Source organism: Enterobacter sp. WCHEn045836, assembly GCF_003965585.1.
Taxonomy (GTDB): domain Bacteria; phylum Pseudomonadota; class Gammaproteobacteria; order Enterobacterales; family Enterobacteriaceae; genus Enterobacter; species Enterobacter dissolvens.
The window spans coordinates 402,781-460,451 of the sequence record NZ_RXPT01000001.1 but is presented as its reverse complement, the minus strand read 5'-3'; the positions used below and the strand labels follow the sequence as shown (position 1 = coordinate 460,451).

43 protein-coding genes and 1 pseudogene (2 of these 44 only partly in view) are annotated in these 57,671 nt (G+C 57.5%); 30 read left to right on the top strand and 14 right to left on the bottom strand.

Going from position 1 to position 57,671, the window contains the following annotated elements:
- Both EKN38_RS02085 and EKN38_RS02080 read right to left on the bottom strand, forming a co-directional pair.
- A protein-coding gene (locus tag EKN38_RS02085; protein WP_014832900.1) for a 6-phospho-alpha-glucosidase crosses the window boundary here: on the bottom strand, positions 1 to 489 show its 5' portion. The gene continues 879 nt to the left of window position 1, outside the view; the window shows 489 of its 1,368 coding nt (coding positions 1–489); it begins with the start codon at positions 487 to 489; its stop codon lies off the left edge, out of view.
- A 12-nt stretch (positions 490 to 501) separates the two neighbouring features.
- Entirely contained in the window at positions 502 to 2,046 is a 1,545-nt protein-coding gene (locus EKN38_RS02080) for a PTS transporter subunit EIIC (protein WP_014832899.1), read from the bottom strand.
- A gap of 274 nt (positions 2,047 to 2,320) precedes the next feature.
- Here EKN38_RS02080 and EKN38_RS02075 point away from each other — a divergent pair, with 274 nt between their 5' ends.
- From EKN38_RS02075 to EKN38_RS02020, 12 genes and pseudogenes are all read left to right on the top strand, one after another.
- On the top strand, positions 2,321 to 7,273 hold the full coding sequence (locus EKN38_RS02075) for an alpha-2-macroglobulin family protein (protein WP_014832898.1): 4,953 nt from the start codon (positions 2,321 to 2,323) through the stop codon (positions 7,271 to 7,273).
- 1 nt (position 7,274) lies between these two features.
- Entirely contained in the window at positions 7,275 to 9,599 is a 2,325-nt protein-coding gene (pbpC, locus tag EKN38_RS02070; RefSeq protein WP_014832897.1) for a peptidoglycan glycosyltransferase PbpC, read from the top strand.
- 157 nt (positions 9,600 to 9,756) lie between these two features.
- Positions 9,757 to 10,188 carry a nucleoside-diphosphate kinase gene (gene ndk / locus EKN38_RS02065; protein WP_003860625.1) on the top strand — a complete coding sequence of 144 codons (432 nt, stop codon included), beginning with the start codon at positions 9,757 to 9,759 and terminating at the stop codon, positions 10,186 to 10,188.
- A gap of 169 nt (positions 10,189 to 10,357) precedes the next feature.
- Positions 10,358 to 11,524, top strand: a pseudogene (locus EKN38_RS02060) (bifunctional tRNA (adenosine(37)-C2)-methyltransferase TrmG/ribosomal RNA large subunit methyltransferase RlmN).
- Positions 11,525 to 11,816: 292 nt separating this feature from the next.
- The gene (gene rodZ / locus EKN38_RS02055) at positions 11,817 to 12,830 is read left to right on the top strand and encodes a cytoskeleton protein RodZ (RefSeq protein WP_014832895.1); all 1,014 of its coding nucleotides are present in this window, start codon (positions 11,817 to 11,819) and stop codon (positions 12,828 to 12,830) included.
- Between the two features lie 26 nt (positions 12,831 to 12,856).
- Positions 12,857 to 13,975, top strand: a complete 1,119-nt coding sequence (ispG, locus tag EKN38_RS02050) for a flavodoxin-dependent (E)-4-hydroxy-3-methylbut-2-enyl-diphosphate synthase (protein ID WP_013098277.1) — start codon at positions 12,857 to 12,859, stop codon at positions 13,973 to 13,975.
- An 81-nt stretch (positions 13,976 to 14,056) separates the two neighbouring features.
- On the top strand, positions 14,057 to 15,331 hold the full coding sequence (gene hisS / locus EKN38_RS02045; RefSeq protein ID WP_014832894.1) for a histidine--tRNA ligase: 1,275 nt from the start codon (positions 14,057 to 14,059) through the stop codon (positions 15,329 to 15,331).
- 13 nt (positions 15,332 to 15,344) lie between these two features.
- Positions 15,345 to 15,965, top strand: a complete 621-nt coding sequence (locus tag EKN38_RS02040) for a YfgM family protein (protein WP_014832893.1) — start codon at positions 15,345 to 15,347, stop codon at positions 15,963 to 15,965.
- 10 nt (positions 15,966 to 15,975) lie between these two features.
- Positions 15,976 to 17,154, top strand: a complete 1,179-nt coding sequence (gene bamB, locus EKN38_RS02035) for an outer membrane protein assembly factor BamB (RefSeq protein WP_046888208.1) — start codon at positions 15,976 to 15,978, stop codon at positions 17,152 to 17,154.
- 112 nt (positions 17,155 to 17,266) lie between these two features.
- Positions 17,267 to 18,742, top strand: coding sequence for a ribosome biogenesis GTPase Der (gene der, locus EKN38_RS02030; RefSeq protein WP_014832892.1), 1,476 nt, complete (start codon positions 17,267 to 17,269; stop codon positions 18,740 to 18,742).
- Between the two features lie 297 nt (positions 18,743 to 19,039).
- The gene (locus tag EKN38_RS02025; protein WP_014832891.1) at positions 19,040 to 20,584 is read left to right on the top strand and encodes a peptide MFS transporter; all 1,545 of its coding nucleotides are present in this window, start codon (positions 19,040 to 19,042) and stop codon (positions 20,582 to 20,584) included.
- A gap of 52 nt (positions 20,585 to 20,636) precedes the next feature.
- Positions 20,637 to 20,858: a zinc ribbon domain-containing protein gene (locus tag EKN38_RS02020; RefSeq protein WP_014832890.1), complete on the top strand. Its 222-nt coding sequence runs from the start codon at positions 20,637 to 20,639 to the stop codon at positions 20,856 to 20,858.
- Here EKN38_RS02020 and EKN38_RS02015 read toward each other — a convergent pair.
- The 3 genes from EKN38_RS02015 to xseA are packed head-to-tail and all read right to left on the bottom strand — an operon-like array spanning position 20,855 to position 23,657.
- On the bottom strand, positions 20,855 to 21,205 hold the full coding sequence (locus EKN38_RS02015; protein WP_014832889.1) for a protealysin inhibitor emfourin: 351 nt from the start codon (positions 21,203 to 21,205) through the stop codon (positions 20,855 to 20,857). The genes EKN38_RS02020 and EKN38_RS02015 overlap by 4 nt on opposite strands.
- Entirely contained in the window at positions 21,206 to 22,225 is a 1,020-nt protein-coding gene (locus tag EKN38_RS02010; RefSeq protein ID WP_014832888.1) for a M4 family metallopeptidase, read from the bottom strand.
- 58 nt (positions 22,226 to 22,283) lie between these two features.
- A complete protein-coding gene (gene xseA, locus EKN38_RS02005) occupies positions 22,284 to 23,657 on the bottom strand; it encodes an exodeoxyribonuclease VII large subunit (RefSeq protein WP_014832887.1) in 1,374 nt (457 codons plus the stop codon).
- Between the two features lie 159 nt (positions 23,658 to 23,816).
- Between xseA and guaB the strand changes: the two genes are divergently transcribed.
- Together guaB and guaA are read left to right on the top strand one after the other, a co-directional pair.
- Entirely contained in the window at positions 23,817 to 25,283 is a 1,467-nt protein-coding gene (gene guaB, locus EKN38_RS02000) for an IMP dehydrogenase (RefSeq protein ID WP_014832886.1), read from the top strand.
- 67 nt (positions 25,284 to 25,350) lie between these two features.
- Positions 25,351 to 26,928, top strand: a complete 1,578-nt coding sequence (guaA, locus tag EKN38_RS01995) for a glutamine-hydrolyzing GMP synthase (RefSeq protein WP_014832885.1) — start codon at positions 25,351 to 25,353, stop codon at positions 26,926 to 26,928.
- 56 nt (positions 26,929 to 26,984) lie between these two features.
- On the opposite strand, the gene EKN38_RS01990 is transcribed toward guaA, so the two are convergent.
- A complete protein-coding gene (locus tag EKN38_RS01990; RefSeq protein WP_008502123.1) occupies positions 26,985 to 27,815 on the bottom strand; it encodes a MurR/RpiR family transcriptional regulator in 831 nt (276 codons plus the stop codon).
- A 292-nt stretch (positions 27,816 to 28,107) separates the two neighbouring features.
- Here EKN38_RS01990 and EKN38_RS01985 point away from each other — a divergent pair, with 292 nt between their 5' ends.
- The 10 genes from EKN38_RS01985 to iolB all read left to right on the top strand — a co-directional run bounded on the left by EKN38_RS01985 (position 28,108) and on the right by iolB (position 41,230).
- On the top strand, positions 28,108 to 29,613 hold the full coding sequence (locus EKN38_RS01985; RefSeq protein ID WP_014832884.1) for a CoA-acylating methylmalonate-semialdehyde dehydrogenase: 1,506 nt from the start codon (positions 28,108 to 28,110) through the stop codon (positions 29,611 to 29,613).
- 11 nt (positions 29,614 to 29,624) lie between these two features.
- Positions 29,625 to 31,550 carry a 3D-(3,5/4)-trihydroxycyclohexane-1,2-dione acylhydrolase (decyclizing) gene (gene iolD, locus EKN38_RS01980; protein ID WP_014832883.1) on the top strand — a complete coding sequence of 642 codons (1,926 nt, stop codon included), beginning with the start codon at positions 29,625 to 29,627 and terminating at the stop codon, positions 31,548 to 31,550.
- Positions 31,551 to 31,851: 301 nt separating this feature from the next.
- Positions 31,852 to 32,838 (top strand): inositol 2-dehydrogenase, encoded by a 987-nt coding sequence (gene iolG / locus EKN38_RS01975; protein WP_014832882.1) that lies wholly within the window; start codon positions 31,852 to 31,854, stop codon positions 32,836 to 32,838.
- Between the two features lie 31 nt (positions 32,839 to 32,869).
- Positions 32,870 to 33,799 (top strand): sugar ABC transporter substrate-binding protein, encoded by a 930-nt coding sequence (locus EKN38_RS01970; RefSeq protein WP_014832881.1) that lies wholly within the window; start codon positions 32,870 to 32,872, stop codon positions 33,797 to 33,799.
- 48 nt (positions 33,800 to 33,847) lie between these two features.
- Complete coding sequence (locus EKN38_RS01965; RefSeq protein ID WP_014832880.1) at positions 33,848 to 35,395, top strand: sugar ABC transporter ATP-binding protein; 1,548 nt, start codon at positions 33,848 to 33,850, stop codon at positions 35,393 to 35,395.
- 11 nt (positions 35,396 to 35,406) lie between these two features.
- The gene (locus tag EKN38_RS01960) at positions 35,407 to 36,435 is read left to right on the top strand and encodes an ABC transporter permease (protein WP_013098254.1); all 1,029 of its coding nucleotides are present in this window, start codon (positions 35,407 to 35,409) and stop codon (positions 36,433 to 36,435) included.
- A gap of 8 nt (positions 36,436 to 36,443) precedes the next feature.
- Positions 36,444 to 37,577, top strand: coding sequence for a Gfo/Idh/MocA family protein (locus EKN38_RS01955; RefSeq protein ID WP_014832879.1), 1,134 nt, complete (start codon positions 36,444 to 36,446; stop codon positions 37,575 to 37,577).
- A gap of 12 nt (positions 37,578 to 37,589) precedes the next feature.
- Positions 37,590 to 39,494, top strand: a complete 1,905-nt coding sequence (iolC, locus tag EKN38_RS01950) for a bifunctional 5-dehydro-2-deoxygluconokinase/5-dehydro-2-deoxyphosphogluconate aldolase (RefSeq protein WP_014832878.1) — start codon at positions 37,590 to 37,592, stop codon at positions 39,492 to 39,494.
- Positions 39,495 to 39,505: 11 nt separating this feature from the next.
- Positions 39,506 to 40,396: a myo-inosose-2 dehydratase gene (gene iolE, locus EKN38_RS01945; RefSeq protein WP_014832877.1), complete on the top strand. Its 891-nt coding sequence runs from the start codon at positions 39,506 to 39,508 to the stop codon at positions 40,394 to 40,396.
- A 9-nt stretch (positions 40,397 to 40,405) separates the two neighbouring features.
- A complete protein-coding gene (iolB, locus tag EKN38_RS01940; protein ID WP_014832876.1) occupies positions 40,406 to 41,230 on the top strand; it encodes a 5-deoxy-glucuronate isomerase in 825 nt (274 codons plus the stop codon).
- Positions 41,231 to 41,319: 89 nt separating this feature from the next.
- Here iolB and EKN38_RS01935 read toward each other — a convergent pair whose 3' ends face one another.
- From EKN38_RS01935 to EKN38_RS01925, 3 genes are read right to left on the bottom strand one after another with little or no spacing between them, the layout of a single operon-like run.
- Entirely contained in the window at positions 41,320 to 42,063 is a 744-nt protein-coding gene (locus tag EKN38_RS01935) for an alpha/beta fold hydrolase (RefSeq protein WP_014832875.1), read from the bottom strand.
- 11 nt (positions 42,064 to 42,074) lie between these two features.
- The gene (locus tag EKN38_RS01930) at positions 42,075 to 42,539 is read right to left on the bottom strand and encodes a DUF6130 family protein (RefSeq protein ID WP_014832874.1); all 465 of its coding nucleotides are present in this window, start codon (positions 42,537 to 42,539) and stop codon (positions 42,075 to 42,077) included.
- 49 nt (positions 42,540 to 42,588) lie between these two features.
- Positions 42,589 to 43,818: an MFS transporter gene (locus tag EKN38_RS01925; protein ID WP_014832873.1), complete on the bottom strand. Its 1,230-nt coding sequence runs from the start codon at positions 43,816 to 43,818 to the stop codon at positions 42,589 to 42,591.
- A 97-nt stretch (positions 43,819 to 43,915) separates the two neighbouring features.
- Here EKN38_RS01925 and EKN38_RS01920 point away from each other — a divergent pair, with 97 nt between their 5' ends.
- Positions 43,916 to 44,806, top strand: a complete 891-nt coding sequence (locus tag EKN38_RS01920) for a LysR family transcriptional regulator (protein WP_014832872.1) — start codon at positions 43,916 to 43,918, stop codon at positions 44,804 to 44,806.
- Here the strand turns inward: EKN38_RS01920 and EKN38_RS01915 are convergent.
- Complete coding sequence (locus EKN38_RS01915) at positions 44,803 to 44,973, bottom strand: YfgG family protein (RefSeq protein ID WP_028027964.1); 171 nt, start codon at positions 44,971 to 44,973, stop codon at positions 44,803 to 44,805. The two genes, EKN38_RS01920 and EKN38_RS01915, sit on opposite strands and share 4 nt — an antisense overlap.
- A 370-nt stretch (positions 44,974 to 45,343) precedes the next feature.
- Here EKN38_RS01915 and EKN38_RS01910 point away from each other — a divergent pair, with 370 nt between their 5' ends.
- On the top strand, positions 45,344 to 47,584 hold the full coding sequence (locus tag EKN38_RS01910; RefSeq protein ID WP_014832870.1) for an EAL domain-containing protein: 2,241 nt from the start codon (positions 45,344 to 45,346) through the stop codon (positions 47,582 to 47,584).
- A gap of 4 nt (positions 47,585 to 47,588) precedes the next feature.
- On the opposite strand, the gene ppx is transcribed toward EKN38_RS01910, so the two are convergent.
- The 4 genes from ppx to purM all read right to left on the bottom strand — a co-directional run bounded on the left by ppx (position 47,589) and on the right by purM (position 53,072).
- Entirely contained in the window at positions 47,589 to 49,127 is a 1,539-nt protein-coding gene (gene ppx, locus EKN38_RS01905) for an exopolyphosphatase (protein WP_014832869.1), read from the bottom strand.
- 3 nt (positions 49,128 to 49,130) lie between these two features.
- Positions 49,131 to 51,191 (bottom strand): polyphosphate kinase 1, encoded by a 2,061-nt coding sequence (gene ppk1 / locus EKN38_RS01900; protein ID WP_014832868.1) that lies wholly within the window; start codon positions 51,189 to 51,191, stop codon positions 49,131 to 49,133.
- A gap of 205 nt (positions 51,192 to 51,396) precedes the next feature.
- Complete coding sequence (gene purN / locus EKN38_RS01895; protein WP_014832867.1) at positions 51,397 to 52,038, bottom strand: phosphoribosylglycinamide formyltransferase; 642 nt, start codon at positions 52,036 to 52,038, stop codon at positions 51,397 to 51,399.
- Entirely contained in the window at positions 52,035 to 53,072 is a 1,038-nt protein-coding gene (gene purM / locus EKN38_RS01890; protein WP_014832866.1) for a phosphoribosylformylglycinamidine cyclo-ligase, read from the bottom strand. Before purM ends, purN begins: the two co-directional genes overlap by 4 nt.
- Positions 53,073 to 53,320: 248 nt before the next feature.
- On the opposite strand from purM, the gene bglK reads away from it, so the two are divergent.
- From bglK to uraA, 4 genes are all read left to right on the top strand, one after another.
- Entirely contained in the window at positions 53,321 to 54,214 is an 894-nt protein-coding gene (bglK, locus tag EKN38_RS01885; protein WP_043951793.1) for a beta-glucoside kinase BglK, read from the top strand.
- A gap of 10 nt (positions 54,215 to 54,224) precedes the next feature.
- Positions 54,225 to 55,655 (top strand): 6-phospho-beta-glucosidase, encoded by a 1,431-nt coding sequence (locus EKN38_RS01880; protein WP_014832864.1) that lies wholly within the window; start codon positions 54,225 to 54,227, stop codon positions 55,653 to 55,655.
- A 226-nt stretch (positions 55,656 to 55,881) separates the two neighbouring features.
- Positions 55,882 to 56,508: a uracil phosphoribosyltransferase gene (gene upp / locus EKN38_RS01875; protein WP_003860560.1), complete on the top strand. Its 627-nt coding sequence runs from the start codon at positions 55,882 to 55,884 to the stop codon at positions 56,506 to 56,508.
- An 86-nt stretch (positions 56,509 to 56,594) separates the two neighbouring features.
- Positions 56,595 to 57,671, top strand: partial view of a uracil permease gene (uraA, locus tag EKN38_RS01870; RefSeq protein WP_013098238.1) — the 5' portion only. Its footprint extends 213 nt past the window's final position; only the first 1,077 of its 1,290 coding nucleotides appear in the window; it begins with the start codon at positions 56,595 to 56,597; the stop codon falls past the right edge of the window.

Sequence of the window (57,671 nt, the reverse complement as noted above, 5' to 3'; positions counted from 1 at the left end):
GCGCAGGCGGCGTACCCCTTCCGCGACGATCGCCGCCGGGTTGGAGTAGTTTACGATCCACGCTTTCTCATGCGCATAGCGATCCACCAGATCGATAAGCTCGACCATTGGCAGGATCGTACGCAGCCCGTACGCCAGCCCGCCGGGGCCGCAGGTCTCCTGACCAACCACGCCGTGGCGCAGCGGGATCTTCTCATCCTGCTCGCGCATCTTGTACTGGCCGACGCGCATCTGGGCGAAGACGAAGTGTGCGCCGCTGAAGGCCACTTCCGGGTCATTGGTGACGGTAAATTTGATGCTCTGGCTGTGGTCGCGGATCACTTTTTCCACCACCGGGGCAATCGTGTTCTGACGCGCCTCGTCGATGTCGTAGAGGCGGATTTCGGCCAGCGGGAAGTCCTGCAGACGCACCATCAGGCTTTTCACAATACCTGGCGTGTAGGTGCTACCGCCGCCAGCAATCGACAGAATGAATGGGGGTGTAAACATCTTTAGCTCCTTTCAGAGAAACGTCTCAACGGCTTCTCGCATTTTTTTGACATGCAGCCCGTAGACCACCTGAACGTTGTTACCTTGTTTGATAATCCCTTTCGCGCCGGTCGCTTTCAGCCGCGGCTCATCAATGATGGCGACATCCTTCACCGTCACACGTAAGCGGGTGTAGCAGTTATCCACCACTTCAATATTTTCCCGGCCGCCCAGACCGACGACGATGGATTCACCCAGCCCGTCGTTATTGCCCTTCGCCTGGTACTCCTGTTTGCTGTAAAGGCGCGTCTCCTGGTCCTCATCTTCACGCCCTGGCGTTTTCATGTTGAAACGCAGGATCAGGAAGCGGAACACCACGAAGTAGAGGGCGAACATGATCAGCCCGACCACGATGTACATCGGCCAGTTGGACTTCTCCGTGCCGAGCGGCAGGTTGTAGAGAATAAAATCGATAATCCCGTTAGCGCCGATGGCGTGAACACCCAGCAGGGAGAACAGCATCATCCCGATACCTGTCAGCACCGCGTGCACCACGAACAGCAGCGGGGCGACAAACAGGAAGGAGAACTCAATGGGCTCGGTGACGCCGACCAGCAGCGAAGTGAGCGCCGCCGGGATCAGAATCGCTTTTGCTGCCGCTTTACGCTCCGGCTTTGCGGTCATGTACATCGCCAGCGCCGCCGCCGGCAGGCCAAACATCTTGCTGATGCCGCGCGCATCCCATACCACCGTGCTGCTGAGCTGTTTCACCTCCGGGCAGGCCATCTCCGCGAAGTAAATGTTGCGCGCGCCCTGATAAAGCGTACCGCACACCTCTTGCGTGCCGCCCAGTTCGGTATACAGGAATGGGGTATAGACCAGATGATGCAGACCGGTGGGCACCAGAATGCGCTCAAGGAAGCCGTAGATCGCCACGCCGAACGGACCGGAACCTTTGATAGCAAGCGCCATTGCGCTAATGCCGTGTTGAGCAAACGGCCACAGCTCGCTCATCACTACGCCGAGCAGCATGGAAACGGGCAGCATCACAATGGCGACAAAACAGTGGCCAGAGTAAATCGCCATCGCACCGTTAAACTGTACGCCGGAGTATTTGTTGTACAGGTATCCGGAAAGCGCGCCGGTCAGGATCCCGGCGAACACGCCCATCTCCAGCACCTGAACGCCCAGCACCATGGTCTGCCCGGCGGCTTTCATCTGTGCTGCGGGTGCCAGTTCGCCCTGAAGCTGTAGCGTAACGTTCATGGCGTTGATAAACACCACAAACGTTACCAGCCCAATCAGCGCCGCATAGCCTTTGTCCCGTGTTGCCAGACCAATCGGGATGCCGACGGCAAACACCAGGGCCAGGTTAACCAGCACCGACACGGCAGATTTGGCGATCAGCTGGCCGATATTCTGGATCAGCGGATGGCCGAGAAACGGCAGATACTCGGCCAGGTTGCCATTGCCCAGCACATTGCCAAAGGCGATAAACAGACCGACGATCGGTAAAATAAGTACCGGTCCGTACAATGATTTTCCGAAATTTTGTAGGGCGTTCACGGCTCGTTTCATGGCTTTCTCTCTTATTGAACCGCGCACTCGGGGTGCGTCTTGAGCTTAAAACTAGCAGGCTCCCGGCGAGCTTATCCAGCTATCTTCTTGTTTTAAAAACAAATGACGTGAAAGGTAACATGTGACGTTTGACGTTGTGATCGGCGTAACATCACCACGTTGACGATGCGAGCCGCCTTCCAGATCCTAAAAATGGACTTTTTGTATTAACGAAACTTGCGGATAATACTTATCCGGAAGACGACCAACAGGCTCCATGGGCCAGGGACAAAGGATGAAACCGTTTCGCTTAGCCGCGCTCTCTCTCGCGCTGCTCACCACGTTTACGCTTGTCGGCTGTGATAACAGCGACGATAAACCTCAGGCTGCGGCTCCCGCGGCATCTACAGCAACCACACCAAAAGCGGCGGAAAAGCCAGACGCTGACAAGCTGGCAAAACTGGCGGCACAAAGTCAGGGCAAAGCGCTCACACTACTTGATGCCTCTGAAGTGCAGCTGGACGGCGCCGCCACGCTGGTGCTGACATTCTCTGTTCCACTGAATCCGGCTCAGGATTTCTCGAAAACCGTGCATGTCGTGGATAAGAAAAGCGGCAAGGTTGACGGGGCGTGGGAACTGGCGTCAAACCTGAAAGAGCTTCGTCTGCGCCATCTGGAGCCTAACCGCAATCTGGTCGTCACCGTGGAACGCGATCTGCAGGCGTTAAACAAAGCGACTTTTGGCATCGACTACGAAAAAGCCCTGACCACCCGGGATGTCGAGCCGACGGTCGGCTTCGCCAGCCGCGGGTCACTGCTGCCGGGTAAGGTGGTGGAAGGTCTGCCGGTCATGGCGCTTAACGTTAACAACGTGGACGTGAATTTCTACCGCGTGAAGCCTGAATCGCTGGCTTCGTTCGTTAGCCAGTGGGAATACCGTAACTCGCTAACCAACTGGGAGTCTGACAATTTATTGAAGATGGCCGAGTTGGTTTATACCGGCCGTTTCGATCTTAACCCGGCGCGCAACACGCGTGAAAAACTGCTGCTGCCGCTGAAAGATATCAAGCCGCTCCAGCAGTCTGGCGTTTATATCGCGGTGATGAATCAGGCAGGGCACTATAACTACAGCAATGCCGCCGCGCTCTTCACCTTAAGCGATATTGGGCTGTCCGCTCACCGTTATCATAACCGTCTCGATATCTTCACCCAGAGCCTGGAAAACGGTGCGGCGCAATCCGGCGTAACCGTCACCCTGTTAAACGATAAAGGACAGGCCCTGGCTGAGGCGAACAGCGATGCCGACGGCCATGCAAAGCTCGAAACTGACAAAGAAGCCGCGCTGCTCCTGGCCAGTAAAGACGGCCAGACCACGCTGCTTGACCTCAAGCTGCCGGCGCTCGATCTGGCGGAGTTCGACATTGCCGGTAGCCCTGGCTACAGCAAACAATTCTTTATGTTTGGCCCGCGTGACCTCTATCGCCCAGGCGAAACGGTGATCCTGAACGGCTTACTGCGTGACAGCGACGGTAAACCGCTGCCCGCTCAGCCGGTGAAGCTGGATGTCCTGCGTCCGGACGGGCAGGTGGCGCGTACCGTCGTCGTCCAGCCGGAGAACGGTCTCTATCGCTTTAACTATCCGCTGGACAGCGGGGCGCAAACCGGCATGTGGCATATCCGCGCCAATACGGGCGATAACCAGCAGCGTCTGTGGGACTTCCACGTCGAAGATTTCATGCCAGAGCGTATGGCGCTGAATCTCAGCGGACAAAAAACGCCGGTTTCACCGCAGGATAACGTCGACTTTAACGTGGTGGGATATTACCTGTACGGCGCACCGGCCAACGGTAATGCCCTGCAGGGGCAGCTCTTTTTGCGTCCACTGCGTGAAGCGGTTCCGGCATTGCCTGGCTTCCAGTTTGGTGATATCGCCGAAGACAACCTGAGTCGCAGCCTGGATGAAGTGCAGCTTACGCTTGATGAACAGGGGCGTGGGCAGGTCTCTACGGAAAGCCAGTGGAAAGAGGTGCACTCTCCGCTTCAGCTGATCCTGCAGGCCAGCCTGCTGGAATCAGGCGGTCGTCCGGTGACGCGTCGTGCTGAACAGGCTATCTGGCCAGCAGCCGAATTACCGGGTATTCGTCCTCAGTTCGCCAGCAAGGCGGTGTATGATTACCGCACCGATACCACCGTTAACCAGCCTATCGTCGATGAAAACGGCAACGCCAGTTTCGACATTGTCTATGCCGATGCCAGCGGGGCGAAAAAGGCTGTGTCCGGGTTACAGGTGCGCCTGATCCGCGAACGCCGAGACTACTACTGGAACTGGTCAGAAAGCGATGGCTGGCAGTCTCAGTTTGATCAAAAAGATCTCATTGAAGGCGAGCAGGAGCTGACCCTCAAGGCCGATGAAACGGGTAAAGTGACTTTCCCGGTAGAGTGGGGCTCCTATCGTCTGGAAGTGAAAGCGCCTGATGACATGGTCAGCAGCGTGCGTTTCTGGGCCGGGTACAGCTGGCAGGATAACAGTGACGGCACGGGAGCCGCGCGGCCCGATCGCGTGACCCTGAAACTGGATAAGCCGTCTTACCAGCCGGGTGACACTATCCAGCTGCATATCGCCGCACCGGCGGCGGGTAAAGGCTATGCGATGATCGAATCCAGCGAAGGACCGCTGTGGTGGAAAGAGATCGACGTGCCGGCCAACGGGCTGGATCTCTCTATTCCGGTAGACAAAGCATGGAAACGCCACGACCTCTATCTCAGCACGCTGGTGGTTCGTCCTGGCGATAAATCCAAATCCGCCACGCCGAAGCGGGCGGTTGGCCTGCTGCATCTGCCGATGGGGGATGAAAATCGCCGTCTGAATATCGCGCTGGATAACCCGCAAAAAATGCGCCCGAACCAGACGCTTTCTGTGAAGGTAAAAGCCAGCGTGAAAGAGGGCCCGGTACCACAAAAAGTGAACGTGCTGGTCTCCGCGGTGGATAGCGGCGTGCTGAACATTACCGATTACGTCACGCCGGATCCCTGGCAGGCCTTCTTTGGTCAGAAGCGCTATGGCGCGGATATCTACGATATCTACGGCCAGGTGATTGAAGGCCAGGGACGTATGGCCGCGCTGCGTTTTGGTGGTGACGGCGATGAGCTTAAACGCGGCGGTAAGCCACCGGTGAACCATGTCACCATTATCGCCCAGCAGGCACAGCCAGTGACGCTTGATGCGAATGGTGAAGGGTCCATCACCCTGCCAATTGGAGACTTTAACGGCGAGTTGCGTCTGATGGCGCAGGCCTGGACGGAAGAGGATTTCGGCAGCAGCGAAAGCAAAGTGATTGTGGCCGCGCCGGTCATTACCGAACTGAATACGCCACGCTTCCTGGCAAGCGGCGATACCTCACGGTTGACGCTGGATCTCACCAACCTGACCGATCGGCCGCAAACGCTCAATGTGGCCTTAACCGCGACCGGCAAGCTGTCGCTCGAAGGGGCGCAGCCGCAGCCTGTCAAACTGCCACCGGGTGCGCGTAGCACGCTGTTTATTCCGGTGCGTGCACTGGACGGTTACGGTGACGGCGAAGTGACGGCGCAGGTAACAGGGCTTCAGCTGCCTGGCGAGACCTTCGCTTTGCAGCAGAAGAGCTGGAAAATCGGCGTCCGTCCTGCGTTCCCGGCGCAGACGGTGAATACCGGGGCCATGCTGAACCCGGGTGAGTCCTGGACTGCGCCAGGGCAGCATATCAACGGCTTCTCTCCCGCTACATTGCAGGGACAACTGCTGCTTAGCGGCAAACCGCCGCTTAATCTGGCGCGCTATATCCGTGAGCTGCAGGCATATCCTTATGGCTGTCTTGAACAAACCACCAGTGGCCTGTTCCCGTCGCTCTATACCAACGCGTCACAGCTGAAGGCGCTTGGCATTAAAGGCGACACGGACGACAAGCGTCGTGCTGCCATTGATATTGGCATCTCCCGCCTGCTGCAGATGCAGCGTGACGACGGTGGTTTTGCGCTCTGGGATAAAAACGGTCCCGAAGAGTACTGGCTGACTGCCTATGTCACTGACTTCCTAGTGCGTGCCGGTGAACAGGGCTACAGCGTGCCGACGGATGCGGTCAATAATGCCAATAGCCGACTGCTCCGCTACCTGCAGGATCCGGGCATGATGTCCATCCGCTACAGCGACGACACCCAGGCCAGCAAATTTGCCGTGCAGGCCTATGCTGCACTGGTACTGGCGCGCCAGCAAAAAGCCCCGCTGGGGGCGTTGCGTGAAATCTGGGAGCGTCACGGACAGGCGGCTTCGGGTCTGCCGCTGATGCAGCTCGGTATGGCACTGAAACTGATGGGGGATGCCCCGCGCAGCCAGCAGGCGCTGGATCTGGCCCTTAAAACGCCGCGCAATGACAGCAGAAACTGGATGGCGGATTATGGCAGCCAGCTTCGCGATAACGCGCTGATGCTCTCCCTTCTGGAGGAGTACAAGCTGCTGCCGGATGCGCAAAATACGCTGCTGAATGCTCTGTCTGAACAGGCCTTCAGCCAGCGCTGGCTGTCAACACAGGAGAGTAACGCGCTGTTCCTGGCCGGACGTTCGCTGCAGACTCTGTCCGGAGCATGGCAGGCGGAAACCTCACTTTCGGGTACCGCATTGAGCGGTGACAAGGCGCTGGTGCAGAATATGAATGGCGATCAGCTTGGTGCGCTGCAGGTCACCAACACCGGCACGGCACCGCTGTGGGTGCGTCTGGATAGCACCGGTTACCCGGACTCAGCCCCTCAGCCATCCTCGAATGTGCTGCAGATTGAACGCCATATTCTGGCAACCGACGGCAGTTCGAAATCGCTCTCTTCGCTGAAGAGCGGTGAGCTGGTGCTGGTATGGCTGGAAGTGAAAGCCAGCCAGAACGTGCCAGATGCGCTGGTGGTGGATCTCCTCCCGGCGGGTCTGGAGCTGGAGAACCAGAACCTGGCGAGCAGCAGCGCCAGCCTGCAGGACAGCGGCAGCGAAGTGCAGAACCTGCTTAGCCAGATGCAGCAGGCGGATATTCAGCATATGGAGTTCCGCGACGACCGCTTTGTGGCCGCCGTGCCGGTTAACGAAGGGCAGCCGGTTACGCTGGTTTATCTGGCGCGCGCCGTGACGCCGGGAACGTATCAGGTACCGGTGCCGCTGGTGGAGTCCATGTATGTTCCGCAGTGGCGGGCAACGGGTGCGGCCAGTGGCCCGCTGATTGTTGTACCGTAATATGTCAGTTGCACGTCTGATACGCTCCCGCTGGCTGTGGCTGGCGGGGGCGCTTCTCATTTTAGGGGGGCTGATTGTCGCCGCCGACCGCCTCTGGCCGTTGCCGCTGAAAGAGGTTAACCCCGCCCGGGTGGTGGTGGATGAGAAGGGCACGCCGCTCTGGCGTTTTGCCGACAACGACGGGATCTGGCGCTATCCGGTCACGATTGAAGAGGTCTCTCCCCGCTATCTTGAGGCCCTGATCCAGTATGAAGATCGCTGGTTCTGGGAGCATCCAGGCGTGAATCCTTTCTCTGTGCTGCGCGCCGCCTGGCAGGATCTGACGTCCGGTAAGGTGGTCTCCGGCGGCAGCACGCTGACCATGCAGGTCGCGCGTCTGCTGGATCCGCATCCGCGCACCTTTGGCGGAAAAATTCGTCAGCTCTGGCGGGCGATGCAGCTTGAATGGCACCTCTCCAAGCGCGAGATCCTCACGCTCTATCTTAACCGGGCCCCGTTTGGTGGCACGCTCCAGGGGATAGGTGCCGCAAGCTGGACCTACCTGGGGAAACCGCCGTCACAGCTCAGCTATTCCGAAGCGGCCCTGCTGGCGGTGTTACCCCAGGCCCCCAGCCGTTTACGTCCCGACCGCTGGCCGGCGCGCGCGGAAGCAGCGCGCAACAAAGTGCTCGATCGGATGGTGACACAGGGCGTCTGGTCAGCCCGACAGGTTAACGAATCCCGTGAGGAGCCGGTATGGCTGGCTCCCCGGCAGATGCCTCAGCTGGCGCCGCTCTTCGCACGCATGATGCTGGGGAAAAGCCGTGATACCAAAATTGTCACCACTCTGGATGCCGCCTTACAACGGCAGCTGGAAGAGCTGGCAATGAACTGGAAATCCCGCCTGCCGGCGCGCAGTTCACTGGCGATGATCGTTGTGGATCATACTACTATGAAGGTGCGCGGTTGGGTCGGTTCGGTGGATATTAATGATGACACCCGCTTTAGCCATGTGGATATGGTGAATGCGATCCGATCCCCGGGATCGGTACTGAAACCTTTTATCTACGGTATGGCGCTCGACGATGGTCTGATCCATCCCGCCTCACTGCTTCAGGATGTCCCCAGGAAAACCGGTGATTATCGTCCCGGTAATTTTGACAGCGGATTTCATGGACCGGTGAGTATGAGCGAAGCGCTGGTGCGCTCTCTCAACCTGCCTGCCGTGCAGGTGCTGGAGGTCTACGGGCCAAAGCGTTTTGCAGGCATGCTGAGCAATGCAGGGTTGCCGCTTATTTTGCCTGCGGGCGCGCAGCCAAATCTGTCGCTGATCCTGGGCGGGGCAGGGGCGCGGCTGGCAGACATTACGGCTGCCTACAGCGCCTTTGCCCGGCACGGTAAAGCGGGAAGGCTGCGGTTACAGCCAGGTGATGCGCTGGTTGAGCGTCCGCTGTTGTCACCTGGCTCGGCCTGGATTATCCGCCGTATTCTGGCGAATGAGGCCCAACCGTTACCGGATAACGCACTGCCGCAGGTTGCGCCGCTGGCGTGGAAAACGGGCACCAGCTACGGCTATCGCGATGCCTGGGCCATTGGCCTGAATGCGCGTTACGTGATTGGCATCTGGACCGGAAGGCCGGACGGCACGCCCGTGGCCGGGCAGTTTGGTTTTGCCAGTGCCGTGCCGCTGTTAAATCAGGTGAATAACCTGCTTCAGTCGCGCTCAACAATAGACGAAGCGCGCCTGCCACGTGACCCGCGTCCGGAAAGCGTCGGGCGGGGCGTGATCTGCTGGCCTGGCGGGCAGTCGTTGCCGGAGGGCAGTGAAAACTGTCGGCGGCGCCTGTCGACCTGGCTGCTGGAAGGAAGTGAGCCGCCGACGCTGTTGCTGCCCGAGCAGGAGGGGATCCGCGGGATCCGTTTCCCGGTCTGGCTGGATAAAACCGGCAAACGCGTTGCGGCAGATTGCCCGGATGCCACAGAGAAGGTGCTGGATGTCTGGCCGTTACCGCTTGAGCCATGGCTGCCTGCCCCGGAGCGTCGTGCGGTCAGGGTGCCTCCCTCTTCAGCAACGTGTCCGCCGTTGTCGCAGGATGCACCTGCACCGCTCATGTTGACTGGCGTGCGTGAGGGAGCCGTTATCAAACGGCTGCCCGGTGAGTCTCGCGTTTCGTTGCCGCTTCAGGCGACCGGTAACAGCGGTGAGCGCTGGTGGTTTTTAAACGGAGAGCCGCTGAGTGTGAAAGGAAGAATCTATACATTACAGCTTGATAAAGCGGGCGATTATCAGTTGCTGGTCATGGATGAAATGGGTCAGGTGGCGACGGTGAATTTTACGCTGCAGTAACGGTAAAAGCGGCCTCAGATGTGAGCTGTTGCTAAAACTCGTCTTATTTTAAAAAAATGTTACCCGAATCCATAGGCAATGGCGCCATTGCTCATTATAATCCGCGCCACACCATACTCAGGTATGCAAAACAACAGAACATTTTACAGAGGTTATCATGGCTATTGAACGTACTTTTTCCATCATCAAACCAAACGCGGTGGCAAAAAACGTTATTGGCAGCATCTTCGCGCGTTTCGAATCTGCAGGGTTCAAAATTGTTGGCACCAAAATGCTGCACCTGACCGTTGAGCAGGCGCGTGGTTTCTACGCTGAGCACGAAGGTCGCCCATTCTTTGACGGTCTGGTTGAATTCATGACTTCCGGTCCGATCGTCGTATCCGTACTGGAAGGCGAAAATGCGGTACAGCGTCACCGTGACCTGCTGGGTGCAACCAACCCGGATAACGCGCTGGCTGGTACGCTGCGCGCTGATTACGCTGACAGCTTCACTGAGAACGGCACCCACGGTTCTGACTCTGTTGAATCTGCTGCGCGCGAAATCGCGTTCTTCTTCGCAGAAGGCGAAGTGTGTCCACGTACCCGTTAATTTAACGGTTTCGTTTACACATTATTTTCGTAAATGCCACGTGCAAACGTGGCATCCCTGCGCCAGACTTTGTACAATGCAACGCCCCGGACGAGCAGAACGCTTTCCGGGGCGTTTCTTTTCAACCCTCCATGGGCCATAACGTGTAACAACGAGGCCGGAAAATATTATGTCTGAATTAGTGAATACCTCCGAAGTCGCCACGCCTGCGGTTCCAAATAAAAATGGAAAAATCAACCTGCTGGATCTGAACCGTCAGCAGATGCGCGAGTTCTTTAAAGAGATGGGCGAGAAGCCGTTTCGTGCCGATCAGGTCATGAAATGGATGTACCACTATTGCAGCGACAACTTTGATGACATGACGGACATCAACAAAGTGCTGCGTAACAAGCTCAAAGAAGTGGCTGAAATCCGCGCACCGGAAGTGGTGGAAGAACAGCGCTCGTCAGATGGCACTATCAAATGGGCGATTGCCGTTGGCGATCAGCGCGTTTAAACTGTCTATATCCCGGAAGAGGATCGCGCCACGCTGTGCGTCTCTTCTCAGGTTGGGTGTGCGCTGGAGTGCAAATTCTGCTCTACCGCGCAGCAAGGTTTTAACCGCAACCTGCGTGTATCTGAAATCATTGGCCAGGTCTGGCGTGCCGCGAAAATCGTCGGCGCGGCGAAAGTGACCGGTACCCGGCCCATCACCAACGTGGTGATGATGGGGATGGGTGAACCGCTGCTGAACCTGACCAACGTGGTTCCGGCGATGGAAATCATGCTGGACGATTTCGGTTTTGGCCTCTCCAAGCGCCGCGTGACGCTCTCTACCTCCGGCGTGGTTCCGGCACTGGATAAGCTTGGCGACATGATTGACGTGGCGCTGGCGATCTCCCTCCATGCGCCAAACGACGAAATTCGTGACGAAATTGTGCCGATCAACAAAAAGTACAATATCGAAACCTTCCTTGCGGCGGTGCGTCGCTACCTGGAAAAATCCAACGCTAACCAGGGCCGCGTAACCATCGAGTACGTGATGCTCGATCACGTGAACGACGGTACCGAGCACGCGCATCAGCTGGCTGAACTGCTGAAAGACACGCCGTGCAAAATCAACCTGATCCCATGGAACCCGTTCCCGGGCGCGCCGTATGGCCGCAGTTCGAACAGCCGTATCGACCGTTTCTCGAAAGTGTTGATGGAGTACGGATTCACCACCATCGTGCGTAAAACCCGTGGTGATGATATCGATGCCGCATGCGGACAGCTGGCGGGTGATGTGATTGACCGAACCAAACGTACCTTGCGTAAACGCATGCAGGGCGAGACGATTGCGGTCAAAGCTGTTTGATTATTATGCAATCACGGCGCATTATTGCGCCGTGAAGCATAATCTTACTGAATAATCAGTCAGATTCGTGATGACTGAGTAATAATTACGGTGCGTTTCATACGACTTTCGGGCAGTATGTAACGACGTAACAACAGTTTAGCTTCACGGGCAGGGCTGCACTGTCATCTCCGGGCTGACAGTCTTATACTGACTGTTCAAGGTTAACTGACCAGAAGTTTCGCGGTGCGGGTGGCATTGTGACTCACCGGCACCTGAACCCTTATTTTTCACGTACCAGTAGTTGTAGCGAATGAATACTGAAGCCACTCACGACCAACATGAAGCACTCTCCACTGGCGTTCGTCTTCGCAACGCCCGTGAACAACTCGGACTCAGCCAGCAAGCCGTTGCAGAACGCTTGTGCCTGAAGGTTTCCACGGTTCGCGATATTGAAGAAGATAAGGCGCCTGCCGATCTGGCTTCAACGTTCTTGCGCGGGTATATCCGCTCTTACGCAAAACTGGTGCATATCCCCGAAGACGAATTACTGCCGATGATGGAGAAGCAGGCACCGGTGCGTGCAGCAAAAGTTGCGCCGATGCAAACTTTCTCCCTGGGGAAACGTCGTAAAAAACGTGATGGCTGGCTGATGAGCTTCACCTGGCTGGTGCTGTTTGTGGTTGTCGGCCTGACCGGCGCGTGGTGGTGGCAAAACCACAAGGCGCAGCAGGAAGAGATCACCACAATGGCCGATCAATCCTCCGCGGAACTTAACCAGGCCGGAAACGGCAACGCGCAGAGCGTTCCACTGAGCACCGACGGCGCGGCAACGACCAGCGAACCACAAACCGCGACGACCGATACGCCAGCACCGGACGCGACGCAGGCTCCAGCAGCAACGGCCAACACGCCAGCGCCTCAGACTCAGGCTCCGACTCAGGATCAAAACGCGGTGGTTGCACCGTCTCAGGCTCCTGTGGATACCGCAACGAACGCACCGGCGGCCAACAGCACGGCACCACTGCCGACTGACCAGGCGGGCGTGGCAACGCCAGCGGCGGATCCAAACGCGCTGGTGATGAATTTCACTGCTGACTGCTGGTTAGAAGTCACTGACGCAACAGGTAAAAAACTGTTTAGCGGTCTGCAGCGTAAAGATGGCACGTTAAACCTAACCGGCCAGGCTCCGTATAAACTTAAAATCGGCGCTCCGGCAGCGGTACAGATCCAGTATCAAGGAAAACCTGTCGATCTGAGCCGCTTTATCAGAACTAACCAGGTTGCACGTCTTACCGTTAATGCCGAACAATCAGCAGCACAGTAACAGACGGGCTACGCGGGAGATTTTTCATGCATAACCAGGCTCCGATTCAACGTAGAAAATCGAAACGGATTTACGTTGGGAATGTGCCAATCGGCGATGGTGCCCCTATCGCCGTCCAGTCGATGACCAATACGCGCACCACGGACGTGGAAGCGACGGTCAACCAAATCAAAGCATTAGAACGCGTAGGCGCGGACATCGTTCGCGTCTCCGTGCCGACAATGGACGCCGCTGAGGCGTTCAAACTGATCAAACAGCAGGTCAGTGTTCCGCTGGTAGCAGATATCCACTTCGACTACCGCATTGCGCTGAAAGTCGCCGAATACGGCGTCGACTGCCTGCGTATTAACCCAGGCAACATCGGTAACGAAGAGCGTATCCGCATGGTGGTGGACTGCGCCCGCGATAAGAACATCCCCATCCGTATCGGCGTGAACGCCGGTTCACTGGAAAAAGATCTGCAGGAAAAGTACGGCGAACCCACGCCGCAGGCGCTGCTTGAATCCGCAATGCGTCACGTTGATCATCTGGATCGTCTTAACTTCGATCAGTTCAAAGTCAGCGTAAAAGCCTCCGACGTCTTCCTGGCGGTAGAGTCTTATCGTCTGCTGGCAAAACAGATCGATCAGCCTTTGCACCTTGGGATCACCGAAGCGGGTGGCCTGCGCAGTGGCTCCGTCAAGTCAGCCATCGGCCTGGGTCTGCTGCTCTCGGAAGGGATCGGCGATACCCTGCGCGTTTCGCTGGCGGCCGATCCGGTCGAAGAGATCAAAGTCGGCTTTGACATTCTGAAATCGCTGCGTATCCGTGCGCGTGGGATCAACTTCATCGCCTGCCCAACCTGTTCACGTCAGGAGTTTGACGTTATCGGAACCGTGAATGCCCTGGAGCAGCGTCTTGAAGACATCATCACCCCAATGGACGTCTCCATCATCGGTTGTGTGGTGAATGGCCCGGGTGAAGCGCTGGTGTCAACGCTGGGCGTCACCGGCGGTAACAAGAAAAGTGGTCTCTATGAAGATGGCGTTCGTAAAGATCGTCTGGATAATAGTGATATGATCGACCAGCTTGAAGCGCGCATTCGTGCCAAAGCGTCGATGATGGACGAAGCGCAGCGCATCAGCGTTCAGCAGGTTGAAAAATAACGTGATGGGAAGCGAAGTGCTTCCCATGTATGATTGAACCCATTCTTTGGGTTCTTTTTTGTATATAGAAAGAGAATAAACGTGGCAAAAAACATTCAAGCCATCCGCGGCATGAACGATTATCTGCCTGGCGAAACCGCCATCTGGCAGCGCATTGAAGGCACATTGAAGCAGGTGCTCGGCAGCTACGGTTACAGCGAAATCCGTTTGCCGATTGTAGAGCAGACCCCGTTATTCAAACGCGCGATCGGTGAAGTGACCGACGTGGTTGAAAAAGAGATGTATACCTTTGAGGACCGCAACGGCGACAGCCTGACGCTGCGTCCGGAAGGTACGGCGGGCTGTGTACGCGCCGGCATCGAACATGGTCTCCTGTACAATCAGGAGCAGCGCCTGTGGTATATCGGCCCGATGTTCCGCCACGAACGTCCACAGAAAGGTCGTTATCGCCAGTTCAACCAGCTGGGTGTAGAGGTGTTTGGTCTGCAAGGACCCGACATTGACGCTGAGCTGATTATGCTGACCGCCCGCTGGTGGCGCGCGCTGGGTATCTCTGAGCATGTTTCACTGGAGCTGAACTCTATCGGTTCTCTGGAAGCTCGTGCGAATTACCGCGACGCGCTGGTGGCGTTCCTTGAAGAGCACAAAGAGAAGCTGGACGAAGACTGCAAACGTCGTATGTACAGCAACCCGCTGCGCGTGCTTGATTCCAAAAACCCGGATGTGCAGGCGCTGCTGAATGACGCCCCTGCATTGGGCGACTATCTGGACGACGATTCTCGCGAACACTTTGCCGGTCTGTGCAAACTGCTCGAAGCGGCAGGCATTGCCTATACCGTTAATCAGCGCCTGGTACGCGGTCTGGACTACTATAACCGTACCGTGTTTGAGTGGGTTACCACCAGCCTCGGTTCGCAGGGCACCGTGTGTGCAGGCGGCCGTTATGACGGTCTGGTTGAGCAACTTGGCGGTCGTGCCGCGCCTGCGGTTGGCTTCGCGATGGGCCTTGAGCGACTTGTTTTGCTGGTTCAGGCAGTTAATCCGGAATTTAAAGCAGATTCCGTTGTCGATATATACCTGGTGGCCTCAGGCGCGGAAACGCAGTCTGCGGCAATGCAGCTTGCCGAACGCGTGCGTGATGCACTGCCGGACGTGAAGCTGATGACCAACCATGGCGGCGGCAACTTCAAAAAACAGTTTGCTCGTGCCGATAAGTGGGGCGCAAGTATCGCACTGGTGCTGGGTGAGTCCGAAGTGGCTAACGGCGAAGTGGTGGTGAAAGACCTGCGCTCTGGTGAGCAGACAACGGTAACGCAGGACGGCGTTGCGGCGCACTTGCGCACTCTATTGGGCTAAGGAGAAGGACGGCGTGGAAATTTACGAGAACGAACACGACCAGGTCGACGCGATCAAACGCTTCTTTGCTGAAAACGGCAAAGCGCTGGTTGTTGGGGTTATTTTAGGTGTGGGTGCGTTGATTGGCTGGCGCTACTGGAACAATCATCAGGCGGATTCCGCGCGCGGCGCGTCTCTGTCTTATGAAAATACCGTAAGCGCAATTCGTGCCGATCAGCCACAAACGCTGACGGCTGCAGAGAAATTTGCCGCTGACAATAAAAACACCTACGGTGCGCTGGCCGCGCTGGAAGTGGCTCAGCAGTACATTGATAAGAACGAACTGGATAAAGCGGCTGCCCAACTGTCGCAGGGGCTTGCGGCCGCCAGCGATGACAACCTGAAAGCGGTTATCAATCTGCGCCTGGCCCGTATCCAGGTTCAGCAGAAAAAAGCTGATGAAGCGCTGAAAACGCTCGATACCATCAAAGGCGAAGGTTTTGCTGCCATTGTTGCCGATCTGCGCGGTGAAGCACTGCTGAGCAAAGGTGATAAAGCGGGCGCGCGTAAAGCGTGGCAAGCTGGTGTGGATAGCAAAGCGTCACCTGCGCTGAGCGAAATGATGCAGATGAAAATAAATAATTTGTCCGTCTGAGAGGGACCCGATGCAATTGCGTAAATTACTTCTGCCAGGACTGCTTTCTGTTACGTTATTGAGTGGCTGTTCACTGTTCAGTGGCGAAGAAGACGTTGTGAAAATGTCCCCGCTGCCGACCGTTGAAAACCAGTTTACCCCGTCAACCGCGTGGAGCACCTCCGTCGGTGATGGAATTGGTGATTTCTACTCCAACCTGCATCCGGCTTTTGCTGACAGTGTTATCTATGCGGCTGACCGCAAAGGTACCGTAAAAGCGCTTAATGCCGATGACGGGAAGGAAGTGTGGTCCATTAACCTGGCGGAGAAAGACGGCTGGTTCTCCCGTAAACCTGCACTGCTTTCTGGCGGCCTGACCGTTGCCGGTGGCCACGTGTATGTGGGTAGCGAAAAAGCACAGGTCTATGCCCTGAACACCAGCGATGGTTCTGTTGCCTGGCAAACGACGGTTGCCGGTGAGTCGCTGTCTCGTCCGGTGGTGAGCGACGGCCTGGTGCTGATCCACACCAGCAATGGCCAGCTGCAGGCGTTGAATGAAGCCGATGGTCTGGTGAAATGGACCGTAAACCTGGATATGCCATCACTTTCCCTGCGCGGTGAATCTGCCCCGGCGACAGCCTTTGGTGCAGCCATTGTGGGGGGGGATAACGGTCGCGTGAGCGCGGTACTGATGCAGCAAGGTCAGATGATCTGGCAGCAGCGTATCTCTCAGGCGACGGGGTCAACTGAAATTGACCGTCTGAACGACGTCGACACGACGCCAGTCATCGTGAATGGTGTGGTTTACGCGCTGGCGTACAACGGCAACCTGACCGCGCTGGATCTGCGTAGTGGCCAGATCATGTGGAAACGTGAACTGGGCTCAGTGAATGATTTCATTGTTGATGGTAACCGTATCTATATGGTTGACCAGAACGACCGTCTGCTGGCGCTGAGCACCGATGGCGGCGTGACGCTGTGGACGCAAAGCGATCTGCTGCACCGTCTGTTGACCGCTCCGGCACTGTACAACGGTAGCCTGGTGGTGGGAGATAGCGAAGGCTATATGCACTGGATCGATCCGGAGACGGGTCGCTTTACTGCGCAGCAAAAAGTCGACGGCTCTGGCTTCCTCACCGACCCGGTTGTGGCTGACGGCAAACTGCTGATTCAGGCAAAAGACGGCACGCTGTACGCGATCACGCGTTAATTACCCGGCGGTTGTAGTATACTAAACGGCTCCTGTTCACTCAGGAGCCGTTTTGACATTTTTAAAAACGCCGCGAAAGCGACGTTATTTTGAATTTTATGAGGCTTCAAACATGGTACCTGTGGTCGCGCTTGTCGGGCGCCCTAACGTTGGAAAATCCACTCTTTTTAACCGTTTAACACGCACCCGTGATGCGCTGGTTGCGGATTTCCCGGGGCTGACGCGTGACCGTAAGTACGGTCGTGCAGAGGTGGAAGGACGCGAGTTCATCTGTATCGATACCGGTGGTATTGACGGGACAGAAGACGGCGTTGAAACCCGCATGGCGGAACAGTCTCTGCTGGCCATCGAAGAGGCAGACGTGGTGCTGTTCATGGTGGATGCCCGTGCAGGCCTGATGCCTGCGGATTCCGCCATCGCTAAACATCTGCGTTCGCGTGAAAAACCGACCTTCCTGGTGGCGAATAAAACTGACGGTATCGATGCCGATCAGGCGATCGCCGATTTCTGGTCTTTAGGTCTGGGTGACATCTACCCAATCGCCGCATCGCATGGCCGCGGTGTGACCAGCCTGCTGGAAACCGTTCTGCTGCCGTGGGTTGACGAAGTGAACCCGCCGGAAGAGGTGGACGAAGACGCTGAATACTGGGCGCAGTTCGAAGACGGTGAAGAAGGCGAAGAAGAAGAGCCTGAAGAGGCATTCAACCCGCAGGATCTGCCGATTAAACTGGCCATTGTGGGGCGTCCAAACGTAGGTAAGTCTACGCTTACTAACCGTATTCTGGGTGAAGAGCGCGTGGTGGTATACGACATGCCAGGCACCACCCGCGACAGCATCTACATCCCGATGCAGCGTGATGAGCGTGAGTATGTGCTCATCGACACCGCGGGTGTTCGTAAGCGCGGTAAAATCACCGATGTGGTGGAGAAATTCTCCGTCATCAAAACTCTGCAGGCGATTGAAGATGCCAACGTTGTGCTGCTGGTTATCGACGCGCGTGAAGGTATCTCCGATCAGGACCTGTCGCTGCTTGGCTTTATCCTCAATAGTGGGCGCTCACTGGTTATCGTCGTGAACAAGTGGGATGGCCTGAGCAATGAAGTACGTGAGCAGGTGAAAGAGACGCTGGACTTCCGTCTGGGATTCATCGATTTCGCTCGCGTGCACTTCATCTCTGCGCTGCACGGCAGCGGTGTGGGTAACCTCTTCGACTCCGTGCGTGAAGCGTATGACAGCTCCACCCGTCGTCAGAGCACCGCCATGCTGACCCGCATTATGAACATGGCAGCGGAAGACCATCAGCCGCCGCTGGTACGTGGCCGTCGCGTGAAGCTGAAATATGCCCACGCCGGTGGTTATAACCCGCCAATCGTGGTGATTCACGGCAACCAGGTGAAAGACCTGCCGGACTCCTACAAGCGTTATCTGATGAACTACTTCCGTAAATCGCTGGACGTGATGGGCACCCCTATCCGTATTCAGTTCAAGGAAGGGGATAACCCGTTTGCCAACAAGCGCAACACATTGACGCCAAATCAGATGCGTAAGCGTAAGCGTTTGATTAAGCACATTAAGAAAAGCAAATAAGCGTTGCCGATCTCACAAAAACCCGCGCCTGTCGCGGGTTTTTTTCACCCATACAAAACGCCTGCCTTCCCTGTGTGATGTCAATCACTATTCGTTTTTAACCATGTTTAAATCTAAGAAAGTAGACAATCGTCGAATTTTCATCTTAAAGTCCAGGGTCTGGTACTAGACAAAACTAGCGCCTGGTTATCAAATGGTTAACTAACTTTTCGCCGCATGTAAAAAATCGGTCAGATACGTAACTGGCCGGCGTACGCGCGGTGATTTCAGCACAACGACATACCTTTTGGGAGAATTATGCAATCCTCTGTTAATCAAAAAGAAAGCCGAACGTTCTTCGGCCATCCTTATCCGCTCGGTTCACTGTTTTTCACCGAGATGTGGGAGCGTTTCTCATTTTACGGCATTCGTCCGTTACTGATCCTCTTTATGGCCGCCACCGTCTATGACGGCGGCATGGGGCTGGCGCGTGAAAACGCCTCTGCGATTGTCGGTATCTTCGCCGGTACCATGTATCTGGCCGCGCTGCCGGGTGGCTGGCTGGCCGATAACTGGCTCGGCCAGCAGAGAGCCGTCTGGTACGGTTCGATTCTGATTGCGCTCGGCCACCTGTCGATTGCGCTTTCGGCCATCATGGGCGACAACCTGTTCTTTATCGGCCTGATGTTTATCGTGCTGGGATCGGGCCTGTTCAAGACCTGTATCTCCGTGATGGTGGGCACCTTGTATAAAAAAGGCGATGCGCGTCGTGACGGCGGTTTCTCGCTGTTCTATATGGGCATCAACATGGGCTCATTCATTGCACCGCTAATTTCCGGCTGGTTGATTAAAACCCACGGCTGGCACTGGGGCTTTGGTATTGGCGGCATCGGGATGCTGGTGGCGCTGATTATCTTCCGCGTGTTTGCCGTGCCGTCGATGAAACGCTACGACAGCGAAGTCGGCCTCGATTCCACCTGGAACAGCCCGGTGGTAAAACGCAAGGGCGTGGGCGCCTGGCTGCTGGCGCTGGCGGTAGGGGTGGCGGTTCTCGTCACGCTGATCGCCCAGGGTGTTATTGTGATTAACCCGGTCGCGGTAGCCAGCGTGCTGGTCTATGTCATCGCGGCGTCCGTTGCGCTCTACTTTATTTACCTGTTCATCTTCGCGGGGCTGACGCGTAAAGAGCGCGCCAGGCTGCTGGTCTGCTTTATCCTGCTGGTTTCCGCTGCGTTCTTCTGGTCGGCGTTTGAACAGAAACCCACATCCTTTAACCTGTTTGCCAACGACTACACCAATCGCATGATCGGTGATTTCGAAATTCCGGCCGTGTGGTTCCAGTCGATCAACGCCCTGTTCATCATTCTGCTGGCACCGGTATTCAGCTGGGCGTGGCCGAAGCTTGCCACCATGAATATTCGTCCGAGCAGTATCACCAAGTTTGTTATCGGCATTCTCTGTGCGGCGGCGGGCTTTGGCCTGATGATGCTGGCAGCGCAGAATGTGCTTAACAACGGCGGGGCCGGGGTTTCTCCGTTCTGGCTGGTGGGCAGTATTCTGATGCTGACGCTGGGTGAGCTTTGCCTGAGCCCGATTGGCCTGGCGACCATGACGCTGCTGGCGCCAGAAAGAATGCGTGGTCAGATGATGGGACTGTGGTTCTGCGCGAGTGCGCTGGGTAACCTGGCCGCCGGTCTGATTGGCGGACACGTGAAGGCCGACCAGCTGGATATGCTGCCGGATCTCTTCGCGCGTTGCTCCATTGCACTGCTGATTTGTGCTGCAGTCCTGATCGTTCTCATTGTGCCGGTTCGTCGCATGCTGGAAAATGCCCGGACGAAACCTGCCACTGAGGCGGTATAATCGATCTGCCGGGGCGACCACGACGCCCCGGCAACAAACTTAAGGAGTTAACATGTCGATCGCCTGTCCGACCTGTCATGCCGAGCTGGAGCCGCAAAACGGCGTGGCCCACTGCGACAATTGTCATAAAGATATCGCGCTCGAAGCCCGCTGCCCGGAGTGCCATCAGCCACTCCAGGTGTTAAAAGCCTGCGGCGCGGTGGATTACTTCTGCCAGAACGGCCACGGCCTGATCTCTAAAAAACGCGTGGAGTTTGTCCCTCTCGGGGCTTAATCACCCACGCAGCCTTCGCCTTTCTGCCAGAGATCGATCAGCGACTCGGGCGCTTCCTGCTCCGGAACCAGCACAATAATATCGGTGTACTGCGCCTCGTTGTGCCGGGTCCAGAAGATCTGAATACGGAAATAACGCTGATCGCCGCTCCCCGGCGACGAGGCCTGACCAGGCGGTTGTCCACGTGGAATGGCCTGCTCCAGTATGCTTACCACGCGCTGACGCTGCGCCTCGTTGAGGGATGAGAGCGTGATAGTGCGCTGCCCGCTCAGCTTGGGAATAAAAGCGACGCCGCCTTCGCGGGCCAGCTCAACCACGGCGTCATCCGTCAGTTCCGGTACCTGCATTTACAGCACTCCCACCTGTTCCCAGGCTTGTTTTATCGCCGCCCCAACGACGCTGCCCGAGCGCTTTTCGCCGTGGGCTATCGTCAGTTTTGCGAAGGCTTCAAAATCCGCATCCTGCGCCAGATTGCGATCGCAAACTGTGTCGTACCAGGCATAACCCGCTTTTTCCCAGGCGTAGCCACCAATGGCCGTCGCGGCAAGATAAAACGCCCGGTTGGGAATACCAGAATTCAGGTGAACGCCGCCGTTATCTTCACGCGTCTTGATGAAATCCTTCATGTGCGCCGGCTGCGGATCTTTACCGAGCAGGGGATCGTTATAGGCGGTGCCCGGTTCCGACATGGAGCGCAACCCTTTACCGTTAATCCCTTTAGCCAGCAGCCCTTCACCAATCAGCCAGTCTGCTTTATCGACGGTTTGCTTCAGACGGTACTGTTTAACTAGCGAGCCAAACACATCTGACAGCGACTCGTTCAGCGCGCCTGACTGCTCAAAATAGATAAGCCCGGCTTCGGTCTCGGTGACGCCGTGGCTGAGTTCATGCGCCACAACGTCGATGGCAATGGTAAAACGGTTAAATATTTCCCCGTCGCCATCGCCAAAGACCATCTGCTGGCCGTTCCAGAAGGCGTTCTGATATTCCCGGCCATAATGCACGGTGCCGGTCAAAATAAGCCCTTTATTATCGAGCGAATCGCGTTGATATTCTTTCCAGAAGAAATCATGGGTAATACCCAAGTACTCGTAGGCCTCATCCACCGCAACATCCCCGTTGGACGGCTGGCCTTCATAGCGCACCTGGGTGCCCGGCAGCTCCTGGGTCTGTTTCGCATCGTAAATATCACGCTCCAGCTGTCCGGCTTTATTGACGTGTGGCGCGGCGGGTTTGCCGGGCATATGGGCCATCAGCGTCTGGACATGGGTTAAGGTCTGGCGGGCACAGCGCTGCTGCGGCTCTGAACCGCTTTCGATAATACGACGAAGAATATAAGGGGGAATAACGCTCTGAAGATGTGGCATGCTGCTCTCCTTATTAAAAAAGGGAATAGCAGCAGTATAGTAAGTAACCGGCGAAGAATTATCCGCTTTTGCGCTGGCGGGGCTTTTTCACCGGTTTAATTGATTTCACTTCGCTTTCCACCCAGCCGTCTGACAGACGCGTCGTCAGCATGTCACCGGCATTCACCTGTTTGGTTTGCTTCAGCACTTTGCCGTCAGTGGCGGTGGTAACGCTATACCCGCGCGCCAGGGTGGAAAGTGGGCTGACCGCTTCAAGATGGGTCACCGCATTGCCAAAGCGTTCGCGGGTGGTGCTCAGGCGTGCCCGGAGAGTCTCCGCCAGACGATACTCCAGCTGCTGAATGCGCGTTTGCGCACGGTAAATTTTCGGCTGCGGGTTTTGCTGGTTCAGGCGCTGCGTCACGCGCTGCTGACGCGACATCGCGCGCTTGAGCTGATTATCCAGCGCGACGTTCATCCGCTGGCGCAGACGCTCCAGCACGGTCTGCTGACGCGCAAGGCGAAGCTGTGGATGCTGCTGCTGCAGGCGGTGATGAAGCTGGGTAAAGCGGCGGGTACGATTCGCGAGGAAGTAGTCCATCGCCATCTCCAGACGCTGCTGGCCGTTCTGCAACTGACGCAGCAGCTCCAGCTGATTGCGGCTCACCACTTCCGCCGCTGCGGACGGCGTAGGTGCGCGTAAATCCGCAACGAAATCGGCTATCGTCACATCCGTTTCATGCCCGACCGCGCTCACTACGGGAATAACGCTGGCGAAAATCGCCCGCGCCACGCGCTCGTCGTTAAAGCTCCACAAATCTTCCAGCGAGCCGCCGCCACGCCCAACGATTAATACGTCGCACTCCTGCCGCGCGTTCGCCAGCGCAATGGCACGCACAATCTGGCCTGGCGCATCGTCACCCTGAACAGCGGTCGGGTAGATGATAACGGGCAGGGAAGGATCGCGACGCTTGAGGACATGCAAAATATCGTGCAGCGCGGCACCGGTTTTCGAGGTGATTACCCCAACGCAGTGAGCGGGTGAGGGCAGGGGCTTTTTATACTGCTGATCGAACAACCCCTCTTGCGAGAGCGCGGCTTTTAGCTGTTCATACTTCTGCTGAAGTAAGCCTTCGCCCGCAGGTTGCATGCCCTCGACGATAATCTGGTAGTCGCCGCGCGGTTCATAGAGCGTGATATTGGCGCGCACCAGCACCTGCTGACCATGCTGAGGACGAAACGTCACGCGACGGTTGCTGTTGCGGAACATGGCGCAGCGCACCTGGGCGGTGTCGTCTTTTAACGTAAAGTACCAGTGGCCGGAGGCGGGCTGCGTGAAGTTAGAGATCTCACCGCTGATCCAGACCTGCCCCATTTCCTGCTCAAGCAGCAAACGCACCGTCTGATTCAGGCGGCTGACAGTATAAATTGAGGGGGATTGAGAGGATAACATGTGAGCGGGATCAAATTCTAAATCAGCAAGTTATTCAGTCGATAGTAACCTGCTGAGAGGGGAGTGCAAGGTTTTTTTATAAAAAAGTGTGGATGCAATCGGTTACGCTCTGTATAATGCCACGGCAATATTTAACCACCCAGGTCAGAGATATTGCCCATGCTACGTATCGCTAAAGAAGCACTGACGTTTGACGACGTCCTCCTCGTTCCCGCTCACTCCACCGTTCTGCCGAATACTGCCGATCTCAGCACGCAGTTGACGAAAACCATTCGCCTGAACATTCCTATGCTCTCTGCGGCAATGGACACCGTGACTGAAGCGCGCCTGGCAATTGCCCTGGCACAGGAAGGTGGCATTGGCTTTATTCACAAAAACATGTCTATCGAGCGTCAGGCTGAAGAAGTTCGCCGCGTGAAGAAGCATGAATCCGGCATCGTATCCGATCCACAGACTGTTCTGCCTACCACCACCCTGCACGAAGTGAAAGCCCTGACCGAACGTAACGGCTTCGCCGGTTACCCGGTGGTGACTGAAGAAAACGAGCTGGTGGGTATCATCACCGGCCGTGACGTGCGTTTCGTGACCGACCTGAACCAGCCTGTCAGCGTGTACATGACGCCAAAAGAGCGTCTGGTGACCGTGCGCGAAGGTGAAGCGCGTGATGTCGTGTTCGCAAAAATGCACGAAAAACGCGTTGAGAAAGCGCTGGTTGTGGATGCGAACTTCCATCTGCGCGGTATGATCACCGTTAAAGATTTCCAGAAAGCAGAACGTAAACCTAACGCCTGTAAAGACGAGCATGGCCGTCTGCGCGTTGGCGCTGCGGTTGGCGCAGGTGCCGGTAACGAAGAGCGTGTTGATGCGCTGGTTGCCGCAGGCGTTGACGTACTGCTGATTGACTCCTCCCACGGCCACTCCGAAGGCGTTCTGCAACGTATTCGCGACACCCGTGCGAAATATCCTGATCTGCAGATCATCGGCGGTAACGTGGCGACGGGCGCAGGTGCTCGCGCGCTGGCTGACGCAGGTTGCAGCGCGGTGAAAGTGGGTATCGGCCCTGGCTCTATCTGTACTACCCGTATCGTGACCGGCGTGGGTGTTCCGCAGATCACTGCGGTTTCCGACGCTGTTGAAGCGCTGGAAGGCACCGGTATTCCGGTCATCGCAGACGGCGGTATCCGCTTCTCTGGCGACATCGCTAAAGCGATCGCCGCAGGTGCTTCCGCGGTGATGGTTGGCTCCATGCTGGCAGGGACTGAAGAATCCCCGGGTGAAATCGAACTCTACCAGGGCCGTTCTTACAAATCTTACCGCGGTATGGGTTCTCTGGGCGCGATGTCCAAAGGTTCTTCTGACCGTTACTTCCAGACCGATAACGCCGCTGACAAACTGGTGCCGGAAGGTATCGAAGGTCGCGTTGCCTACAAAGGCCGTCTGAAAGAGATCATTCACCAGCAGATGGGCGGCCTGCGCTCCTGTATGGGTCTGACCGGCTGTGGTAACATTGACCTGCTGCGTACTAAAGCGGAATTCGTACGTATCAGCGGTGCGGGTATCCAGGAGAGCCACGTTCACGACGTGACGATCACCAAAGAGTCCCCGAACTACCGTCTGGGCTCCTGATAAGTTTCCGCGCCCGGCTCATGCCGGGCGCTCTGTTTTTGTTTCACTTGCCTCGGAATAAGCGTCAATGACGGAAAACATTCATAAACATCGCATTCTCATCCTGGACTTTGGTTCTCAGTACACTCAGCTGGTGGCGCGTCGCGTGCGTGAACTGGGCGTTTACTGTGAACTGTGGGCGTGGGATGTCACGGAAGCACAGATTCGCGAATTCAATCCAAGCGGCATCATCCTGTCCGGCGGCCCGGAAAGCACCACCGAAGATAACAGCCCGCGCGCACCACAGTACGTGTTCGAAGCGGGTGTACCGGTGTTCGGCGTTTGCTACGGTATGCAGACGATGGCAATGCAGCTGGGCGGCCACGTAGAAGGCTCTAACGAGCGTGAGTTTGGCTACGCACAGGTCGAAGTGGTGAACGACAGCGCGCTGGTGCGCGGTATCGAAGACTCCCTGACTGCAGACGGCAAACCGCTGCTGGACGTGTGGATGAGCCACGGCGATAAAGTGACCGCTATCCCGTCCGACTTCGTGACCGTTGCCAGCACCGAAAGCTGCCCGTTCGCGATTATGGCGAACGAAGAGAAACGCTTCTACGGCGTGCAGTTCCACCCGGAAGTGACTCACACCCGTCAGGGTATGCGCATGCTGGAGCGCTTCGTGCGCGATATCTGCCAGTGTGAAGCCCTGTGGACCCCGGCTAAAATCATCGACGACGCCGTTGAGCGTATCCGTCAGCAGGTTGGCGATGACAAAGTGATCCTCGGCCTGTCCGGTGGCGTGGACTCCTCCGTAACCGCGATGCTGCTGCACCGCGCTATCGGTAAAAACCTGACCTGCGTATTCGTGGACAACGGTCTGCTGCGTCTGAATGAAGCCCAGCAGGTCATGGACATGTTTGGTGACCACTTCGGTCTGAACATCGTTCACGTGGAAGGCGAACAGCGCTTCCTGGACGCGCTGGCCGGTGTCAACGATCCGGAAGCCAAACGTAAGATCATTGGCCGCGTCTTCGTGGAAGTGTTCGACGAAGAAGCGCTGAAGCTGGAAGACGTGAAGTGGCTGGCACAGGGCACAATCTACCCTGACGTGATCGAATCTGCGGCCTCCGCCACCGGTAAAGCACACGTCATCAAATCTCACCACAACGTGGGCGGCCTGCCGAAAGAGATGAAGATGGGTCTGGTTGAACCGCTGCGTGAGCTGTTCAAAGACGAAGTGCGTAAGATCGGTCTGGAACTGGGTCTGCCGTACGACATGCTCTACCGTCACCCGTTCCCGGGTCCGGGTCTGGGCGTGCGCGTGCTGGGCGAAGTGAAGAAAGAGTACTGCGACCTGCTGCGTCGCGCGGATGCTATCTTCATCGAAGAGCTGCACAAAGCTGACCTGTACAACAAAGTGAGCCAGGCGTTCACCGTGTTCCTGCCGGTTCGCTCCGTCGGCGTAATGGGCGATGGCCGTAAGTACGACTGGGTTGTTTCCCTGCGTGCGGTGGAAACCATCGACTTCATGACCGCGCACTGGGCGCACCTGCCGTATGACTTCTTAGGCCGTGTGTCTAACCGCATCATCAACGAAGTGAACGGTATTTCCCGCGTGGTGTATGACATCAGCGGTAAGCCACCGGCTACGATTGAGTGGGAATAATCCCGCTCTGGGTTAACATCAAAACCCTCTGCCTGTGCAGGGGGTTTTTTATTTCCTTACTTCCCTTCACCCAACCTATACGCCAGCGCCACCACCAGCGACTGCACCAGACACAGCGTTGCCGACTGAGATCGAAACGCATCCACCTGCGCCTCTTTCACCACAAAGCAAAGATCGCTAAACGTCGCCAGCGGGCTTATCTGGCTGTCGGTAATCACAATCTGCCGCGCGCCGACGCTGGCGGCAGTTTCGCTGACCATCACCGTCTCTTCCGCGTACGGCGAGAAGCTGATCGACACCACGATGTCGCGCGCCTTAATGCGGCTGATCTGCTCACGCAGCATGCCGCCCATGCCGTCGAGCAGAATCGGGCGGCACTCCAGGTGGCTTAAAGCATAGGTGAGATAAGCAGCGACGCTAAAGGAGCGGCGCAGTCCGGCGATGTAGATAGTGTCCGCGTCGGCCAGCAGCTGTACCGCGCGCTCCAGCATCTCCGGTTCGGCGCGGGCGGCCAGCTGCTGCAGCGCCTGTGCGTTCGAGCGGGCGAACTCCTGCAGGATATCGAGTGGCGTTTCCGGCACGGCTTCGCTCTCCATTTCGCGGAACAGCCGCGCGCGATCGCTGTAGCTGGCGGTCTCCTCCACCAGGTTCATACGAAACAGCTGTTTCATCTCGTTGAAGCCGGTGAAGTCAAAGGCATTGGCAAAACGGATCAGCGTCGAGGGCGGCACATCGGCACGCTCGGCAATGACCGCAACCGTATCAAACGCCACACTGTTCGTATTATCCAGTACATAGCGGGAGACCTGCTGCAGCCTCTTGCTCAGGCTATCGTAGCGATCGCGGATTTGCTGCTGCAGTTCGTTCAGGCTGGTTGCTGTCGTCATGTTATCCCCCAAATACAGTCTTATGATTCTAAACGCAAAACCGCGTCTTTTAAATGTTGGCCATCCATCTGGCAGCAAAAATGAAACAGAAACTTCACTCATTTCATCGCCTGAAAATCCTTAATAGCGCACGCTGCGTCAGTGTTGTTGGCTGTTAACATAAAAATCCATCCTTGATCACAATAATCATCATTTATTTTATTTCAACTTAAAATGGAATATTTGTTTCATATATAGTGTTCAGTACACAGTGTTCAGGTAACAGTCACGTATCAACAGCGAGAGGTTAAGGATGGAGACGGTAGCGAATTTTATTCACGGCGAATGTGTCACCGGTTCAGGCCAGCGCGTTCAGGCGATCTTCAACCCGGCCACTGGCGAGCAGATCCGCCAGGTGGTGATGAGTACGGCCCAGGAAACGGAGCAGGCGATTGCCGCCGCGCAGCAGGCGTTCCCGGCGTGGGCACGTCATGCTCCGCTTAAGCGCGCGCGCGTGATGTTCCGCTTCAAAGCGCTACTGGAAGAGAATATGGAACGTCTGGCCCGTCTTATCAGTGAAGAGCACGGCAAGGTCTTCTCCGACGCGGTGGGCGAACTGACCCGTGGCCTGGAAGTGGTGGAGTTCGCCTGTGGCATCCCGCATCTGCAAAAGGGTGAACACTCTGCCAACGTGGGCACCGGTGTGGACAGCCACTCGCTGATGCAGCCGCTCGGCGTCTGCGCCGGGATCACGCCGTTTAACTTCCCGGCGATGGTGCCGATGTGGATGTTCCCGATTGCGCTGGCAACCGGCAATACCTTCGTGCTGAAACCGTCAGAAAAAGATCCCTCTCTGGCGCTCGCGCTGGCAAAACTGCTGAAAGAGGCCGGCCTGCCGGACGGCGTGTTTAACGTGGTGCAGGGGGATAAAGAATCCGTTGATGTGCTCCTGACCGACCCGCGCGTGCAGGCGGTGAGTTTTGTCGGCTCTACGCCGATTGCGGAATACATCTACCAGACCGCGTCCGCCCACGGTAAGCGCTGTCAGGCGCTGGGCGGCGCGAAAAACCACTGCATTCTGATGCCGGATGCCGACATGGAAATGGCGACTAATGCCATCATGGGCGCGGCCTACGGCGCGGCGGGGGAACGCTGCATGGCGCTCTCGGTGGTACTGGCTGTGGGCGATAACACCGCCGATGACCTCTGCGCCCGGCTGGAAAAACAGATTGCCGCGCTGCGCGTTGGGCCGGGTCTGGACCAGACGCCGGAAAACGAAATGGGGCCGCTTATCTCCTCCGCGCACCGCAGCAAGGTGCTGGGCTATATCGACAGCGGGGAAGCGCAGGGGGCGAAACTGCGCGTGGACGGTCGCGGCTTCAGCGTGCAGGGCCACGAGCAGGGCTATTTTGTCGGGCCGACGCTGTTCGATAATGTCACCCCGGAGATGACCATCTATAAGGAAGAGATTTTCGGCCCGGTGCTTTCTGTGGTGCGCGTAGCAGATTACGCCAGCGCGGTGGATCTGATTAACCGCCATGAATATGGTAATGGTTCAGCCATTTTCACCCGCGACGGCGGCTGCGCGCGCCGCTTCTGCGAAGAGGTGCAGGCGGGCATGGTGGGGGTTAATGTGCCGATCCCGGTGCCGATGGCGTTCCACAGTTTCGGCGGCTGGAAGCGCTCGATTTTTGGCGCGCTCAACGTTCACGGTAACGACGGCGTGCGGTTCTACACCCGAATGAAAACCGTCACCGCACGCTGGCCGGAAATGCAGCAGGAGACAGGCGCTGCGTTTTCCATGCCGACGCTGGGCTGACAGGAGGTTTTATGCAAACCGAACGTATGACTATGGCCCAGGCGCTGGTCCGGTTCCTTAATCAACAGTACGTCAGCATTGATGGCATTGAAACGCCCTTCGTGGAGGGCGTGGCGACCATTTTTGGTCATGGCAACGTGCTGGGCATCGGCCAGGCGCTGGAACAAGATCCGGGCCATCTGCAGGTAATGCAGGGCTGTAATGAGCAGGGCATCGCCCACATGGCGACGGGATTCGCCAAACAGCATCGCCGTCAGCGCATTTTCGCCGTGACTTCTTCCGTCGGGCCGGGAGCCGCCAATATGATCACCGCGGCGGCGACCGCCACGGCGAACCGTATTCCGCTGCTGCTGCTGCCGGGGGATATCTACGCCAGCCGCCAGCCGGACCCGGTGTTGCAGCAGATCGAGCAGTACCACGATCTGAGCATCAGCACCAACGACTGCTTCCGCCCGGTCTCCCGCTACTGGGACCGCATCAATCGCCCGGAGCAGTTAATGAGCGCCATGTTAAATGCGATGCGAACGCTCACTGACCCCGCAGATACCGGTGCGGTAACCCTTTGCCTGCCGCAGGACGTGCAGGGCGAAGCCTGGGATTACCCGCTGAGCTTCTTCGCGCGTCGCGTGCATCACATCGAGCGTCGACCGCCAGATCCGCAGCGTCTGGCGCAGGCGCAGGCGTTGATTGCGCGTAAACGCCGTCCGCTGGTGGTGTGCGGCGGCGGTGTACGCTACTCCGGCGCGCATGAGGCGTTGCGCGAATTTGTCGAAACGCTACAGCTGCCGTTTGCCGAAACCCAGGCCGGAAAAGGGGCGCTGGTAAGTGACCACCCACTTAATATGGGCGGGGTGGGCGTGACGGGCGGAATGGCCGCCAACCAGCTTGCGCCGCAGGCCGATTTAGTGATTGGCGTGGGGACACGTCTTACCGATTTTACCACCGGCTCCAAGGCGCTCTTTTCCCACCCGGACGTCGAGTTTCTGCTGCTCAACGTGGCCGAGTTTGACGCCCTGAAGCTCGACGCCACCGCGCTGATTGCCGATGCCCGGACCGGATTGCAGGCCTTAACCCACTCGCTCAGGGAGTATCGCAGCGGCTGGGGAGAGGAGATTGCGCAGGCGAAAGAAGCCTGGCACGACGAGTGCCGCCGTCTCTGGGATCGCCAGTGGCGCCCGGATGAGGCACCGGAAGTGGCGGGCCATCTTGATGCCCAGTTGACGGAATATGGCGAGACGCTCAACACCCGCCTGACCCAGACGCGGGTGCTGGGGCTGATTAATCAGCATGTTGAAGATAACGCCATCGTGGTGGGTGCAGCCGGTTCGCTGCCGGGAGATTTACAGCGCCTCTGGCAGGTTAAAACGCCTGATACCTATCATCTGGAGTACGGTTACTCCTGCATGGGTTACGAGATTGCGGCGGCGCTTGGCGCAAAGCTTGCCCGACCCGGGCAACCGGTTTACGCCATGGTGGGGGATGGCTCTTACATGATGCTGCACTCCGAGCTGCAAACCGCGGTGCAGGAGGGCATTAAGATCACCGTTCTGCTGTTTGATAACGCCAGCTTTGGCTGCATTAATAACCTGCAGATGGGGCATGGAATGGGAAGCTTTGGCACGGAAAATCGCCACCGTAACCCGCAAACCGGGCAGCTTGACGGACCGCTGGTGAAGGTCGATTTCGCACAAAACGCGGAAAGCTACGGCTGTCGCGCGTGGCGGGTACATGATGAGCAAACCCTGCTGGCGGCGCTGGAGGCGTCCCGCGCCCATCCAGGCCCGACGCTGTTGGACATCAAAGTGCTGCCGAAGACCATGACCCACGATTACGCCTCATGGTGGCGAACCGGCGATGCGCAGGTAGCGGCGTCTCCTGCCGTGCGCGAAGCCGCAGCGCAGACGCAGGCGCAGGTGAAAAAAGCACGTCAGTATTAAGATTTCCCGCCGTAACGAAATTTTCATTTCATTTTTCCCTCACCCTAACCCTCTCCCCAAAGGGGAGAGGGGATGGTGTGGTGCACTCTTTTCTCCCTCGCCCCTTTGGGGAGAGGGCCGGGGTGAGGGGAGCTGCTGTATGTCCTCCCATGTTGTGAGATTGATAACAAAATTTATCTCATTCATCTCAAAAGTGTTAACCCACACTCAAAAACATAATTTTCACTATTTATAAAAATGAAATAAATGTTTTATTTAAAGGGTCGTTAGTTCACAGCATTCACCAACACCGGGAGCCGTTATGTTTAACATTGCTTTACTGGGCGCTGGCCGAATTGGCCAGGTACATGCAGCTAACATCGCCAGCCACAGCGCGACCACACTCTGGTCCGTGGTTGACCCGAATCAGGAATTTGCCACCCGTCTCGCCACGCAGTATCAGGCCCGCCAGCAGAGCCTGGTTGAGGCGATGACCGACCCAGATGTTCATGCCGTGCTGATCGCCTCGGCGACCGATACCCATGCGGACCTGATTGAAATGGCCGCCCGTCATGGCAAAGCCATCTTCTGTGAAAAACCGGTACACCTCGACCTCGCCCGCGTGCGTGACTGCCTGAAAGTGGTCAAAGAGTACGACGTGCCGCTGTTCATCGGCTTTAACCGTCGCTTTGACCCGCAGTTCCGCCGCGTGAAAACCGATGCGCAGGCCGGGCGTATCGGCAAACCGGAATCGCTGCTGATCATCTCCCGCGATCCGTCTCCACCACCGGCGGAGTATGTCCGCGTCTCTGGCGGCATGTTCCGCGATATGACCATTCACGATTTTGATATGGCGCGCTTCATCATGGGTGAAGAGCCGGTGTCAGTGTATGCCCAGGGCAGTAACCTGGTGGATCCGGCGATTGGCGAGGCGGGGGACATCGACACCGCATTTATCGTTCTGAAATATGCCTCCGGCGCAATGGCGACCATCGTCAACAGCCGCCGCTCCTCGTATGGCTACGACCAGCGCCTGGAGCTGCACGGCTCTGAAGGGCTGCTCTGCGCGGGCAATATTCTTGAAAATCAGGTGCAGCACTACGGCAAACAGGGTTGCACCAGCGCGCTGCCGGAACACTTCTTCCTGCAGCGCTACAAATCCGCTTACGCCGCGGAATGGGAACACTTTGTTGCGGTATTGCGCGGCGAAGCGGTGCCTGACTGCAGCGGCGATGATGGTGAACGTGCGCTGTACCTCGCGGATAAAGCGCTGGAGTCGCTGCGTAGCCAGCGCGAGATCGTCCTCTAAACACAACCACCCTACACAGAGAGACATAATAATGAAAAAGCTGATCTTAGCCGCCCTCATCGCCATGACGTCCGGGGCCGCCCTCGCCGAAAACGAGCAAATTGTTTTCAGTACGCCAAACCTGGCGATGCCGTTTGAAGTGCACATGCAGCGCACGGCGGTGAAAGCCGCAAAAGAGATGGGCGTAAAGTTGCAGGTGCTGGACGGGCAGGGCAGTTCACCAAAGCAGGTGGCTGACCTGGAAAATGCCATCACCCGTGGAGCGCAGGGGTTCATCGTCTCCCCGAACGACGTGAACGCGGTCTCCAGCGCGGTGGATGAAATTCAGGATGCGAAGCTGCCGGTGGTCACGCTCGACCGCTCCGTCGACAGCCAGAAGAAAGTGCCGCACTTTGGCGCCAACAACTATAAAGGCGGCCAGGCGATTGGCGACTTCGTGAAAAGCAAATTCCCCGACGGGGCAGAGATCATTCTGCTCACCGGTCAGCCGGGCTCCTCTTCCAACATCGAACGCACCAAAGGGATCCGCGACAGCCTGAAAGCGGGTGGCGATAAATACAAGATCATCGCCGATCAGACCGGCAACTGGATGCGTTCTGAAGGGATGCGCATTGTAGAAAGCGTTCTGCCGTCACTGCCTAAACGCCCGCAGGTGATCCTCTCCGCCAACGATGATATGGCGCTGGGCGCGATTGAAGCACTGCAGAGCCAGGGCGTGAAGCCGGGCGAGATCCTGGTGACCGGCTTTGATGCGGTTCCTGAAGCGCTGGCCCGCGTGCGTGACGGCTGGCTGGCGGTGACCGCGGATCAGCGCCCGGGCTTTGCGGTGCAAACGGCAATGAGCCAGCTGGTGGCCAACGTGCGTGAGAAGAAAGCCATCACCGGCGCGGACTACCCGCCAACGCTTATCACCAAAGAGAACCTGCAGCAGGCTGAGCGTATCGGTGAGGCCGGTAACTAACATGTCCCGAGCCGCCTTTGGCGGCTCATCATGAGGAGGAGCAGACTGATGTCGCAACCCTTACTGAAAGTGACCGAGCTGGCGAAAAGCTTTTCCGGCGTCTGGGCGCTGAGCAATGCCCAGTTGACCGTCGGGCCGGGAGAAATCCACGCTCTGCTGGGGGAAAACGGGGCGGGAAAATCCACGCTGCTGAAGGCGCTTGCGGGCGCGCAGCCACAAACGCGCGGGGAGATCTGGTTCAACGGCGAAACGCTGCCGATAGATGACTCCCCGGTGGAACGACAGAACAAGGGCATTATCACCATCTATCAGGAATTTAACCTGCTGCCCAACATGACCGTCGCGGAAAACATGTTTCTCGGGCGCGAGCCGCGCAAGCGGAACCTGATCGTCGATGAAAAAGCGGTAAACCAGGAGGCGCAGGTCATTCTCGATTACCTGCAGCTGAACGTTGCGCCGACCACGCCTGTCGCCCGCCTGAGCGTCGCCCAGCAGCAGATGGTGGAGATCGCCCGGGCGCTGACCCTCAACGCCCGCTTAATCATTATGGACGAACCTTCCGCCGCGCTGAGCGACAGCGAAGTAGAAAGCCTGCACCGTGTGGTGCGGGAGCTTAAAAACCGCGGGGTGAGCATTATCTATGTGACGCACCGCCTGCATGAAGTTTTCCAGCTCTGCGACCGTTTCACCGTTTTCCAGGATGGCCGTTTCACCGGCACCGGCGCGGTGGCAGAAACGAACGTAGAGCAGCTGATCCGCCTGATGGTCGGGCGCGATGTGGCGTTTAACCGCCGTCCCGCCAGCGAAACCCATCATGAGGATAAACCCATCCGTCTGGCCGTGAAGGGGCTGAGCCGCGAAAAGCCGCCGCTGGATCCGCACGGTATTGCCCTGCATGACATCAGCTTCCATGTCCACGCGGGTGAGGTGCTGGGCATCGCCGGACTGGTGGGTGCGGGACGCACCGAAGTGGCCCGCTGCCTGTTTGGCGCAGACGCGTTTACCTCTGGCAACTTTGAGCTGGACGGCGTGCCGTACCAGCCGCGCGACCCGCTGTATGCCCTCGATCAGGGCGTGGCGCTGGTGCCGGAAGATCGCAAAAAAGAGGGGGCTGTGCTGGGGCTGTCGATTCGCGACAACCTGTCTCTCTCCTGCCTTTCGTCACTGCTGCACTGGCGCTGGTTCGTCAATACCCGCAAAGAGGACGATCTGATTGAGTCCTACCGCCAGGCGCTGCAGATCAAAATGGTCAACAGCGCGCAGGAGGTGCGTAAGCTCTCCGGCGGTAACCAGCAAAAAGTGATCCTCGCGCGCTGCATGGCGCTCAACCCGCGGGTGCTGATCGTCGATGAGCCAACGCGTGGCATCGACGTGGGGACCAAATCAGAAGTGCACCAGGTGCTGTTTGACATGGCGAAAAAGGGCGTGGCGGTGATTGTGATCTCCTCCGATCTGCCTGAAGTGATGGCGGTGTCCGACCGGATCATCACCCTGAGCGAAGGCCGGGTCACCGGCGAGATCCACGGCGATGATGCCAACGAAGAGCGGCTGATGACGATGATGGCCATCAACCACAACGCCCTGAACGCGGCATAACGGAGTTTCTCATGACGCAGATGATTTCTAAAACGCAGGCCCCGGTCAAACGCGCCGGACGCATCGATCCCATCGCCTTCTTCGAGCGCTTTGGGGTGCTGATTTTCATGATCCTGCTGCTGATCTTCTTCCAGTCGCAGAACAGCAATTTTTTCTCTGAACGCAACATTTTCAACATCCTGACCGAAGTCTCCATCTACGGGATCATGGCCGTGGGGATGACCTTCGTTATCCTGACCGCCGGGATTGACCTCTCCGTCGGATCCATTCTGGCGGTGTGCGCCATGACTGCGGCGTACGTGATTAAAGGCGACAACTTTACCACCGTCGACCCGAACGCCTGGGGCGGTATGAGCTGGCTGATAGGGCTGGGGATTTGTCTGGCGATGGGCACGGCGATTGGCTTCCTGCATGGCCTGGGCGTCACCCGACTGCGCCTGCCGCCGTTCATCGTCACCCTCGGGGGAATGACCATCTGGCGCGGCCTGACCCTGGTGATTAACGACGGCGCGCCAATCGCCGGTTTCGATCAGGGCTACCGCTGGTGGGGACGGGGCGAGCTGCTCGGTATCTCCATTCCGATCTGGATCTTCGCCATCGTTGCCGTTGGCGGTTATCTGGCGCTGCACAAAACCCGCTGGGGGCGCTTCGTTTACGCCATCGGTGGCAACCCGGAGGCGGCGCGACTGGCGGGGGTGAACGTGAAGCGCGTGCTGGTCAGCGTCTATGTGCTGATTGGCTGTCTGGCGGGGCTGGCAGGCTTCATCCTGAGCGCGCGTCTGGGGAGCGCCGAGGCGGTGGCCGGTATCTCCTTTGAGCTGCGCGTCATTGCCTCGGTGGTGATTGGCGGCACCTCGCTGATGGGCGGCTACGGGCGTATCGGCGGCACCATTATCGGCTCCATCATCATGGGCATTCTGATTAACGGCCTGGTGCTGATGAACGTCTCGGCTTACTACCAGCAGATTATCACCGGGTTAATTATCGTTCTGGCGGTGGCGTTTGACACCTACGCCAAGAGCCGTCGCGGCGCACTGTGAGGATCACGATGAAAGAGGTTCGTATTGGATTAATTGGCACCGGGTATATCGGCAAGGCGCATGCCATCGCCTATGCCCAGGCCCCGACGGTGTTCAACCTGCGCGGCAAGCTGGTGCGTGAGATGGTGGCCGAGGTGAACCCGACGCTGGCGGCAGAGCGCGCGCAGGCGTTTGGCTTTAACCGGTCAACCGGAGACTGGCGGGCGCTGGTGGCCGACCCGGCCATTGATGTGGTGGATATTTGCTCGCCCAACCATCTGCATAAAGAGATGGCGCTGGAGGCGATCCGCCACGGCAAGCATGTCTACTCGGAAAAACCGCTGGCGCTGAACGCCACCGATGCGCGTGAGATGGTGGAGGCCGCGAAGCGGGCAGGGGTGAAAACCCTGGTGGGGTTCAACTACATGAAAAATCCGACGGCGCAGCTGGCGAAAGAGATTATCGCCCGCGGCGAAATAGGCGAGGTGATCCACTTCTACGGTACCCACAACGAAGACTATATGGCTGACCCGCTTTCGCCCATTCACTGGCACTGCTTCAAAGAGACTGCCGGGTTGGGGGCGCTGGGCGATCTGGCGGCGCATATCGTCAATATGGCGCAGTACCTGGTGGGGGAGATTGAGCAGGTTTGCGGCGACCTGAAGATTGTGGTCCCGGCACGTCCGGCAAAGGCCGGGGCGTCGGAGATGATTGCCGTCGAAAACGAGGATCAGGCCCACGCGATGGTGCGTTTCGCGGGCGGGGCGCAGGGTGTGATTGAAACCTCCCGCGTCGCCTGCGGCCGCAAGATGGGGCTGTCGTATGTGATCACCGGGACGAAAGGCGCCATTAGCTTCACTCAGGAGCGCATGGCCGAGCTGAAGCTCTATCTGCATGACGATCCGGTCAACCGTCAGGGGTTCCGCACGCTGCTGGTCGGCCCGGCACACCCGGACTACGGCGCGTTCTGTATGGGCGCAGGCCACGGTATTGGCTTTAACGATCAAAAAACGGTGGAAGTGCGTGACCTGGTGGATGGCATTGCCGCCGACGCACCGATGTGGCCGGACTATGAAGAGGGCTGGAAGGTCTCGCGCGTGCTGGACGCGATCGCACTCTCACACCAGCAAGGCCGCTGGCTGAACGTGAATGACATTGTCTGAAGAGGTATCAACGTGGAAAAGCAGTTTGATGTGATATGCATGGGCCGCGTGGCGGTAGACCTCTACAGTCAGCAGATTGGTGCGCGGCTGGAGGATGTGTCGAGCTTTGCCAAATATCTCGGCGGCTCGTCCGGCAACGTGGCGTACGGCACGGCGCGCCAGGGGCTGCGTTCGTCGATGCTGGCGCGCGTGGGCGACGAGCATATGGGCCGGTTCCTGCGCGAAGAGCTAAATCAGGTGGGCTGTGATACCAGCCATCTGATCACCGATAAAACACGCCTCACGGCGCTGGTGCTACTCGGCATTAAAGACCGGGACACCTTTCCTCTGATTTTTTATCGCGATAACTGCGCGGATATGGCCATTACGGCCAGCGATGTGGATGAAAGCTACATTGCCTCCGCACGGTGTCTTGCCATCACCGGGACTCACCTTTCTCATCCCCAGACCCGCGAGGCGGTGCTGACGGCGCTGGGTTACGCCCGCCGTCACGGCGTACGCACGGTGCTGGACATTGATTACCGCCCGGTGCTGTGGGGGCTGACCTCCTTAGGCGATGGCGAAACCCGCTTTATCGCGGCCGATCAGGTCACCCGCGAGCTGCAGGAGGTGCTGCACCTCTTCGACGTCATTGTCGGCACCGAGGAGGAGTTCCACATTGCGGGCGGCAGCACCGACACCCTGCAGGCGCTGGCGCAGGTGCGTGCCGTGAGCCAGGCCACGCTGGTCTGCAAACGCGGCGCGCTTGGCTGTTCGGTCTATACCGGTGCCATTCCGGCCCGTCTGGATGACGGCCTGACGGTGACCGGCGTGCGCGTGGAGGTGCTGAACGTCCTCGGCGCGGGGGACGCGTTTATGTCCGGCCTGCTGCGCGGCTACCTGAACGATGAAGGCTGGGAGCAGGCATGTCGCTATGCCAACGCCTGCGGCGCGCTGGTGGTTTCGCGCCACGGCTGCGCCCCGGCAATGCCGAGCAAAATTGAGCTGGATGACTATCTCTCGCGCGCCGCACTCGTCCCACGTCCGGATCTCGACCCGCGTCTGAACCATCTGCACCGGGTCACCACCCGTCGCCGCGAATGGCCGGAGCTGTGCGTAATGGCGTTCGATCACCGCAGCCAGCTTGAAGATATGGCGCTGCAGTGCGGGGCGTCGCTCAAACGTATTCCGGCGCTCAAGCAGCTGATCCTGCAGGCCAGCCGCGAGGCGGCGAGCCGTGCCGGGCTGGCAGGCAAAGCGGGCCTGCTGTGCGACGGTACGTTTGGTCAGGACGCGCTCAACGCCATTACCGGCGAAGGGTGGTGGATCGGGCGGCCCATTGAGCTGCCGGGCTCCCGTCCGCTGGAGATGGAGCACGGCAACATCGGCACCCAGCTTATCAGCTGGCCGCAGGAGCACGTAGTGAAGTGCCTGGTCTTTTTCCACCCGGAAGACGCCCACGGCCTGCGCCTGGAGCAGGAGCAGAAAATTGCTGAGGTCTACCACGCCTGCTGCCAGTCCGGGCATGAGCTGCTGCTGGAGGTGATATTGCCCGCCAGCATGCCGCGCAGCGATGAACTTTATCTGCGCGCCATCTCCCGCTTTTACAACCTGGGTATTTACCCGGACTGGTGGAAATTGCCGCCGCTGACATCCGATGGCTGGACGGCACTGAGCGAGATTATCCAGCGTCGGGATCCGCACTGCCGTGGGGTGGTGATCCTCGGGCTGGATGCGCCTGCCGAGCAGCTGCGTGCCGGGTTTAACGCCGCGGCAGGGCACGAACTGGTGAAAGGATTTGCCGTGGGGCGCACGCTGTTTGGTGAAGCTTCCCGCGCATGGCTGAAACACGATATCGACGATGCGCAGCTGGTGGCGCGCATCCGGGACAATTACCTGCAGCTTATCGCCTGGTGGCGCGAGCGCGGACACGCATAATGGAGACGACAATGAGTGTGCAATTAGGCATTAACCCGCTGACATGGACTAACGACGATCTGCCTTCCCTTGGTGCCGAAACGCCGCTGGAGACCTGTCTGAGCGAGGGGAAAGAGGCCGGTTTTGCCGGTTTCGAACTGGGTAACAAATTCCCGCGTGAAGCGCGCCTGCTTGGCCCCATTTTGCAGCGCCACGATCTGCAGCTGGTCTCTGGCTGGTACTCCGGTCGCCTGCTGGAGCGCAGAGTGGAAGAGGAGATTGCTGCCGTGCAGTCCCACCTGACGCTGCTGCGTGAGCTGGGGGCTAAAGTGCTGGTATTTGCGGAGGTGAGCGGCTGCATTCACGGCGAGCAGCAGACGCCGGTGCATCTGCGCCCGCGCTTTCCGCAGGCACGCTGGAAGGAGTATGGCGAGAAGCTCACGGAATTTGCCCGCTACACCCAGCAGCAGGGCGTGCAAATTGCCTATCACCACCATATGGGGACGGTGATTGAGTCCGCTGACGACGTGGACAACCTGATGACCCATACCGGCGAAGAGGTCGGGTTGCTGCTGGACACCGGTCACCTGACTTTTGCCGGGGCCGATCCGCTGGCGGTGGCGCAGCGCTGGGCGTCGCGCATCAACCACGTTCACTGCAAAGACGTGCGTGCCGACGTGCTGGCGGATGTCAAAAACCGCAAAACCAGCTTCCTCGATGCGGTGCTGAGCGGCGTATTTACCGTGCCGGGCGACGGTTGCGTGGATTATCCGCCGATCATGCAGCTGCTGAAAGCGCAGGATTATCACGGCTGGCTGGTGGTGGAGGCGGAGCAGGATCCGGCGATTGCCCATCCGCTGACCTATGCCCGTCTGGGGTATAACAACCTGAGCCGCCTGGCGCGCGACGCCGGGCTTATCTGAGGAGGTGACATGTCACGTCTGTTATCACGCTGGCAACAGCCGAACGCTGAGGGGCGGACCCAGTCCGTCACGCCGGAACGCGCCGGGTGGGGATATGTTGGCTTTGAGGCCTATGAGCTGCAGGAGGGGCAGCAGCTGACGCTGCCCGCGGTCAGCGAAGAGCGCTGTCTGGTACTGGTGGCCGGGCGCGCCTCCATCAGCACGCCTTCCGCGCAGTTTAACGATATAGGCGAGCGGATGAGCCCGTTCGAGCGCATCAAGCCGTGGGCGGTGTACGTTACCCCGCAGGAGACGGTGCAGGTGAAGGCGCTCACGAAGCTGGAACTGGCGGTTTGCGCCGCTCCGGGTAAAGGTAGCTGGCCGACGCGGCTGATTGCACCGCAGGATATCGACGCTGAAGCGCGCGGCAAAGGCCATAACCAGCGCTATGTGCACAACATTCTGCCGGAAGACAAACCGGCTGACAGCCTGCTGGTGGTGGAGGTCTGGACCAACGAAGGCTGCACCAGCTCATACCCGAGCCATAAGCACGACACGGATAATCCGCCCCAGGAGACGTATCTGGAGGAGACCTATTACCATCGCCTCAACCCGGAGCAGGGTTTCTGCATGCAGCGGGTCTACACTGACGACAGAACGCTGGATGAATGCATGGCGGTCTACAACCGTGACGTGGTGATGGTGCCGAAGGGCTACCACCCGGTGGCAACCATGGCGGGGTATGACAGCTACTACCTCAACGTAATGGCCGGGCCGGTGCGCAAATGGATGTTCACGTGGGAAGAGGACCACGCGTGGATTAACCGGGATTATCCCGCAGAGAGTGGGGGCTGAAGCGGCCTTTCTTGTCGGGTGGCGCTGCGCTTACCCGACCTGCGAAACCGTAGGCTCGCGCAAGCACAGCGCCGCTGGCCGAATTGTCTTCAGTGCATCTGCCTCGCCTGCTCAATCGTGCGCGCAATGGCTTCCGGCTGGCTCACCATCGACACGTGGCTTGCCGCGACCTCGGTGGTGTTCGCATGGATGGCCTTCGCCATCGCGCGTTCAAGCTCAGGATTGATCATCCGGTCGTTCTTGCTTACCACATACCAGCTCGGCTTAGCGTGCCACGCCGCGCGAGTGATCTTTTCACCAAACGCATCGCCCTTTATTGGCCCCTGCGTGGCGGCGATAATCTGTTGTTCACCCGCTTTCACATCCGGTGCGAAGTCCTTACTGACCGACGCAGGCGGCAGGTATAAAAAGCCGTCCGCGGTTTTCGCGATACCCGCGCTCCCCGGTGGCGCCGGGTAGCTATTCGCCAGCTCTGCCGTTGACTGACCGGCGTCCGGCGCGAACGCCGCCACATATACCAGCGCTTTCACCCGCGCATCGTTGCCGGCCTCGCTAATCACGGTGCCGCCCCAGGAGTGACCTACCAGTACCACATCCCCGTGTGCGCGGGCGATGGCGCGCCGGGTGGCCGCTACGTCATCTTTCAGCGATGTGAGCGGCAGCTGAACGGCGATAACCTCGGTGTGGCGTTTCTGTAAACGGGAAATCACCTTATTCCAGCTGCTGCCGTCGGCAAAGGCGCCATGCACCAGCACCACGCTGGTTTCACTCTGCGCAAAGGCGCTGGCCGACATCGCCAGCAGACCCGCCGTCAGTATCGATACTGTTTTCATCTTCAGGCTCCTCAGAAATGGTGGACCGGCGCATGCGGCGGCACGGTGAACTCAAGGGTTTTATGGTCGAGAGGCTTATGTGTCGGGTCGGCCAGGATAATGGTCACCTTGTGTTTTCCGGCGGGCAGTCCCACCAGAATCACCGGCTCACCGCTGGTGTCCGCCCAGTGCCAGGGGGCGTCATCCACCACAACGTGAATATGGCCGATGCGCGGAGTGACTTTCAGTGCGTCGGGTCCAAAGACAGGTTCAATGCGCAGGTTTTCAACACGGTACTGAATAAAGACGGCGCCCTTACTCAGCGGGCCTGCCAGCGGCGGATCGACAATCAGCCTGGCGGGCGGCTGGGGCTGCTCAAGCGGGGCAACGGCAGCCGGACCGTTGACGTCGGCGGCGCTGAGATTATCCAGTGGTGCCCCCCAGGAGCTGACCGATGCCACGGCCAGGGCCGGGAGCAATAAATATCGGCGAATCATCTGTGTCTCCTTATCGGTTCATAGTGATAACGAACACAGAAGACCATTTTTATGTATCAGAGATGTTTGCTGCGGGCGGCTTTTTGTACCGGCTTGTCTGCGGGGCGTTCTCGATACAGTGTGATACATTCTGCGTGCCCGAACGGCGCACAATGGCGATCGCCAGCCCGGCAATTACAAGCGTTAACCCGGTAGAAACCCACATAGCACCCGCGATCCCCAGCGTTTTGTTAAGCCATGCGTATGCAAACGGCGACGCTGCTGCCATCAGTTGTGCGGGGATCAGAAGCAAACCAGTGCGCCGGGCATAGCTTTCAGCGCTGAACAGCGCCAGCGGTAGCGTGGCTTTGACGATTGTCACCAGCCCGTTGATGGCGCCATAGCCCAGCACAAATCCGGCAGCACACCAGGCATACAGGGTACTGCTTAGCCCAAGAAGAAAGCAGAGCGGCATCGCGAGGGCGGTAAAGCGCGTAAGGGAGAGTGGGGTTGAGCGGGCTCCCGCCATGACCTCGATTGCGCGCGCCCCCGTCTGGCCGAGTCCCCACAGCATGCCGAGGGCGATCGGCAGGCCGACGCTGGCGATAAACGCCGGCAGGTGGGTGGATGTGCCGTTAGAGACGAACGTAATGAGGGCGATAAACGTTGCGTAAAGCCAGCCGTTATGCCGTTCACCGGCCGGGATGGGGGCACTTACGCTGCGGGTAATCGCCAGACGCTGTTGGGGGAGGGTTCGAATGCATACCGCGCTCAGCAGTCCAAAAAGAGCGTAAATTTGCAGCGCATGCTGCCAGCTCATCACCTTCAACAGCGTGTCTCCCAGCGGCCAAAAAACAGCAGACGCCAGCCCACCTGCCAGCGTAATGCGTGAGATCGTTTTTCGCGCCTGCTGTCCATACAGGTTTACCAGCGCGGCGAATAGCGCATCGTAGAGCGACAGGCGCATCCCGATACCGGTCACCAGCCAGGCGCTGTACCAGCCGAAAAGGGTTTGGGTGTATGCCATCCCCGCGCAGCTTACGGCGATCAGCAGCGTTCCACTCATCACCACGTTTTGCCCGCCAAAGCGTGCCAGCAGACGGGCGACAAAAGGGGAGACGGCGGCCATCACCAGCATCGCCAGCGTCAGGCCGAGATAGAGCTGGGGCGATGTCCATCCCCTGTCGGCGATAATGGCGAGGGCAAAAGTGCCGGGCATATAAAAAGAGATCCCCCAGTTGATAAGTTGATTACATCCGGCGGTGAGGGCGAGGCGGCGGGGAAGTGCAGGTGTTTCCATGAGTTTTCATTCCGTTATTCAGTTGTCCTGAGCATAACGGGCGCGGTATTGTGCTGGCAGTGCCGTATCTTTATGACCCGTATAAGAGAAACTTTGCATGACGACGCTCAATCTGGGACATCTTGCGACCTTCCGTCTGGTGATCCAGCGCGGCAGTTTTTCGGCTGCAGCGGATCTGCTCGGTATTTCCCAGCCCGCCGTTAGTCTGCAAATACGTCAGCTGGAACAGTTTCTGCAAGCGCGGCTGGTAGAACGAACCGGGCGCGGCATCAAGGCTACACCTGCCGGACAGGCTCTGCTGCTCCACGAAGAGCGTATTCAGCAGGCGGTAGATGAAGCGGTTCGTTCCGTGAGTGAGTTCAGCCACGACGTGAGCGGCACCGTGACGCTTGGCACTGGCGCAACGGCCTGTATCCATCTTTTACCGCCGTTGTTGCAGCAGTTACGCAGCGACTACCCGCTCCTGAAAGTGGGGGTAACCACGGGCAACACCCTCGACATTGTCAGGGCGATAGAAGAAAACCGTCTCGATTTGGGGCTGGTGACCCTGCCGGTCAGTGGTAAAAGTCTGGACGTCATGACGGTGATGGACGAAGAGTTTGTTTTTATTGCCTCGCTTATGCAGCAGGAGCGATTTTCGCGTTTAACCCCTGAGGCGTTGCACCTTCAGCCGCTGATTGCCTTTGAATCCGGCAGTGGCACCCGCGCGCTGATAGATGGCTGGTTTGCGGCATGTGGGTTAGCGATTGCGCCGGTGATGCAGCTTGGCAGCATTGAGGCCATTAAACGGATGGTTCGCGCGGGGTTGGGTTATAGCATTGTACCGCGAATGGCGGTTGAACATGCCGCTGACCGCGAAGGGCTAAGCGTCATGTCGCTTGAACCCGTATTGCAGCGGCAGCTGGCTGTTGTGATGCGTCAGGATAAGATCCTCAGCAAAGGGATCGCGGCCATTATTCGGATAATACAAAACCCACCGGCGGATTAGCGATCGGCAGTATCGACGTTCAGGCTGGTTTGCTGCGACTGGAGTTTGTCCTGATGGTGATACCAGGCACCAATGGAGGAATAAACGAAGCGGCCAAAGAAAAACAGGAAGCTGATTAGCAGTATGATGCGGGTCATTCGAGTGTTAAATCGATGTCGTTTTCGCATACGTGTGGCCTGACTCACTGTGTTTTTCCTGGACATACCCTTTTGGGCGACGCGGATATTAAGGCACAGCGGGAAGGGTGGGTCAATTCTGCGATGTGTAAATAACCGTCAACATATACATTAACCGATGTTATTAAAAATAATAATTGCATTTACGATATTGATAACACGAAGAAAATTAACCGGAAAAAAACAGAAGAAAGGAAATTTTGAATTAAATAGTTTGATTTAAGTCAACGGATTCCGCGCAGTGGTATTTAAAATCCCTCCTCCATACTGCTTGCCCCGTGTGTTAGCGGGCAGCACGTACGTCAGGTCGGATGCCTGTCTTCATTTTCCCTCAGGAGAAAGAGGGGTTAACCGGGCATCTATGAACACTATTGCTTTCCTGAAACAGAATAAAGACCGCTGGTGGGCGTTGCCGCTTATTTTACCGGTGGTGTTGCTCCCCGTGCTGAGCGCGGCCAATACCCTGACGCAACTGGGTGATGGTATTGTGGCTCTTTATTATCTGCCGCTGTTTTTCCTGCTCACGTTAATGCTGTTTTTCGGCGCCGCCGCCATTCCCGGAATGGTGTTATCGCTGTTTCTTCGCTACTACGCGTCAGTTGGGCTGTTTGAAACCATCACCGCGGTTTTCCATTTTATCATTCCTTTAGTGCTGAGCTGGGGCGGTTATCGCGTCTTTGCTCCCAGACGTAATATGACGGCTTACGGGGATGTGCGACTGATGGCGCAGCGCATTTTCTGGCAAGTCTTTTGCCCTGCCACGCTGTTTCTGGTGCTGTTTCAGTTTGCGGTATATCTTGGCGTGTACGAGAGTCGCCAGAGCCTGGCGGGACTCAATCCCCTTAATATTCGCACCCTGGTTAACTATCAGGCGCTGCTGGTGAGTGGGCTGACGGGCGTACCGCTGAGCTACCTGCTGATCCGGCTGATTCGCCATCCGCGTTATTTCCGGGCACTGATTTCTCAGATCCGCGCCCAGATAGACAAAAAGGTGACGGTCACTGAGTTTCTGCTCTGGTTTCTCGTCCTTGGCGGGCTGCTGTTACTGCTGCTGATGCCGATGAATGAAAATAGCTCTATTTTCACCACCAACTACACCCTGTCGCTCCTGATGCCGGTGATGCTCTGGGGGGCAATGCGCTTTGGTTACAGGCTGACGTCGCTTATCTGGACGCCGGTACTGCTGGTGTCTATTCACTATTATTACCGCTATATTCCTGTGAACCAGGGATATGACATTCAACTGGCGATCACCTCTTCCAGCTATCTGGTCTTCTCGTTTGTGGTGATTTATATGTCGATGCTGGCGACTCGCCAGCGCGCCGTGAATAAGCGCGCCAGCAGACTGGCGCTTCTTGACCCGGTCGTACATATGCCCAACCTGCGGGCGTTGTCGCGGGAACTGGCTAAAAAACCGTGGTCAGCGCTCTGTTTACTGCGCATTCCTGAACTGGAGGTGCTGGGGCGAAACTACGGTGTGTTACTGCGTATTTTATACAAGCAGCAGCTGGCGCAATGGATTAACGGTACGCTCCAGCCCAACGAGCGCGTCTATCACCTGACCGGCTGTGACCTGGCCGTACGGCTGAACGCGGAATCACACCAGCAGCGCATTGATACGCTTGACGAGCACATTAAACAGTTCCGCTTTGTCTGGGATGGCATGCCGCTGCAGCCGCAGGTGGGGGTAAGTTACTGCTACGTGCGTTCACCGGTGAATCATCTCTATCTGGTGTTAGGAGAGCTGGGGGAGATTGCCGATCTGTCGCTCTCCACTAACCATCCGGAAAATCTTCAGCAGCGTGGTGCAGTCCATCTGCAGCGCAGCCTGAAGGATAAAGTCGCGATGATGAGCCGCCTGCAAAAGACGCTCGACAACAACGAATTCACCCTGCTGGCGCAGCCCGTTCGCGGCCTGCGTGGCGATCGCTATCATGAAGTGCTGCTGCGGATGCCGGATGCGGACGGCGCGTTACTTACTCCCGATCGGTTCCTGCCCGTCGCTCAGGAGTTTGGCCTGTCGTCGCGGGTCGATTTGTGGGTGCTGGAGCGCACGCTACGCTTCCTGGCCGAACACCGTGACAGGCTGCCCGGCCAGCGCTTTGCCATTAATCTTGCCCCCTCAACCGTCTGTCGCGTGCAGTTCCCGCTGGAGGTGAGTCGACTCCTGACCACCTACGCCGTGGAGCCGTGGCAGTTGATCTTTGAGGTGACCGAGTGCAGCACCTTCGGCAGCGCGGAGCAGGCGATGCAGACCCTGAGGCAGCTACAAAAAATGGGCGTACGCATTGCGATTGATGATTTTGGTACCGGCTATGCGAGCTATGCGCGGCTGAAAAGCGTGGATGCGGACATCCTCAAGATTGACGGCAGCTTTATTCGCAATATCGTCAGCAACAGCCTGGATTACCAGATTGTGGCCTCTATTTGCCATTTAGCGCGAATGAAAAAGATGCTGGTGGTTGCGGAATATGTGGAAACTGAAGAGATACGTAGCGCGGTGCACGCGCTTGGCATCGATTATGTGCAGGGCTATCTGATAGGTCGGCCGGTGGCACTCGAATCACTGCTGGAGGCAGAGGCGTCCGTAGCGGACGCCTGAGCCGTTACGCCGCGACGTCGGCGCTCTCTTCTTCGATTTTGAGCAGCCAGCCGGTGACCGCTTCCCAGTACTGCTGCTCTTTTTCCAGATCCAGCAGAACCAGCGCATTTTGGCTAAACCAGTCGTGCGGGAAGCTCAGCGTCCAGTGATGGTCATCCGTTTTGAGTTTCAGCGTGGGCGGCGTGGTGGTGGCCTGACGCTGGTTATTCAGCAGCACGCCCAGACGCAGCAGCTGGATCAGCGGCAGGAACTGCTTTTTCTTGAACAGCGTGAAGCGCGGCAGATCGTCGAGCTTAATGGCTTTGCGGTGATAGCGCACCAGTGTGGCCATCATGGTTTGCTGCTCCTGGTTGAAGCCCGGCAAATCGCTGTTTTGCAGAATATAGGCGGAATGGCGGTGCATGCCGCTGTGGTTGATGTTCAGCCCCACTTCGTGCAGCATCGCGGCCCATTTCAGCAGGGCGGCAAGCTGCGGATGAGCAAGCTTCGGATTTTGCTCCTGCCACTGATCGTACATCTGTACGGTCGTTTCCAGCACCCGCTTCGCCTGCTCACGGTCGATGTTGTACTGGTTTGCCAGGCTTTGCGCGGTGCGGCTGCGAATATCCTGATGGCGGAAGCGACCTTCCATCTCATACAGTACGCCTTCACGCAGCGCACCGTCAGAGAGACGCAGCTCCTTGATGGCCAGCGCATCAAATACGCCGCACAGGATAGCCAGCCCCGGTACAAACACCGCTTTTCGCTCGTCGGAAAGACCCGGCAGGCTTAAGGCGTCGAAACTTTTATGTTTCAGCACCTCTTCAGTCAGCAACGTCAGGCGCTCGGGGGTGATAAAACCGTCTTTTTCACCCATCGCCAGCAGCACTTCATGGGCCGCTTTGATGGTCCCCGACGCCCCCAGCGCGACGTTCCAGCCCTGGATCCGGTACTGCCAGGCCAGATTTTCCAGCTTTTGAACGGCGGCCATGCGCGCCCGCTGGAAGTTTTCCCGGGAGATCGCGCCGCCCGGGAAATACATCTGCGCAAAACTGACGCAGCCCATACGGCGGCTCTCCACCAGACGCGGTTCAAAGTCTTCGCCAATGACCAGCTCTGTGGAGCCGCCGCCGATATCAATCACCAGCTTGCGGCCTTTTTCCGGCTGCGTGTGCTCAACGCCCATAAAAATCAGACGCGCCTCTTCGTTACCGGAGATGATCTCAATGGGGTAGGGGATCACTTTTTCCGCACGCTTGAGGAATTCAGGGGCATTCAGCGCCTGGCGCAGGGTATGCGTGCCCACAATGCAGACGCTGGAAGGCGAGAAGCCCTGCAGGCGTTCAGCAAACAGCGACAGGCAGTTTAAGCCGCGCTCCATCGCCTCTTCGCTGAGCATGCTGCGTTCATCAAGACCATCTGCCAGGTGTACGCGCTGCTTCAGACGACCGATGATCTGCAGCGCGCCATCCACCTCACGGGCGATGACCATGTGGAAACTGTTAGAACCAAGATCGACCGCGGCGAATTCCTGAGGTCGTGGGGTCTTATCATTTATCGGCATAGGTTAATCGGGTTGCTCGAGTGATTTGATATAGTCGTAAATCGCCAGTTGTGACCGCACTTTGCGGCGGTTGCCGCGCGGTACATAGCGGTTACTGAGTTCTTTGTCGATATAGCGTGCTTTCACCGTGTCGCTGAACAGAATCTCGATAATGTCGAGGATCTGCTGTTTCAGACGCGGATCCAGCAGCGGCGCCGCGACTTCAATTCGGTAGTCAATATTGCGTGTCATCCAGTCCGCAGAAGAGAGATAGACCTGTTTATCTCCCGCATTATCGAAAATATAGACGCGATCGTGCTCAAGGTAGCGGTCAACAATGCTGATGACGCGAATATTGTCGCTGATGCCTTCCAGTTCAGGGATCAGGGAACACATGCCGCGGATCAGCAGATTGACCGGAACGCCAGAGCTGGACGCGGCATACAGTCTGTCCACCAGTCCTTTGTCGACCAGATTGTTGAGCTTCAGCGTGATGCCGGAGGACAACCCTTTCTGGGCGTTGGCGATCTCTTTGTCGATCATATCGTACAGCAGGCGGCGCGAGTTCTGCGGTGACACCAGCAGATAATCGAAGCTCACCGGGCGGTACGGGTTCTCAATAAAGTTGAACACCCGGCGCACCTCGTTGGTGATGCGCGCGTCGGCGGTCAGCAGCGAGTAGTCGGTATAAATTCGTGCGGTTTTCTCGTTAAAGTTCCCGGTACCGATGTGGGCATAGCGCACCACGTCGTCACCCTCTTTACGGGAGATCAGGAACAGCTTGGCGTGAATTTTCAGGCCAGGCGCAGAGAAGATGACGTGCACGCCCGCTTCGGTCAGGCGGCGCGCCCAGTGAATGTTGGCCTCTTCGTCGAAACGTGCCTGCAGCTCAACCACCACGGTCACTTTTTTGCCGTTGTGCGCGGCGTGGATCATCGCGTCGATGATGCGGGAGTCTTTGGCCACGCGGTAGATATTGATTTTGATTGCCAGCACGCTCGGGTCAAAGGAGGCCTGACGCAGCAGCTCCAGCACGTGTTCAAACGTGTGGTACGGATAGTAGAGCAGGACGTCGCGTTCGCGGATGGCGTCGAAACCGTTACGGAACTTATCGAACCACAGGTGGCGCAGGCGCGGCAGCGGTTTGTTCACCAGATTGGCTTTGCCGACGTTCGGGAAGCCAATAAAGTCTTTAAAGTTATGGTAACGACCGCCCGGCACGATGGAGTCATAGCGCGAGATAGTCAGCTTGTCGCGCAGCATTTCCACCATCGCGTCTGGCATATCACGCTGATAGACAAAGCGCACCGGTTCGGCCGTCAGACGCTGCTTGAGGCTGGAGGACATCAGCTCCATCAGGCTGGCTTCCATCTCATGCACCAGGTCATATTCGGCGTCACGGGTCATCTTCATCGAATAGGCGTTCAACGCATCGTAATCGAAGAAGCCTTTGAAGATATCGTCCAGGCAGTAACGCAGGATGTTATCCAGCAGGATCATCGGCTTGCGTCTGCGCGGGGTTTCCGGCGGCAGGTTCACAAAGCGTGGCACCTTGTCGGACGGGATCTCCAGCAGCGCGTAACGGATGGATTCACCGCGAATAATTTCCACCGCCAGGTAGGTGTAGTCATCTTTCAGGAACTGCACCAGATCGGTTTCGCGGTTGATCAGAATAGGGGTGATGTGCTGACGCAGATACTGTTTAAAGTAGTGGCGCAGCCAGTTTTGTTGGTTAACGGAGAGCTGACGTTCGTTAATCAGGAAGATTTGATTGCGTGCCATCTCCAGCAGCAACTCGTTATACAGGCCGTCAAATTCCTGATCGGCTTTCAACACGCGGGACTGAATTTTGCCTAACAGATGGCGCGAGTGAGAGTTTAAGCCCTGCTCTTCGCTGATGATGATCCGCCGTTTCAGTTCGGCAAAGCGAACCTTGTAGAACTCATCAAGGTTGTTGGAATAAATGCCCAAAAAGCGCATGCGCTCGATAAGCGGGTTGCTTTTGTCTGCCGCTTCCTGGAGTACGCGTTCGTTGAATGCTAACCAGCTTAGCTCTTTCTCGATATATAACTTTTCCTGACCCATTACAGCTCACACTCCAGTTCAATCACAGGACGTGGTAAATCCGTCTCGTCCTTATTATGGCGAGCATTTCCACGATATGTCCAACAGTGCCAGAAAAGTATGACAGTTATTTTTTTTGTTGAGGATTTTAGAGGGTTGGAGAAGAGGCGTGTCTGAGACTGAGGTGAGGAAGTCGGGTAAACGCAGCGCCACCCGACATCACACACTACTCTTCGGCCGCATAACCCTGCGGTGGAAGCTGCACGCCGTCCAGCCAGGCGGCACCGTCGCGCATCGCCAGACGCCCGTCGACAAACCAGCTGACCACCAGCGGATAAATGGCATGTTCCTGGCTCTGCACGCGTTCGGTGACATCGTCTTCGGTGTCGCCGTCAAAGACCGGGACTTTCGCCTGCAGGATCACCGGTCCGCCGTCCAGCTCATCGGTCACGAAATGCACCGAAGTCCCGTGCTCCTCATCGCCGTTTTCCAGCACCTGACGATGGGTGTGCAGGCCGGGATATTTTGGCAGAAGCGAAGGGTGGATATTCAGCAGACGCCCGGCGTAGTGCCCGACAAACGCCGGGCTCAGGATGCGCATATAGCCCGCCAGCACCACAACGTCCGGCGCGTAGGCATCAATCTCCTGAACCAGCTCGCGGTCAAAGGCTTCACGGCCGGCGAACTGGCTGGCTTCCAGCGCGTGCGCGGGAATGTTTGCTTCCCGGGCGCGCTCGAGGCCGAACGCGTCGGCCTTGTTGCTGAATACTGCCCGAATGGTGCCATTGATTTTCTTCTGTTTGCAGGCGTCAATGATGGCCTGCAAATTGCTTCCGTTGCCGGAAATGAGCACCACGATGTTTTTCATTCAATGACCACACGCTGTTCGGAATCGGAAGCTTTGATAATACCGATTTTCCACGCGTTTTCACCTTTGTCCGTCAGCAGCTTAACGGCTTTATCCGCTTCGCTCGCGGGCAGGGCGATCACCATACCCACGCCACAGTTAAAGGTGCGGTACATTTCGTGAGAACTCACGTTGCCCGCGGTTTGCAGCCAGTTAAAGACCGCTGGCCACTGCCAGGACGATTCGTCGATTACCGCCTGGGTGTTGTCCGGCAGTACGCGCGGAATGTTTTCCCAGAAGCCGCCACCGGTCAGGTGGGCAATGGCGTGAACGTCAACGCTCTCAATCAGCTCCAGCACGTTTTTCACGTAGATGCGGGTCGGTGCCAGCAGATGGTCAGCCAGAGGTTTACCTTCAAGCTCAGTGGTTTGTGGGTCGCAACCGCTTACTTCGAGGATTTTACGCACCAGCGAGTAGCCGTTAGAGTGCGGGCCGCTGGAGGCCAGCGCAATCAGCACATCACCATCAGCCACTTTACTGCCGTCGATAATTTCTGATTTTTCTACCACACCCACGCAGAAGCCTGCGACGTCATAATCTTCGCCGTGATACATGCCAGGCATTTCCGCGGTTTCACCGCCAACCAGTGCGCAGCCAGACTGCAGACAGCCTTCGGCGATACCGTTGATCACGCTGGCTGCGGTATCCACGTCCAGTTTGCCGGTCGCGTAGTAGTCGAGGAAGAACAGCGGCTCAGCGCCTTGTACCACCAGGTCGTTTACACACATCGCGACCAGATCGATACCGATCGTGTCGTGACGTTTTAAATCCATCGCCAGGCGCAGTTTTGTGCCTACACCGTCAGTACCCGAGACCAGAACAGGTTCACGATATTTTTGCGGCAGCGCGCACAGTGCGCCGAAGCCACCCAGACCACCCATTACTTCCGGGCGGCGGGTTTTTTTCACCACACCTTTGATTCGGTCAACCAGCGCATTACCTGCGTCAATATCAACACCGGCATCTTTGTAGCTGAGAGAAGTTTTGTTGGTCACGGCTCAAGTCCCCACGCGATTGCATAGCTAGTAAGAAAAATCGGCGCAATTCTAACAGTCCAGGCAAACGTTTGCGAGCCTATTCTCGGCGCGAGGATCTTTTTTTCTGTGACACCTCAGGTGGCGCGCAAACTTGACTCCGTTCACGAAAATGAAACCGGTTTCGGCGATCTGCTTGCAAGCGGTTTAGCGAATGAACATCATGAAACTGAAACCGGTTTCAGTTTCATTCAGGAGGGATGAACGTCATGAACATCGCCGCATTTGATATCGGTGGCACCGCGTTAAAAATGGGTATTGTGACAGCGCAGGGCGAGCTGCTGCAGACGGATAAGGCCGCCATTAAGAACAGCGATGGCGACGCTATCCTGTCGCAGATGCTGAACTGGGTGGCGGCGCATCCCGGGCTTGAGGGGATCGCCATCAGCGCGCCGGGGTATGTCAATCCGCATACCGGGTTTATTGCGATGGGCGGGGCCATTCGCCGCTTCGACCAGTTCGCGATGAAAGGCTGGCTGGAGACGCAGACGGGTTTACCGGTCACCGTGGAGAATGACGCCAACTGCGTGCTGCTGGCGGAACGCTGGCAGGGCAAGGCAACAGAGATGGACAACTTTCTGGTGCTAACCATCGGCACCGGGATCGGCGGGGCGATTTTCTGCAACGGCAGGCTGGTTCACGGGGCGCGTTTTCGCGCCGGAGAGTTCGGCTACATGCTCACGGAAAGGGCTGACTCACGGCGCGTGGCCCGCCACTCCATGAATGAAAACTGCACATTACGCACGCTTCGCAAGCGCTATGCCGACTTTCACGGTCTGACGCTTGAGGACGTTACAGGTGAAGCCATTTTTGATGGTTATGACGCAGGCGACGCGGTGTGTCGCCGCCTGGTTGATGATTTTCTTAACGGCATTGCGACAGGGCTCTACAACCTGGCGAATGTGTTCGATCCGCAGACCATTTTGATTGGCGGCGGTATCGCGGAGCGGCCCGGATTTATGGATCTGCTTCGCACTCATCTTGCGTGGTTTGGCATAGCGGACATCGCCGATGTCGTCAGCCACGGCAACCGGGCCGGTCTTGTCGGTGCGGTTTACCACTTCAGACAGCAGTATCCGTCAGCAATCAGCAACATCGAATGAGGGAAAGAGTATGTCAGGATTTAAAGCAGGTTTTCTGTGGGGCGGCGCGGTGGCCGCCCACCAGCTGGAAGGTGGCTGGAAAGAGGGCGGTAAAGGGGTGAGCGTCGCCGATGTCATGACCGCTGGCGCCCACGGTGTACCGCGTGAGATCACCAACGGCGTGCTGCCAGGGAAAAACTACCCTAACCACGAAGCCATCGATTTTTACCATCGCTATAAGGAAGACATCAAACTCTTTGCGGAGATGGGGTTCAAATGCTTCCGTACCTCCATTGCCTGGACGCGTATTTTCCCGAAAGGGGACGAGCTGGAGCCGAACGAAGCGGGCCTTCAATTCTACGATGACCTGTTCGATGAGTGCCTCAAATACGGCATCGAACCGGTTATCACCCTGTCGCATTTTGAGATGCCGTATCATCTGGTCACCGAGTACGGCGGCTGGCGCAACCGTAAGCTGATCGACTTCTTTGTCCGCTTTGCCAAAGCGGTCTTCCAGCGCTATCAGCATAAAGTGAAGTACTGGATGACCTTTAACGAGATCAACAACCAGGCTAACTTCCACGAAGATTTTGCGCCGTTTACCAACTCCGGGCTGAAATATGCGCCGGGTGAAGACCGTGAGCCGGTGATGTTCCAGGCCGCGCACTACGAGCTGGTGGCCAGCGCGCTGGCGGTGAAAGCCGGGCGCGAGATTAATCCTTCCCTGCAGATCGGCTGCATGATTGCCATGTGCCCCATTTATCCGCTGACCTGTGCGCCTGACGACATCATGATGGCGATGAACGCGATGCATCGTCGCTACTGGTTCACCGACGTTCACGTGCGCGGCAAGTATCCGCAGCATCTGCTTAACTACTTTGCGCGTCGTGGTTTCACGCTGGACATTACCGAAGAAGACAAAGCGGCGCTGACGCAGGGCTGCGTGGATTACATCGGCTTTAGCTATTATATGTCCTTCGCCACCAAAGCGACGGCGGACAACCCGGAACTGGATTACGATGAAAGCAAGAGTCTGGTCTCCAACCCGTACGTGCAGAAATCTGACTGGGGGTGGCAGATTGACCCGGTTGGCCTGCGCTACTCCCTGAACTGGTTCTGGGATCACTACCAGCTGCCGCTGTTCATCGTTGAGAACGGCTTCGGCGCGATTGACGTGCAGGAGAGCGACGGCACGGTGAACGACCAGTACCGCATTGATTATCTCTCGGCACACATCCGCGAGATGAAGAAAGCGGTGGTGGAAGATGGCGTGGATCTGATGGGATACACCCCGTGGGGCTGTATCGATCTCGTTTCTGCCGGCACCGGCGAAATGAAAAAACGCTACGGGTTTATCTTTGTTGATAAAGATAATGAAGGGAACGGCACGCTTAACCGCAGCAAGAAAAAGTCATTTGACTGGTATAAGCAGGTGATTGCGAGCAACGGCGATAACCTGTAATTGTCGGGTGGCGCTTACGCTTACCCGACCTACACTACACGTAGGCCCGCGTAAGCGCAGCGCCACCGGGCAGAACCCCGCACTCAAGCCGGAGTCTCGCCTCCGGTTTTTTGTCTCTAAATCACTTTGCTTGATATACGTCAAGCAAGATGGGTATGGCCTAATCCGAAAAAAGCGGTATAATCCCGCGATTTTTTTGCGGATGCCACCTCAGAGGAGAAAGAGAATGAAGATTGTGGAAGTGAAACACCCACTCGTTAAACACAAGTTGGGCCTGATGCGTGAGCATGACATCAGCACGAAGCGTTTTCGCGAACTGGCATCTGAAGTCGGCAGCCTGCTGACCTACGAAGCGACCTCTGACCTCGAAACGGAAAAAGTGACCATCGAGGGCTGGAACGGCCCGGTGCAGGTTGAGCAGATCAAAGGTAAGAAAATTACCGTGGTGCCGATCCTGCGTGCCGGTCTCGGCATGATGGAAGGCGTGCTGGAACACGTACCGAGCGCGCGCATCAGCGTGGTGGGGATCTACCGTAATGAAGAGACCCTGGAGCCGGTTCCGTACTTCCAGAAGCTGGTGTCTAACATCGACGAGCGTATGGCGCTGGTGGTTGACCCGATGCTGGCGACCGGCGGCTCAATGATTGCCACCATCGACCTGCTGAAAAAAGCAGGCTGCAGCAGCATCAAAGTGCTGGTGCTGGTAGCGGCACCGGAAGGGATCGCGGCGCTGGAAAAAGCACACCCGGATGTGGAGCTGTACACCGCGTCTGTCGACCAGGGGCTGAACGAGCACGGGTACATTATCCCGGGGCTGGGTGATGCCGGCGATAAGATCTTTGGTACGAAATAATCGAATAACGATAAATAAGCCGACTTTGAGAGTCGGCTTTTTTTTGAATAAAACACACATAACTAACCATCTCAGAGGAAAACACTATGACGCGCCGTGCTATCGGGGTGAGTGAAAGACCGCCGCTTTTACAGACTATCCCGCTTAGTTTGCAGCACCTGTTCGCTATGTTTGGCGCAACCGTGCTGGTGCCAATCCTGTTTCACATTAACCCGGCTACCGTGCTGTTGTTCAATGGTATCGGGACGCTGCTGTACCTCTTTATCTGTAAAGGCAAAATCCCGGCGTATCTGGGGTCGAGCTTTGCTTTTATCTCGCCGGTCTTGCTACTGCTACCCCTGGGGTATGAAGTGGCGCTGGGCGGCTTTATCATGTGCGGCGTGCTGTTCTGCCTGGTCTCTTTCATTGTGAAGAAGGCCGGTACCGGCTGGCTGGACGTGATGTTCCCACCGGCGGCGATGGGGGCCATCGTTGCCGTCATCGGTCTGGAGCTGGCAGGCGTGGCGGCGAATATGGCTGGTCTGCTGCCTGCTGATGGGCAGTCGCCGGACTCCAAAACCATCATCATCTCACTGGTGACGCTGGGCGTGACGGTATTTGGCTCCGTGCTGTTCCGCGGTTTTATGGCGATTATCCCGATCCTGATCGGCGTGCTGGCGGGTTATGCACTCTCCTTCGTGATGGGCGTTGTCGATACCACCCCAATCGCTCAGGCGCACTGGTTTGCCCTGCCAACCTTCTATACGCCACGCTTTGAATGGTTTGCAATCTTCACTATTCTGCCTGCCGCGCTGGTGGTTATCGCTGAACACGTTGGCCACCTTGTGGTGACGGCGAACATCGTCAAACGTGACCTGATCCGCGACCCGGGTCTGCACCGTTCGATGTTTGCAAACGGCTTCTCGACGATCATCTCCGGTTTCTTTGGCTCAACGCCAAACACCACTTACGGTGAGAATATTGGCGTCATGGCGATCACCCGCGTTTACAGTACCTGGGTTATCGGCGGCGCGGCCATCATCGCAATCCTGCTCTCCTGCGTGGGTAAACTGGCGGCAGCGATCCAGATCATCCCGGTTCCGGTGATGGGCGGCGTGTCTCTGCTGCTGTACGGCGTAATTGGCGCATCCGGTATTCGCGTGCTGATTGAGTCCAAAGTGGAC

What these genes read in the sequence shown, in the direction of transcription:
- der (WP_014832892.1), top strand. Translation starts at nt 17,267, where the DNA reads ATGGTACCTGTGGTCGCGCTTGTCGGGCGCCCTAACGTTGGAAAATCC.
- bamB (WP_046888208.1), top strand. Translation starts at nt 15,976, where the DNA reads ATGCAATTGCGTAAATTACTTCTGCCAGGACTGCTTTCTGTTACGTTA.
- EKN38_RS01970 (WP_014832881.1), top strand. Translation starts at nt 32,870, where the DNA reads ATGAAAAAGCTGATCTTAGCCGCCCTCATCGCCATGACGTCCGGGGCC.
- ppx (WP_014832869.1), bottom strand. Translation starts at nt 49,127, where the DNA reads ATGCCGATAAATGATAAGACCCCACGACCTCAGGAATTCGCCGCGGTC.
- EKN38_RS02075 (WP_014832898.1), top strand. Translation starts at nt 2,321, where the DNA reads ATGAAACCGTTTCGCTTAGCCGCGCTCTCTCTCGCGCTGCTCACCACG.
- iolE (WP_014832877.1), top strand. Translation starts at nt 39,506, where the DNA reads ATGAGTGTGCAATTAGGCATTAACCCGCTGACATGGACTAACGACGAT.
- EKN38_RS01915 (WP_028027964.1), bottom strand. Translation starts at nt 44,973, where the DNA reads ATGCGAAAACGACATCGATTTAACACTCGAATGACCCGCATCATACTG.
- EKN38_RS01935 (WP_014832875.1), bottom strand. Translation starts at nt 42,063, where the DNA reads ATGAAAACAGTATCGATACTGACGGCGGGTCTGCTGGCGATGTCGGCC.
- EKN38_RS01965 (WP_014832880.1), top strand. Translation starts at nt 33,848, where the DNA reads ATGTCGCAACCCTTACTGAAAGTGACCGAGCTGGCGAAAAGCTTTTCC.
- upp (WP_003860560.1), top strand. Translation starts at nt 55,882, where the DNA reads ATGAAGATTGTGGAAGTGAAACACCCACTCGTTAAACACAAGTTGGGC.
- EKN38_RS01930 (WP_014832874.1), bottom strand. Translation starts at nt 42,539, where the DNA reads ATGATTCGCCGATATTTATTGCTCCCGGCCCTGGCCGTGGCATCGGTC.
- guaB (WP_014832886.1), top strand. Translation starts at nt 23,817, where the DNA reads ATGCTACGTATCGCTAAAGAAGCACTGACGTTTGACGACGTCCTCCTC.
- rodZ (WP_014832895.1), top strand. Translation starts at nt 11,817, where the DNA reads ATGAATACTGAAGCCACTCACGACCAACATGAAGCACTCTCCACTGGC.
- bglK (WP_043951793.1), top strand. Translation starts at nt 53,321, where the DNA reads ATGAACATCGCCGCATTTGATATCGGTGGCACCGCGTTAAAAATGGGT.
- ppk1 (WP_014832868.1), bottom strand. Translation starts at nt 51,191, where the DNA reads ATGGGTCAGGAAAAGTTATATATCGAGAAAGAGCTAAGCTGGTTAGCA.
- EKN38_RS02020 (WP_014832890.1), top strand. Translation starts at nt 20,637, where the DNA reads ATGTCGATCGCCTGTCCGACCTGTCATGCCGAGCTGGAGCCGCAAAAC.
- EKN38_RS02080 (WP_014832899.1), bottom strand. Translation starts at nt 2,046, where the DNA reads ATGAAACGAGCCGTGAACGCCCTACAAAATTTCGGAAAATCATTGTAC.
- ispG (WP_013098277.1), top strand. Translation starts at nt 12,857, where the DNA reads ATGCATAACCAGGCTCCGATTCAACGTAGAAAATCGAAACGGATTTAC.
- iolD (WP_014832883.1), top strand. Translation starts at nt 29,625, where the DNA reads ATGCAAACCGAACGTATGACTATGGCCCAGGCGCTGGTCCGGTTCCTT.
- ndk (WP_003860625.1), top strand. Translation starts at nt 9,757, where the DNA reads ATGGCTATTGAACGTACTTTTTCCATCATCAAACCAAACGCGGTGGCA.
- iolG (WP_014832882.1), top strand. Translation starts at nt 31,852, where the DNA reads ATGTTTAACATTGCTTTACTGGGCGCTGGCCGAATTGGCCAGGTACAT.
- EKN38_RS02025 (WP_014832891.1), top strand. Translation starts at nt 19,040, where the DNA reads ATGCAATCCTCTGTTAATCAAAAAGAAAGCCGAACGTTCTTCGGCCAT.
- EKN38_RS01955 (WP_014832879.1), top strand. Translation starts at nt 36,444, where the DNA reads ATGAAAGAGGTTCGTATTGGATTAATTGGCACCGGGTATATCGGCAAG.
- EKN38_RS01920 (WP_014832872.1), top strand. Translation starts at nt 43,916, where the DNA reads ATGACGACGCTCAATCTGGGACATCTTGCGACCTTCCGTCTGGTGATC.
- EKN38_RS01880 (WP_014832864.1), top strand. Translation starts at nt 54,225, where the DNA reads ATGTCAGGATTTAAAGCAGGTTTTCTGTGGGGCGGCGCGGTGGCCGCC.
- purN (WP_014832867.1), bottom strand. Translation starts at nt 52,038, where the DNA reads ATGAAAAACATCGTGGTGCTCATTTCCGGCAACGGAAGCAATTTGCAG.
- EKN38_RS01910 (WP_014832870.1), top strand. Translation starts at nt 45,344, where the DNA reads ATGAACACTATTGCTTTCCTGAAACAGAATAAAGACCGCTGGTGGGCG.
- EKN38_RS01960 (WP_013098254.1), top strand. Translation starts at nt 35,407, where the DNA reads ATGACGCAGATGATTTCTAAAACGCAGGCCCCGGTCAAACGCGCCGGA.
- EKN38_RS01990 (WP_008502123.1), bottom strand. Translation starts at nt 27,815, where the DNA reads ATGACGACAGCAACCAGCCTGAACGAACTGCAGCAGCAAATCCGCGAT.
- EKN38_RS02010 (WP_014832888.1), bottom strand. Translation starts at nt 22,225, where the DNA reads ATGCCACATCTTCAGAGCGTTATTCCCCCTTATATTCTTCGTCGTATT.
- EKN38_RS01985 (WP_014832884.1), top strand. Translation starts at nt 28,108, where the DNA reads ATGGAGACGGTAGCGAATTTTATTCACGGCGAATGTGTCACCGGTTCA.
- EKN38_RS02015 (WP_014832889.1), bottom strand. Translation starts at nt 21,205, where the DNA reads ATGCAGGTACCGGAACTGACGGATGACGCCGTGGTTGAGCTGGCCCGC.
- xseA (WP_014832887.1), bottom strand. Translation starts at nt 23,657, where the DNA reads ATGTTATCCTCTCAATCCCCCTCAATTTATACTGTCAGCCGCCTGAAT.
- EKN38_RS01925 (WP_014832873.1), bottom strand. Translation starts at nt 43,818, where the DNA reads ATGGAAACACCTGCACTTCCCCGCCGCCTCGCCCTCACCGCCGGATGT.
- iolB (WP_014832876.1), top strand. Translation starts at nt 40,406, where the DNA reads ATGTCACGTCTGTTATCACGCTGGCAACAGCCGAACGCTGAGGGGCGG.
- guaA (WP_014832885.1), top strand. Translation starts at nt 25,351, where the DNA reads ATGACGGAAAACATTCATAAACATCGCATTCTCATCCTGGACTTTGGT.
- pbpC (WP_014832897.1), top strand. Translation starts at nt 7,275, where the DNA reads ATGTCAGTTGCACGTCTGATACGCTCCCGCTGGCTGTGGCTGGCGGGG.